Here is a 56,284-nt window from a genome sequence, read left to right as displayed (position 1 = left end):
GAACTCCGTGTGACGGGTCGGCGAAACCACGAGAAAACTCCTGACGTCAGGAGAGCCCTTGTTCAGTTATCGCAAGCCTTGACCGGCCCGGGAATCCTGAGAAGCGCCGAGATGGGTAGAACATCGGCAGGTTTGCAAAAAAGAGATGCAGGTTGCGGGGGAAAAGCGCACGCCAGAACGGCATGGCAGATTAAGCGAATAACGGCGGTTCATTATCTGGTATCACCTCCACGCCAGCCCTTGTAGACCGGCGATAAGCCAAAGCTAAAAATCACTCTCAGCCCGGCTGGAAGTGGCGACACGGGGATGGTTTCCGTGCGCTTTTTTGCAGGAGCCGCGCGCGCCGTTTTATACCGGGAACAGGGGTAAAAAGCAAAACAAAAAAGCGCCGTTTGCCGTCCTTGTCAGGAATTCTTGCCAGCGCTGCGTTAAACGCATTATTCGACGCCTCAAAAACTGCTGGAAATCGGCTTAAGATTTAACCTAGAATAGCCATCCAGATGTTAATCCATCTATACCGATTAACACTTAGCCTTCCTGTGTGTTTACCTGCATGGCCGCAGAATTTTCTTCTAAGATGGCACCAACACACGGTATGCTGAGCTAATTGATTTATCCAGGGTGATACAAAACATGGCAAAACACCTTTTTACTTCTGAATCTGTTTCAGAAGGACATCCCGATAAAATTGCGGACCAGATCTCCGATGCAGTGCTGGACGCCATCCTTGAGCAGGATCCGAAAGCACGCGTGGCCTGCGAAACTTACGTGAAGACCGGCATGGTGCTGGTCGGTGGTGAAATCACTACCAGCGCGTGGGTGGATATCGAAGAGATTACCCGCAACACCGTACGCGAAATTGGCTACGTTCATTCCGATATGGGCTTTGACGCCAACTCTTGCGCCGTACTGAGCGCTATCGGCAAACAGTCCCCGGATATCAACCAGGGCGTTGACCGCACCGATCCGCTTGAACAGGGCGCGGGCGACCAGGGCCTGATGTTCGGCTACGCCACCAACGAAACCGACGTGCTGATGCCTGCGCCGGTCACCTACGCGCACCGTCTGGTACAGCGTCAGGCCGAAGTGCGTAAAAACGGCACGCTGCCGTGGCTGCGCCCGGATGCGAAAAGTCAGGTCACGTTCCAGTATGACGCCGGTAAAATCGTGGGTATCGATGCCGTCGTGCTCTCCACGCAGCACGCGGAAGACATCGAGCAGAGCGTTTTGCACGACGCCGTAATGGAAGAGATCATCAAGCCGGTTCTGCCTGCGGAATGGCTGAATGAATCCACCAAATATTTCATCAACCCGACTGGCCGTTTCGTTATCGGCGGACCGATGGGCGACTGCGGTCTGACGGGCCGTAAGATTATCGTCGACACCTACGGCGGCATGGCGCGTCACGGCGGCGGCGCGTTCTCGGGTAAGGACCCGTCTAAAGTTGACCGTTCCGCCGCCTACGCGGCGCGTTACGTGGCGAAAAACATCGTGGCCGCAGGCCTTGCCGACCGCTGTGAAATCCAGGTGTCTTACGCCATCGGCGTGGCGGAGCCGACCTCCATCATGGTTGAAACGTTCGGCACCGAGAAAATTGCGACCGAGCAACTCACCCTGCTGGTGCGTGAGTTCTTCGATCTGCGTCCGTACGGCCTGATCCAGATGCTGGATCTGCTGCACCCGATCTACAAAGAAACCGCCGCTTACGGTCACTTTGGTCGTGAACACTTCCCGTGGGAAAAAACCGACAAAGCGCAACTGCTGCGCGATGCTGCCGGTCTGAAATAATCCCTGCGTAGTTATCCCTAAAGGCCAGCCTCGTGCTGGCCTTTTGCTTTTCAGGCGCGCAATGCGCCCTGCGCCTTTCTCTTTACTACCAGCAGCTATACTTTCCGCCAGCGCGACGGGCAAGATTCTACTGAAAGCGATTACATGAACACGAAAGGCGGCATTTTTTCAGAATTGTCTTTACCCAAATCCCCTTTCTGCACTCTGTTACATTCCGTTTCGGTTTAGTCTGAATTCCTGTTCGCCGCTTCGTTTCTGACTACACTAATTAGCTGATATAAAAAAGGATAAGTGCTTTACGCAAGTTGGCACTAGTGTAACCGATTACACGGACGTGACTGATATCACATATTTTTACGTTACGCTAACTTACCCTTTACCACGATAAAACTAATAACCCAACTGGAGGGCAGTATGCCTGACAATAAAAAACAAGGGCGTTCGCACAAGGCCATGACGTTCTTCGTCTGTTTCCTTGCGGCCCTGGCAGGACTTCTTTTCGGCCTCGACATCGGCGTGATCGCGGGCGCGCTGCCCTTCATCGCCAAAGATTTTAATATCACACCGCACCAGCAGGAGTGGGTGGTCAGCTCCATGATGTTCGGCGCCGCCGTCGGCGCTATCGGCAGCGGCTGGCTCTCTTCACGTCTCGGGCGTAAATACAGCCTGATGATTGGCTCTGTGCTGTTCGTCATCGGCTCGCTCTGCTCGGCGTTCGCGCCGAACACAGAAGTGCTGATTATCTCCCGCGTGCTGTTGGGCCTTGCGGTCGGTATCGCCTCTTACACCGCGCCGCTCTATCTGTCTGAAATCGCGCCGGAGAAAATCCGCGGCAGTATGATTTCCATGTATCAGCTGATGATCACCATCGGTATTCTGGGCGCCTATCTCTCCGATACCGCGTTCAGCTACAGCGGCGCCTGGCGCTGGATGCTGGGCGTTATCACCATCCCGGCGCTCCTGCTGCTGATTGGCGTCTTCTTCCTGCCGGACAGCCCGCGCTGGTTCGCCGCGAAACGTCGCTTCCACGACGCCGAGCGTGTTCTGCTGCGCCTGCGTGACTCCAGCGCCGAAGCAAAACGCGAGCTGGAAGAAATCCGCGAAAGCCTGAAGGTGAAACAGGGCGGCTGGTCGCTGTTTAAAGACAACAGCAACTTCCGCCGCGCGGTATTCCTCGGCATCCTGTTGCAGGTGATGCAGCAGTTCACCGGGATGAACGTCATCATGTATTACGCGCCGAAAATCTTTGAACTGGCGGGTTACTCCAACACCACCGAGCAGATGTGGGGCACCGTCATTGTCGGGCTGACTAACGTGCTGGCGACCTTTATCGCCATCGGTCTGGTCGACCGCTGGGGCCGTAAACCAACGCTGATCCTGGGCTTTATCGTGATGGCGGCTGGTATGGGCATTCTCGGTACCATGCTGCATATGGGCATCGACAGCCCGGCAGGTCAGTACTTTGCCGTCGCGATGCTGCTGATGTTCATCATTGGTTTCGCCATGAGCGCCGGTCCGCTGATTTGGGTGCTGTGCTCTGAGATCCAGCCGCTGAAAGGCCGCGATTTCGGCATCACGCTCTCCACGACCACCAACTGGATTGCGAACATGATCGTCGGTGCGACCTTCCTCACCATGCTCAACACGCTGGGCAACGCGCCGACCTTCTGGGTCTACGCTGGTCTCAACCTGTTCTTCATCGTGCTGACCATCTGGCTGGTGCCGGAAACCAAGCATGTGTCGCTGGAGCATATTGAACGTAACCTGATGCAGGGCCGTAAACTGCGCGATATCGGTTCGAACGACTAAACCTTACCTTGCCGCCCGTTCACGCGGGCGGCGGGCGCAGGGGGCTGCCGCCTCTTGCGCCCATCCCGTCTTCGGTTCTATCCTCTCGCTATGAAAACCCCACGTCTTCCCATCGCCATTCAACAGGCCGTTATGCGCAGCCTGCGTGATGCGCTCGCGCGCGCCAACCTCAAACTGGCTCGTCACTACCCGGAGCCGAAACTGGTTTATCAGCAGCGCGGCACCGCAGCGGGCACCGCCTGGCTAGAAAGCTATGAAATCCGCTTAAACCCGGTACTGCTGATGGAAAATCAGCAGGCATTCATTAATGAAGTGGTGCCGCATGAGCTGGCGCACCTGCTGGTGTGGAAACACTTCGGCCGCGTGCCGCCGCACGGCAAAGAGTGGAAATGGATGATGGAAAGCGTGCTCGGCGTCCCGGCGCGCCGCACGCATCAGTTTGAGCTCGATTCAGTGCGCGCCAATACCTTCCCCTACCGCTGTCGCTGCCAGCAGCATCAGCTCACCGTCCGCCGTCATAACCGCGTCGTGCGCGGCGAAACCCAGTACCGCTGCGTGCGCTGCGGCGACACGCTGGTCGCGGAAAGCTGACGCCTTCAGGAAATTTCTGGCAATAACCGATTGCTTCCGGCGCCCGCCTTCGTTACGTTGCGAACACCTTCGGACAAGGAGCTGGAAGATGTCTCGCAAAATTACACTGGCGGCGGCGCTGTGCGTCGCCTTTGCCGCGCCCGCCGCGCTGGCGTCCGGCATTCATAGTTTCAGCCAGGCCAAAGCGGCTGGCGTGAAAATCAACGCCGACGCGCCCGGCGATTTCTACTGCGGCTGCCCGATTACCTGGCAGGGCAAAAAAGGCCTCCCCGATCTCAAAGCCTGCGGCTATCAGGTACGTAAAAACGAAAACCGCGCCTCGCGCATCGAATGGGAACATGTCGTGCCCGCGTGGCAGTTCGGCCACCAGCGCCAGTGCTGGCAGGATGGCGGGCGGAAAAACTGCGATAAAGACCCGGTCTATCGAGAAATGGAAACCGACCTTCATAACCTGCAACCTGCCGTCGGCGAGGTGAACGGCGATCGCGGCAATTTCCTCTACAGCCAGTGGCGCGGCGGTGAGGGCCAGTACGGCCAGTGCGAAATGAAAGTCGACTTTAAAAATAAACAGGCCGAGCCGCCTGCCCGCGCCCGCGGCGCTATCGCGCGCACCTATTTCTATATGCGCGATAAATATCAGCTCAACCTGTCGCGCGCCCAGACGCAGCTTTTCGAGGCCTGGGACAAGCTCTACCCGGTGAGCGCGTGGGAATGTACCCGCGATGAACGCATCGCCAGGGTTCAGGGCAACCATAACCCTTACGTACAGCAGGCTTGCCAGGGGCAAAACCGCTAACCTACACTACCGGGCAATTGTTAACGCAGGGCTTGCCGCGCGATGCCGCAAGCCCGTTTACCGGAAAATGCCCATGCGAATTCCCCGCATCTATCACCCCGAGCCGTTAGTCGTCGGGTCTGAAATCGCTCTTGATGAAGACGCCGCGAATCACGTAGGCCGGGTGCTGCGCATGAGCGCAGGCCAGGCGCTGCAGCTGTTCGACGGCAGCAACCAGGTGTTTGCCGCTGAAATCACCCAGGCGAATAAAAAAAGCGTTCTGGTCAATGTGGTGAGCGCCGAAGAGGCGAACCGTGAATCACCGCTCTTTTTACATCTCGGCCAGGTGATGTCGCGCGGCGAGAAGATGGAGTTCACCATCCAGAAGTCAATTGAACTTGGCGTCAGTGTGATCACCCCGCTCTTCTCCGAGCGCTGCGGCGTTAAGCTTGATGAAGAGCGCCTTAATAAAAAGCTGCAGCAGTGGCAGAAAATCGCGATCGCCGCCTGCGAGCAGTGCGGACGCAACGTGGTGCCGGAAATCCGCCCGGCGATGGATCTGGAAGCCTGGTGCGCCGAGCCGGATACCGGCCTGAAGCTCAATCTCCACCCGCGCGCCGCGCACAGCATTAACACGCTGCCGCAGCCCGTTGAGCGCGTGCGTCTGCTGATTGGCCCGGAAGGCGGCCTGTCGGCCGACGAAATTGCCATGACCGCACGTTATCAATTTACTGATATCCTGTTAGGACCACGCGTTTTGCGCACAGAGACCACTGCGCTCACCGCCATCACCGCACTGCAGGTGCGCTTTGGCGATCTGGGCTAAAGGAGAAAAATAATGATCAAGCTCGGCATCGTGATGGACCCCATCGCAAACATCAATATCAAAAAAGATTCCAGCTTCGCCATGCTGCTGGAAGCCCAGCGCCGCGGCTATGAACTCCACTATATGGAGATGGCGGATCTGTACCTCAATAACGGCGAAGGCCGCGCCCGCACGCGTCTGGTGAGCGTCGAGCAGAATTACGACAAATGGTATGAGTTCGGCACCGAGCAGGATATTGCGCTGGCCGATCTCGACGTCGTGCTGATGCGTAAAGATCCGCCGTTCGACACCGAATTCATCTACGCCACGTACATCCTTGAGCGCGCCGAAGAGAAAGGCACGCTTATCGTCAACAAGCCCCAGAGCCTGCGCGACTGCAATGAGAAACTCTTCACCGCGTGGTTTGCCGATCTCACCCCGCATACGCTGGTGACGCGCAACAAAGCGCAGCTGAAAGCCTTCTGGGAAAAACATGGCGATATCATCTTAAAACCGCTGGACGGCATGGGCGGCGCGTCGATTTTCCGCGTGAAAGAAGGCGACCCGAACCTTTCCGTTATTGCGGAAACCCTGACGGTGCTTGGTAGCCGCTACTGCATGGCGCAAAACTACCTGCCGGCGATTAAAGACGGCGACAAGCGCGTACTGGTCGTGGACGGCGAGCCGGTGCCTTACTGCCTTGCGCGCATTCCGCAGGGCGGCGAAACCCGCGGCAACCTGGCGGCCGGCGGTCGTGGCGAACCGCGTCCGCTGACGGACAGCGACTGGGAAATCGCCCGTCGCGTCGGGCCGACGCTGAAAGCAAAAGGCCTGATTTTTGTGGGTCTCGATATCATCGGCGACAAGCTGACGGAAATTAACGTCACCAGCCCCACCTGCGTGCGCGAAATCGAAGCGCAGTACCCGGTTTCCATTACCGGCATGCTGATGGACGCCATCGAAAAACGCCTCGCTAAGTAAGCCTTTCGGGCGGGGTCGCTCCCGCCCCCCGCCGGGGGTGACAGTTCGCCACTTTCCCCGCATACTGAATCTGCCGATTTTCCAACCAGGACTACAGAACTTTTGACGATGAATTTACAGCATCATTTTCTCATTGCCATGCCGGCCCTTCAGGACCCGCTGTTCCGCCGTTCCGTGGTGTATATCTGCGAATACAACGATGAAGGCGCGATGGGCCTTATCATTAACAAACCTCTGGAAAATCTGCAGGTTGAAGGTGTTCTTCAGAAACTGAAAATCACGCCGGAGCCGCGCGACCCGGCGATCCGTCTCGACAAGCCCGTGTTTCTCGGCGGCCCGCTGGCCGAAGACCGCGGTTTTATTCTCCATACGCCGCCGGATGCGTTCTCCTCCAGCATCCGTATCTCCGATAACACGGTCATCACCACTTCGCGCGACGTGCTGGAAACGCTCGGCACCGCCGAACAGCCCGATGACGTGCTGGTGGCGCTCGGCTATTCTTCGTGGGAGAAAGGCCAGCTTGAAGAAGAGATCCTGGAAAACGCCTGGCTCACGGCGCCGGCGGATCTGAATATCCTGTTCCGCACGCCCATCGCCGACCGCTGGCGCGAGGCTGCGAAGCTTATCGGCATCGACATTCACACCATGCCAGGCGAAGCGGGGCACGCGTAATGAGCGGCACCCTGCTGGCCTTCGATTTTGGCACGAAAAGTATCGGCGTGGCGATTGGACAGCGTGTGACCGCCACCGCCCGCCCGCTGAATGCGATCAAAGCGCAAAACGGCAACCCGGACTGGACAATCATTGAGCGGCTGCTGAAAGAGTGGCAACCGGACGACGTCATCGTCGGCCTGCCGCTGAACATGGACGGCACCGAACAACCGCTGACGTCGCGCGCGCGTACATTCGCCAACAGGCTGCATGGTCGCTTCGGTATAAAAGTCACGCTGCACGATGAACGCCTCAGCACTGTTGAAGCCCGCGCCGGGCTTTTTGAGCGCGGTGGTTTTCGCGCGCTGAACAAAGGTAGCGTGGACTCCGCCTCCGCGGTCGTCATTCTGGAAAGCTACTTCGAGCAACACGGCTAATACATGACTCGCAGCGTCGCCTGGCGCTGCGTTTATTTTTCTCTTACCCGCCTAAATTCCTTTATTTCCGCTTATGAATCTGCCCCGGATCACACTTCTCAGGCGCCGCCTTTGCCCGCCCCGCTAAACGTTTCTATAAAAGAAACATAACCAGTGGGCATCAGACCGGTTTCATCAGCCGCGCGGCCAGATCGTTGAGCTGCTCAAGGCGAGAGTGGATTTCAGGATTGCTGATGTTCCACATACCGGCCAGCGCCACCGCGGCGTTGTGCATGCCAAGCGGTTTCGCCATCGACACTTCGCCGTCGTCGTGGCGCCAGATAACCAGACCACGCTCGCGCTGTTGCGCCACGTGAGGCGCCAGCTGGGCCCACTGTTCAGGTGTAAAGCGCGCTTCCAGCGCCTCGTCGGTTTCCGCCGCCAGCAGCGACATGCCGATGACCGACTGCCAGGCGGGCAGCATACGGAAACCCGCCAGCGCCTGGCTCATCTGGCTGCCGGGCGTGGAGTGGTAAATGTAGATGATTTGATCTTCCCAGAGCACGCCCAGCGCCACTACCACGTCTTTTGGGGCGTGTCGCTCAAGCAGCGGCAGAGCATGGGAGAAGAGGGCGGAGCCGCGAATGGCCTGTGCCGCCAGAGCGTGAATACCAGGACCGGGCAGATAACGCCGCTGCTCATCCTGCATGGTGAGGCCGATAGAGGCCATTGTCATCAGCAGGCGGTTGACGCGTGTGGTGTTGATGCCCATCAGTCGGGCCAGTTCACGACAACCGATGGCCCGATCGCTGGAGACCAGGTACTGCAGGCAGCGGATCCCATCAATCAGGCTCTGGTTGGGTTGTGAAGACATAGCGAAGTCCCGTTGCATGACAATGTCATGAGTGTAATGCCAGTTAAGAAGGATACAAGTTTATGAACGTCTTTCCCCGCAGCGCTGACCGGACCTTCCCTGAAGAACATCTCCACGCCGATCTGCTGGTGGCAGGCGGCGGTCTCGCTGGCTTGTGCGCCGCGCTGGCGGCCGCCCGCGACGGATTGCAGGTTATCCTGGTACAGGATAGGCCGGTGCTGGGCGGCAACGCCTCCAGCGAAGTGCGGCTGTGGGCCAACGGCGCGACATCGCATATGGGTAACAACAACCGCTGGGCGCGCGAAGGCGGCATTATGGGCGAAATACTGGAAGAAAACCTCTGGCGTAACAAAGAGGGCAACCCGGTGATGTTCGATCTGGTGCTGCTGGATCTCGCCCGCTCGCAGCCAGGACTGACGCTGTTGCTCAACACCGCGATCTTTGAGGTCGCCTGTAACGGCCAGCGGATTGCGCGCGTCCGCGGCTTTAACGCGATTAATGAAACCATCTACACCCTTAGCGCCACACAGTTTTGCGACGCCACCGGCGACGGCGTACTGGGTTATCTTGCCGGCGCCGAGTTTCGCGTCGGCGCGGAAGAGGCGGACGAACTCGGCGAAAAAATGGCGCCCGGCGACAGCTTCGGGCACAAGCTCGGGCACTCGATTTACTTCTACACCAAACAGACCCGCGAGCCGGTGCGCTTCGTCCCGCCGTCGTTTGCGCTGAAAGAGATAACCGATATTCCGCGCTACCAGCGCCTTACTTCGACGCTTAACGGCTGCGATCTCTGGTGGCTCGAATGGGGCGGTCGCCTTGATACTGTCCACCAGAGCGAGGAGATCAAATGGGAGCTGTGGAAAATTGTCTGGGGCGTCTGGGACCATATTAAAAACTCCGGGCAGTTTCCGGATGCGGAAAACCTGACGATCGAGTGGGTCGGCACCATTCCTGGCAAACGCGAGAGCCGCCGGTTTATGGGCGATCACCTGCTCTGTCAGCAGGATATTATCGAGCAGCGCGACCATTACGACGCCGTAGCTTACGGGGGCTGGTCTATCGACCTGCACCCGGCAGATGGCGTCTACAGCACCCACGACGGCTGCCGTCAGTTTCACAGCAAAGGCACCTATACCATCCCCTGGCGCAGCCTCTACAGCCGCTCGCTGGATAACCTGTTCCTGACCGGGCGGCTTATCTCGGCGTCGCACGTCGCCTTCGGCAGCGCCCGCGTGATGTGCACCTGCGGGCTGCTGGGTGAAGTGGTCGGCCGGGCGGCGGCGCTCTGCCATCAGCAGACGCTTACTCCACGCCAGCTGGCGGCGCGCGAACGCATCGCCGAGCTGCAACAGCATTTGCAGGCGACAGGCTGTTACATTCCCCGCCAGCGGCTGGACGATCCGGCGCGCGGCGCGCGGCTTCGCGTCAGCAGTGAATACCAGCTTACCGAGCTCGCGCCGAACGGCGAATGGGAGCCGCTGTCGGCCCGCACTGCGCTGCTGTTGCCGCTGCGGGCCGGGCAGTCGCTGCTGACACTGCACTTCACGTTGCGGGCGCGCGCCCCACAGCGCCTGCGCGTTCAGCTTCTCACCAGCCACAAACCCGGCAACTATACGCCGGAGCGCTGGCTCGACGAGTGCGAGCTGGAGGTTCACGACGCCGCGCCGTACCGGGTGGCGCTGCGTCATACTGCCGAGCAGGACAGCTATGTATTTATTGTTTTCGATCGGTGCGAGGCCATCGAGATGGCGCTCAGCGCGCAGCCCCTGCCGGGCGTTATGATGGTCTTTAACAGCCTTAACGCGCGCGTCGCCAAACGCTCGCGCCAGGTCGCAGAAGGCGATTTCGGCGTGGACGAGTTCGACTTCTGGCTACCGCGACGTCGTCCGCATCAAATCATGCCTGCGCTGCGCCTCGACGCGCCGCTGCGCTGTTATCCGCCGGAAAACCTGCTTAACGGTCGTCTGCGGCCCGAACAACAAACCAACGCCTGGGTGCCCGCCGCGGACGACAGTCAGCCCACCGTTGAGTGGCACTGGACGCAGCCGCACGCGTTCGGGGCGTTGACGCTGATTTTCGATAACGATTTTGATAATGCGATGGAAACCGTCCAGATGGGGCACGACTGCGCCGTCACGCCCCACTGCGTCACGCATTACCGGCTCTGGGCCGATGAGACGCTGCTGGCGGAGGTGACGGAGAACCATCATGCCGTCTGCGAACACCGCCTCGACGCGCCACGTAAGGCGAGCGTAATACGTCTTGAGATCGTCAGCACCGCAGGCGCCCTGCCCGCGCTTTACGCGCTCCATGTACGTTAACACCAGTGCCCGGCGCTGGCGTCTTTTTGCAGCGCCAGTTTGCCTTCGTTCAGACGCATCGCCACGCTTTGCGCGAAGGTTTGCATCCCCTGCTGCTGGCCGGTTTCCATCAGGCCCGGCAGCTGGTGCGTTTTCCCCTCGCGGATAAGATTCGCCACGGCGGGCGTATTGATGAGAAGTTCATGCAGCGCCGTTCTGCCGCCCTGAACGTCCGGCACCAGCTTTTGCGCCAGCACCGCTTTCAGGCTGCCCGCCAACTGGCTGCGGACTTTATTCTGTTCATCAGCAGGAAAGACATCCACCAGCCGCTCGACGGCCTGCGCCGCGCCGCGCGTATGCAGCGTCGCCATCACCAGATGGCCGGTCTCCGCCGCCGTAAGCGCCAGCCGGATGGTTTCGCTGTCGCGCAGCTCCCCCAGCAAAATGACATCCGGATCTTCACGCAGCGCGCCGCGCAGGCCGTCGCTGAAGCTTTGGCAGTGCGTGCCGATTTCACGCTGCTGGATAAGACAGCGCGCCGGTTGATGACAAAACTCGACCGGATCTTCAAGCGTCAGAATATGGCCGTCGAGCGTCTCATTCAGGTAGCCGACCATCGCGGCGAGCGTCGTCGATTTGCCGCTGCCGGTCGCCCCTGTGACCAGCATCAGGCCATCCGGCATCGTCAATAGCTCTGGCACCGCTGCGGGCACGCCGAGCGCTTCAAGCCTGGGGCAGCCTCGCGGCAGCAGGCGCAATACCAGCGACACCCCCTGCATCTGGCGAAACGCATTGCCGCGCAGCCGCACGCCGCCTGCAAGACTAACTGCGAAATCGGTCTGCCCCCGTTCGGCAAGCTCGCGCTGATGGGCGTCGTCGAGCCAGCGCGCCAGCAGGTTCTCCGGCTTCGGGACGGCATCAGGCAGCGGCTCCAGCCGCCCCTGCCTGCGCCAGCGCGCCGGTAGCTCGCTACACAGGTGTAGATCCGAAACGTTATGCTTTACACTAAGCGCCACTAATTCATCCATTTCCATATAGCTTCCCTACCATGAGTGAGACAGAACGCAACTTAACGCAGGTTCGGCAAAAGATCTCAGCGGCTGCACAACGCTGCGGCCGGGCTCCAGAAGAAGTTACGCTGCTTGCAGTGAGTAAAACAAAACCTGCGAGCGCGATAGCAGAAGCGATCGCCGCCGGGCAGCGTGAATTCGGTGAAAACTATGTGCAGGAGGGTGTGGAAAAGATCCTCCATTTCCGCGACGCGGGCGTGGAAGGGCTGACGTGGCACTTTATCGGTCCGTTGCAGTCCAACAAAAGCCGTCTGGTGGCGGAGCATTTCGACTGGTGCCATACGGTCGACAGGCTGCGCATCGCCACTCGCCTGAATGAACAGCGCCCCGACGAAATGACGCCGCTTAACGTGCTGATTCAGGTTAATATCAGCGACGAACAGAGCAAATCCGGCATCGCCTTAAGCGAGCTGGATACGCTTGCAGAGCAGATAGCGGCGCTGCCGCGTCTGCGGCTGCGCGGGCTGATGGCCATTCCGGCGCCGGAAAAGGAGTATGCGCGCCAGTTTGCCGTCGCGCGTGAGATGGCGGCGGCCTTCACGGCGCTTAAAGCGCGCTACCCGACGGTAGACACGCTTTCGCTCGGCATGAGCGATGATATGGAAGCCGCCATCGCCGCTGGCAGCACGATGGTGCGCATTGGTACCGCGATTTTCGGCGCGCGCGATTACGCCCGCGCCGCTCAACATTAACTTCTGAGGAATGCCATGCTGACGTTGACTTTCCTGGTCAAAACCCTGATCGAACTGTATGTGATGGTGCTGCTGCTGCGCATCTGGATGCAGTGGTCGCGCTGCGATTTTTATAACCCGCTCGCCCAGACGGTAGTGAAATTTACCCAGCCGGTGATAGGCCCGCTGCGTCGTATCATTCCGTCAATAGGGCCGATCGACACTTCGTCGCTGCTGGTGGCGTTTATTCTCTCGACGCTGAAATTCCCGCTGCTGCTGTTGATTCAGTCGGGCGGGCTGTCGCTTGATCCGTTTAACCTGGTGGTAGGCCTGCTGTCGCTGCTGAAATCCGCAGGTCTGCTGGTCTTCTGGGTGATTATTATCCGCTCGCTGATGAGCTGGGTAAGCCAGGGCCGCAGCCCGATTGAGTTTGTGCTGATTCAGCTCACCGAGCCGCTGATGGCGCCGATCCGCCGTATTCTTCCGGCCATGGGCGGCATCGATTTTTCCGCCATGGGCGTCATCATTCTGCTCTATCTGCTGAACTACCTCGGCATGGATCTCTTCCCGAGGCTGTGGTATTTGCTGTGAGTGCCGTAAGTAAAACCGTCGACGGGCTGGTGTTACGGCTGTATATCCAGCCGAAGGCCAGCCGCGACAGCATTATTGGTTTACATGGCGACGAGCTAAAAGTCGCCATCACCGCCCCGCCGGTTGACGGCCAGGCGAACGCCCACCTGGTGAAGTATCTCGCGAAACAGTTCCGCGTGGCCAAAAGCCAGGTGGTAATTGAAAAAGGCGAACTGGGCCGTCATAAGCAAGTCAAAATCATCGAACCCCAACAGATCCCAACGGAAGTTGCGGCTGTCACCGACTAATACAGGATTACGCTATGCAGAAAGTTGTCCTCGCGACCGGCAACGCCGGTAAAGTGCGCGAACTCGCCTCATTGCTGCAGGAGTTTGGGCTGGATGTCGTGGCGCAGACCGAGCTTGGCGTCGAGTCCGCCGAAGAAACCGGCCTGACGTTTATCGAAAACGCGATCCTGAAAGCGCGTCACGCAGCCCAGGTCACCGGCTTTGCGGCAATCGCCGACGATTCCGGCCTCTCTGTGGATGCGCTTGGCGGCGCGCCGGGGATCTACTCCGCGCGTTACGCGGGCAGTGATGCCAGCGATCAGGAGAACCTGGAAAAGCTGCTGGTGGCGTTACACGACGTGCCGGACGAGCAGCGCCAGGCGCAGTTCCACTGTGTGCTGGTCTATATGCGCCATGCCGACGATCCGACGCCGCTGGTTTTCCACGGCGTCTGGTCTGGCGTTATCACCCGCGCGCCGGCAGGCCAGGGCGGTTTTGGCTACGACCCGATTTTCTTTATCCCCACGCTTGGCAAAACCGCCGCCGAGCTGACGCGTGAAGAGAAAAGCGCGATTTCCCACCGCGGGCAGGCGCTGAAATTATTACTGGAAGCAATGCGTAATGGCTGATTTGCCACCCTTAAGTCTTTATATCCATATCCCCTGGTGCGTGCAGAAGTGCCCTTATTGCGACTTCAATTCCCACGCGCTCAAGGGCGAAGTGCCGCATGACGATTATGTCCAGCATCTGTTAAGCGATCTGGATAACGACGCCCCCTGGGCGCAGGGCCGCGAGGTGAAGACGATTTTCATCGGCGGCGGCACGCCGAGCCTGCTTTCCGGCCCCGCGATGCAAACCTTGTTGGACGGCGTGCGGGCGCGGCTTGCGCTCGCGTCGGATGCTGAAATCACGATGGAAGCCAACCCTGGCACCGTGGAGGCTGACCGCTTTGTGGAGTATCAGCGCGCAGGCGTGAACCGCATTTCTATCGGCGTGCAGAGCTTCAGCGAGCCGAAACTCGCGCGTCTTGGCCGTGTTCACGGGCCGGAAGAGGCGAAGCGCGCGGCGCGTCTCGCCAGCGGTCTCGGGCTTCGCAGCTTTAACCTCGATTTGATGCACGGCCTGCCGGATCAGTCGCTGGAAGAGGCGCTTGATGATTTGCGCCAGGCGATCGCGCTGAACCCGCCGCATCTGTCCTGGTATCAGTTGACCATCGAACCAAATACGCTGTTTGGCTCACGCCCGCCAGTGCTGCCTGACGACGACGCGCTGTGGGATATTTTCGAGCAGGGCCATCAGTTGCTGACCGCCGCCGGGTATGAGCAGTATGAAACGTCGGCCTACGCGAAACCGGGTTATCAGTGCCAGCACAACCTGAATTACTGGCGCTTCGGGGATTATCTGGGGATCGGCTGCGGCGCGCACGGTAAAATAACGCTGGCGGACGGGTGTATTTTGCGTACCGCGAAAACCCGTCACCCGCGCGGCTATATGACCGGTAATTACCTGGATAAACAGCATGAGGTTGAGACGCAGGATAAGCCGTTCGAGTTTTTCATGAACCGTTTTCGCCTGCTGGAGCCTGCGCCGCGCGCCGAGTTTGCACGTTATACGGGGCTTAGTGAAGCCGCGATTCGCCCGCAGATTGACGAGGCGATTGCGCTGAATTATCTGGCGGAAACGCCGGAGAGCTGGCAGATAACCGAGCACGGTAAGCTGTTTCTTAACTCGCTGCTGGAGTTATTCCTGGCAGAGTAGCGGGCTCTGGCGTGGCTGCATATGGCGGGTGCGCGGAGCTTACCCGCCCTACGAGCCTGGAAAGGGTGTTGTAGGGCGGATAAGCGCAGCGCATCCACCGTTTACCACCCACTGGCGTCATGCCCCCGGACACAAAAAAGCCGCTTCGCAGCGGCTTTTTTACATCCATCGGACGACTTACGGCGCCGGGTTCACAACCATCTGCCCCACCGAACCGCGGTCGGCCATCTCCAGCGTCTGGCTCGAATAGAGGAACGGGAAATGCTCCCACGAGGGCTGGCTGAAATACACCAGCAGCTCCACCTGACCATCCACCCACACCGTATCCTTCCACCCGCGATCTTCCGGGAACGGCGCGGCGCCATTCACGCTGCGGATAAGAAAACTCACGCCTTCCATATGGAACGACTGCGGCATATCGGAACGCACCGTCCAGCGCTCCCACGCGCCCTGCTGGGTTTGCACGTCGGTACGCTTCATATCCCACAGCTGACCGTTAATGCCCGGATCGTCGCTTAAGGTAATCTCGCGGCTACGCACCGGCGCGCCGTTGATAATCTCATCCGGCAGCAGACGCATCGGCAGCGTATCCGTTACCAGCGGCAACAGGCCGGTGGGCCGCAGCGTCAGCACCAGTGTGGAGATGAGAATGCTGGAGGGCTCGAAAATTCCGCGAATACGATCCATGATCGACGCCGCTTCGCCGCAGGTCATCGAGACCTCATCGCCGTTGGTCATATCAATGAGCACTTCGCGGCGCTCGCCGGGCGCCAGCGCCAGCTGTTTGACTGAAACCGGCGCGGGCAGAAACCCCTGATCGCCTGCGATCACGTGCAGCGGGCGGCCATCGCTCATCTGCAGCAGATAGCGGCGCGCGTTAGAGGCGTTCAGCAACCGCAGACGCACCCAGCCGCGCGAGACTTCCACATACGGGCTCTGCGCGCCGTTCACCAGCAGCGTATCGCCGACAAAACCGCCGCTGCCCGGCTCGCTGTATTCCGGCGTGCCGAAATTGTCGAGGCGCTTGTCCTGAATAATGACCGGGAAATCGTCAACGCCATAGTGGTTCGGCACTGGCAGCGCTTTGCTCACGGCGTCTTCCACCAGCCACATGCCCGCAAGGCCGTTATAGACCTGCTGGCCGGTGCGGTTGGGCGTATTGGCGTGATACCAGAGCGTCGCGGAGGCCTGGCGTACCGGCAGCACCGGCGCCCAGTCGGCGCCTGGCGACATCATGCGCGCCGCGCCGCCCATCAGCGGCCCCGGCACTTGCAGCCCGCTCACCGTCATGGCGACATTTTCTTGCAGACGATTGCTGTAGATAAGCTTGACGTCATCGCCGCTCCAGACGCGGATAGTCGGGCCCATATAGCGGCCATTGAAACCCCAGACCTGCGCGCGGGTGCCCGGCACGAAAGACCAGTGGGCGCGAGAGAGCGTCAGAAACAGCGGCTGGCCGCGGCGCGACTCCAGCAGCGGCGGCACCGGCAGCGCCTGTTGCTGGCCTGCGGCATGCGCCCTCAGCGGCACCGCGCCCGCGCAAAGCGCAGCGCCCGATGCCTGAATAAACTGACGCCGACTGAGTGACATAGTTGCTCCATGAAAACGGGTAATGAATGACGGTCTGCCCGTCAGTCTCAGATCTTGCCAGCGGCTTCGCGCTCGGCCACTTCTTTATCCAGCTGGACGATTTTCTCTTCCATCAGCTGGCGGCAGTGGGCGGCAAGTTCCCGTACCTGTTCTTTTCCCCAACCCTGGGTGTCAACAGGCGGTAACATTTCGACGATGACCAGACCGTTGTTCCAACGGTTGAGCTTGATTTTACCATGGGTATTGGAAACACAGACCGGAATAATCGGCACGCCAGCGGCGATAGCGGCATGAAACGCGCCGGTTTTAAACGGCATCAGGCCGCGCCCGCGGCTACGGGTGCCTTCCGGAAACATCCAGATGGAGATATCGCGCTTGCGGAACTGCTCCACCACTTCGGCGATGGTGCTGTGCGCCTTGCTGCGGTTATTACGGTCGATAAGCAGGTTGCCGGTCAGCCAGTAGAGCTGGCCGAAGAACGGGATCCAAATCAGGCTTTTTTTGCCGACGGTCACGGTCGGCGGCTGAACGATTTTCGACGCCGTCACCATGTCGTAGTTGTTCTGGTGGTTGCCGATGTAAATCGCGTTGCCGTAGTTTTCGGCGCCCTGCGGCTTACGCAGCTCCACCTTCAGGCCGAACACGGTGGAAAGACGGCCGAACAGATGGCCAAACGTCGCCACATGGCGCGGATTACGCGGGCTGAAGAGACACCAGATACAGCCCAGAACAGAGACCACAATACTGTAGAGAACCACAATAATCATTCGAACGATCGATAACATAACTACCTCTGAAGCCGCAGCCGCGGACCAGTATAACGGCTTTAACGGAAAACACACCGCTCACGGTCAGGCATCCCTGGCGGCTCATGATGTTGAGCAGACTCAAACACTTATTTTTATGCGTCACGCGCAAACAAACAATGGCGTGGGCGGGAAAATTACGCAAGCGAGGCGCCGCGCTGCCTGCAGATAATCACAGAAAGCGCGGCGGCGATGCGTACGCCGGTATTCGGGGGATTACGCCTCGCCGTCGTCAGCTTTCGGGCGCGACGGGGCGTCCACTTCGACGCTGTCGATGCGTTGTAAGCCGCGCATCAGCGTACCGCGACGCCCGCGTTCGCCATGCACTTTTTGCAACTCTTCCGGGCGCAGTTTGATCTTGCGCTTGCCGACATGCAGCGTCACGGTGCTCTGCGGCGGCAGGATGGTGAGATAGGCAAGCTTATCGTCGCCCTTCGCCGCATCGGCGGAAGGAATCGAGATAATTTTGTTGCCCTTGCCTTTGGAGAGCTGCGGGAGATCGGCCACCGGGAACATCAGCATACGCCCCGCCGCCGTAATGGCGAGCAGCATATCGTCGTCATGTTCAATTTCCAGCGGTTTGAGCACATGCGCGTTTTCCGGCAGCGTAATCAGCGCTTTACCGGCGCGGTTGCGCGCCACCAGATCGTTGAAGGTGCAGACAAAACCGTAACCCGCGTCAGAGGCCATCAGGAGCTTCTGATCTTCGCCGGTCATCAGCATATGTTCCACTACCGCGCCTGGCGGCAGCGTCAGTTTGCCGGTAAGCGGCTCGCCCTGACCGCGCGCCGACGGCAGCGATACCGGATCCAGCGCGTAGCTGCGGCCCGTGGAGTCGATAAACACCACCGGCTGGTTGGTTTTGCCTTTCGCTGACGAGAGCCAGTTGTCGCCTGCTTTATAACTCAGCGCTTTGGCGTCGATGTCGTGGCCTTTGGCGCTGCGCACCCAGCCCATCTGGGAGAGTACGATAGTGACCGGCTCGGACGGCAACATGTCATGCTCGCTCATCGCTTTCGCTTCTTCACGCTCATGCAGCGGCGAGCGGCGATCGTCGCCGTACGCGTCGGCATCCGCCTGGATCTCTTTTTTCAGGAGAGTATTCATTTTGCGCTCGGAGGCGAGAATGCCCTGGAGCTGATCGCGTTCTTTTTCCAGATCGCTCTGCTCGCCGCGGATCTTCATCTCTTCAAGCTTCGCGAGATGGCGCAGTTTAAGTTCGAGGATAGCTTCCGCCTGCGTTTCGCTGATGCCGAAACGGCTCATCAGCACCGGCTTCGGCTCATCTTCGCCGCGGATAATCTCAATCACTTCGTCGATATTGAGGAACGCGACCAGCAAACCTTCCAGGATATGCAGGCGACGCATGACTTTATCGAGGCGATAGTTCAGACGGCGGCGCACCGTATCGCGACGGAACACCAGCCATTCGGTGAGGATCTCCAGCAGGTTTTTCACCGCCGGGCGGCCATCAAGCCCAATCATGTTGAGGTTAATGCGGTAGCTTTTTTCCAGATCGGTGGTGGCGAACAGGTGGTTCATCACCTGATCCATATCCACGCGGTTAGAGCGCGGCACGATAACCAGACGCGTCGGGTTCTCGTGATCGGACTCATCGCGCAGGTCATCGACCATCGGCAGCTTTTTGGCGCGCATCTGGCTTGCAATCTGCTCCAGCACGCGGGCGCCGGACACCTGATGCGGCAGCGCGGAAATAACCACCGCGCCGTCTTCTTTCTTCCACACGGCGCGCATACGCACCGAGCCGCGGCCGCTCTGGTAGATTTTGCGGATTTCAGCGCGGGAGGTAATGATTTCCGCTTCGGTCGGGTAATCCGGGCCCTGCACGATATCCAGCAGTTCATCAAGCGTGGTTTTCGGGCTGTCGATAAGGCTGACGGCCGCTTTAGCCACTTCACGCAGGTTGTGCGGCGGAATATCCGTCGCCATACCCACCGCGATGCCCGTGGTGCCGTTCAGCAGAATGTTCGGCAGGCGCGCCGGCAGCATTTTCGGCTCGTTCAGCGTCCCGTCGAAGTTCGGGACATAATCCACAGTGCCCTGGCCCAGCTCGCCCAGCAGCACTTCGGCATATTTAGAGAGACGCGATTCGGTGTAACGCATCGCCGCGAAGGATTTCGGATCGTCCGGCGCGCCCCAGTTCCCCTGCCCGTCCACCAGCGGGTAACGGTACGAGAACGGCTGCGCCATCAGCACCATCGCTTCATAGCAGGCGCTGTCGCCGTGCGGGTGATATTTACCCAGCACGTCACCCACGGTACGGGCGGATTTTTTGAATTTGGCGCTGGCATTCAACCCCAGTTCCGACATGGCATAGACGATGCGGCGTTGAACAGGCTTAAGCCCGTCGCCGATAAACGGCAGCGCGCGATCCATGATGACGTACATGGAGTAGTTCAGATAGGCGTTTTCCGTGAATTCATGCAGCGCGAGGCGCTCTGCACCATCGTGAGTTAAGTCACTCATTACTCGTTATTCCTCAGAAATGCTGGCCGTACGCGGGGAAACGGCAATATTGCCGCCGATAGTACCCTATCTGCGTCGCCGAGTCACAGCAGGGTTGATTGTTGCTTATAGTGCAAAAGTCTTTGCGCTTTTTGCCAATATTACCGCATCGCCCGATACGGTAATATTCATGACAAACGCGATAATTAGAGGACAAATAATGAGCAACGTACTTATCATTAACGGCGCGAAAGAATTCGCCCACTCCAAAGGCCAGCTTAACGACACCCTGACTGAGGTCGCGGAGAGTTACCTGCGCGACGTTGGGCATGATGTAAAGGTCACCCGCGCAGACGGCGAGTATGACGCTAAAGAGGAAGTGCAGAAATACCTCTGGGCCGACGTCATTATTTATCAGATGCCAGGCTGGTGGATGGGCGCGCCCTGGACCGTGAAAAAGTATATCGACGATGTCTTTACCGAAGGCCACGGCGCGCTGTACGCCAGCGATGGCCGCACCCGCTCCGACGCCTCGAAAAAGTATGGCTCCGGCGGACTGATTCAGGGCAAAAAATATATGCTGTCGCTCACCTGGAACGCGCCGCTGGAAGCGTTCACCGAGAAAGATCAGTTCTTCCACGGCGTGGGCGTGGATGGCGTTTACCTGCCGTTCCACAAGGCGAACGAGTTTCTGGGCCTGACCGCGCTGCCGACGTATATCGCCAACGACGTGATTAAAATGCCGGACGTGGCGCGCCACATTGCGGAATATCGCGAGCATCTGGCGAAAATTTTTGCTTAACTGTCAGACGGTTTTACAAAAGGAGTTAACCATGCTGACAGTTATAGCAGAAATTCGTACCCGTCCTGGCGCGCACCACCGTCAGGCGGTACTGGAAGAGTTCAAGAAGATCATTCCAGCGGTGCTGGCGGAAGCGGGTTGCCACGGCTACGCGCCGATGGTGGACAGCGCCACGGGTCTTGATTTTCAGACCAGCGCGCCGGATTCCATCGTGATGGTGGAACAGTGGGCCAGCGCCGCGCACTTAAAAGCGCATCTGGAAACGCCACATATGCTGGGCTTTCGTGACGCGGTAAAAGGCGATGTGCTGGATACCACCATTCGCATTCTGGAAAGCGGCGTCTGACGCTGAAGATGCGCATAAAAAAAGGCGATGAAGATTCATCGCCTTTTTTGTTAGCCGCTTACGCTGACTGAAGATCGAAGCGGTCCAGGTTCATGACTTTGGTCCAGGCCGCCACGAAATCCTTCACGAATTTCTCGCGGGCATCATCACTGGCATAGACTTCCGCGACAGCGCGCAGAATCGCGTTAGAGCCAAACACCAGATCCGCGCGGGTCGCCGTGAATTTCACTTCGCCGCTCTCGCGATCGCGTCCTTCAAACACCTCAGCCATTGCGTCGGTCGCTTTCCACTCGTAACGCATATCCAGCAGATTGACGAAGAAATCGGTGCTGAGCACGCCCACGCGGTCCGTGAACACGCCGTGCGCGCTGGCGTCATAGTTCGCGCCCATCGCACGCATCCCGCCCACCAGTACGGTAAGTTCCGGCGCGGTCAGCGTCAGCTGCTGCGCTTTGTCGATAAGCAGCGACTCGGTCGGGGTACTGCTGCGCACGCCGCGATAGTTACGGAAACCATCGGCTTTCGGTTTCAGGAATTCGAACAGCGCCACGTCGGTCTGATCCTGACGCGCATCGACACGGCCCGGCGCGAACGGCACGGTAATCTCAACGCCTGCGGCTTTCGCGGCCTGCTCAACGCCCACCGCGCCTGCCAGCACAATGATATCAGCGAGCGACGCTTTGTTCGCGGCGCGCTGGATAGCTTCAAGCGTCGCCAGCGCACGCGCGGCTGAGGCGTTTACTTCCCAGTCGCGCTGCGGAGCGAGCGCCAGACGCGCGCCGTTAGCGCCGCCGCGTTTATCGCCGCCGCGGAAGGTGGAGGCAGACGCCCAGGCGACGGATACCAGCTCGCTTACCGTTAAACCGGCGCTGGCGATCTCCGCTTTCAGGCTGTCGATATCCGCCTGCGTCGGCTGATAAATCGCCGCCGGTAACGGGTCCTGCCAAATCAGATCTTCTTTCGGCACTTCCGGGCCGATATAGCGCGCTTTCGGCCCCATATCGCGGTGCGTCAGCTTATACCAGGCGCGGGCGAAGGCTTCATTGAACGCCTGCGGGTCGTTAAGGAAACGACGCGAAATTTTCTCGAATTCCGGGTCGAAACGCAGCGTCAGGTCGGTCACCAGCATGGTCGGCTTACGTTTTTTCGACGGATCGAACGGGTCTGGAATGATCTCCGGCGCGTCGACCGCTTCAAACTGAATGGCGCCTGCCGGGCTGCGGGTCTGCACCCATTCATATTTGAACAGGTTCTCGAAGAAGTAGTTGCTCCACTGGGTCGGCGTCTGCGTCCAGGTCACTTCCAGGCCGGAAGTAATGGCATCCGCCCCTGCGCCGCTGCCAAAGTTGCTGTGCCAGCCGAGGCCCTGCGCTTCAATAGGCGCGGCCTCCGGATCGACGCCGACGTGGTCCGCCGCCGCGGCCCCGTGGGTTTTGCCGAGCGTATGGCCGCCTGCGATCAGCGCCACGGTCTCTTCATCGTTCATGCCCATGTTGCCGAACGTTGCGCGAATGGCGGGCGCGGCGGAGGCCGGGTCGCCGCTGTGGTTCGGCCCTTCCGGGTTGACGTAGATAAGGCCCATTTCAGTCGCGCCAAGCGGCGCCTGCGCCAGCGATTCCGGGTGGCGATGCTCAAGCCAGTTCTTCTCATCGCCCCAGTTGACGTCCATATCCGGCTCCCAGACGTCTTCACGCCCGGCCCCGAAACCAAAAGTGCGGAACCCGGAATTTTCCAGCGCCACGTTGCCGGCGAGGATAAACAGGTCAGCCCAGGAGATTTTCTGGCCATATTTCTGTTTCACCGGCCACAGCAGGCGACGCGCTTTATCGAGGCTTACGTTATCCGGCCAGGAGTTTAACGGCGCGAAACGCTGCTGCCCGCGACCGGCGCCGCCGCGCCCGTCAGCGGAGCGGTAGGTGCCCGCGCTGTGCCACGCCATGCGGATGAAAAGCCCGGTGTAGCTGCCCCAGTCGGCAGGCCACCACGGCTGGGAATCGGTTAACAGCGCTTTCAGATCGCCTTTCAGCGCCGCATAATCCAGCTCGCTGAACGCCTTACGGTAGTTAAAATCTTCGCCCAGCGGGTTGGTGCGGTTTGAGTGTTGGTTCAACAGCTCCACGCGCAGTTGATTCGGCCACCAGTCGCGGCTGGCGGTGCCGCCGCCCGCGCTTTGGTTGCTGTTGCCCTGATGGAACGGGCATTTCCCCGCAGATAACGTATTGTGTTGTTCAGATGGCGTACTCATGTTTCGCTCCGTGTTCCGTTTTACCGCTACGATAGCCTCGCCGATTGATAAGTCCTACCTGTATTAATCTACGGATTCGATAGCCTGTGCCTTGCTTAGAAATGAACCGCGTCCGATGGAGGTTTACCCCGCCGTCCCCAGCCGTTAAGCTTCCTGATCCCGTTCCTCAAGACCGTGCCCGCATGAAATTAGCCATCGACGACGACATCACGTTTCGCAAGCTCTCTATCTTTATGGCGTTTATGGAGAAGGGAAACATCGCCCGTACCGCCGAGGCGCTGGGCGTAAGCGCCGTCAGCGTGCACCGCGCGCTGCACAGTCTGGAAGAAGGACTGCGTTGCCCGTTGTTCGTCCACAAGGGCCGCAGCCTGGTGGCGCTGCCTGCCGCCGAAACGCTGCTGGAGTATTGCCAGGAGGCGATCGGTCTGATGGTGCGCGGCATTGAAGAGACGCGGCGCGCGGCGGGCGTCGGTCTTGGACGGCTGCGGGTCGGCACGCTCTATTCGCTCACGCTGGAAACGGTGCCGCGTCTGCTGATGGGTATGAAGCTGCGCCGCCCGGAACTGGAACTCGATCTGACGATGGGATCTAACCAGGTGCTGCTGAATATGCTGGAGGACAACGGACTGGATGCGATCCTGATTTCCGTTTCAGAAGCGCAGATTGACCGCAAAACGCTGGAAGTGACGCCGCTGTTTCACGACGATATCTATCTGGCGGCCCCGGCGTCAGAGACGCTCGATACCCGCCGCGAGGCCGATTTGCGCCACTATAAAGACCGCAAATTCGTCTCGCTGGCGGAAGGATTCGCCACCTACGCCGGTTTTCAGGAGGCGTTCCACGTGGCAGGGTTCGAGCCGGATATCGTCACGCGGGTGAATGATATTTTCTCCATGCTGAGCCTGGTGCAGGCGGGCGTGGGCTTCTCGCTGGTGCCAGGTCGCATGAAAAAACTGTATGAAAACGACCTGCAACTGCTGAAGCTGGCGGAGCCTTACCAGATGCGCCAGCAGATTGCGCTGGTCTTCGCCCGCAGCCGCGAGCGCGACCCTAACCTGCTGGCGCTGGCGGCGGAGTGCCGCATGTACGCCTTAAGCCTCAGCAAAAACTAATCGCGGGGCAGCCGCGCGGCCAGATGCTGCGCCACCGCCATGCCGCTGCGCTCCAGCGAAATACTCTCGCCTTCAAAGCCTGCCTGGCGCGTCAGGCAGGTCAGCACGCCGCCGGGCGGCATCTCAATGGCAAGCCTCGCCTCACGCTCGCGGGCGGCGATCATCGCCTCCTGCCAGCGCACCGTGCGCGCCATATTAAACGCGAGATCGTCGGCGATACGCTCAGGCTGCCACAGCACACGGGCGCTGCTGCCGCTGAGGTAAGCGCGCTGCGGGCGTTGCAGCGTGACGCGCGCAAACGCCTGCGCCAGCTGTTGCGCGGGCGCATCCAAAAGCGCGCAGTGCGACGGCACGCTGACCGCCAGCCGGTTCACTTTCGTGGCGCCGAGCGCGAGCGCCGCCTCGCCTGCCGCCGCCATCTGCTCATCGCGCCCGGCGATCACAATCTGCGTCTCGGCGTTTAAATTGGCGATGTAAACGCCGTGCGCCGCCGCCAGTTTCTCCACCTGCTCCAGGCGCAGGCCAAGTATCGCCGTCAGCCCGTAGCCCTCAGGGTACGCCTGCTCCATCACATCGCCGCGCAACGCCACCAGCCGCAGGGCGTCGCGAAAATCGAGCGCGCCGGCAATGACCGCCGCCGGATACGCGCCGATGGACAAGCCGCTGACTATATCCGGCATCACGCCCTGCGCCATCAGCGCGCGGGCGGAAGAGACGCCCGCAATCAGCAGCGCGAGCTGTACGGCACGGGTGTGACGCAGCGCGTCCGGCGTATCGAGCGTCGCCAGTTCGTCGCCCAGCACCTCGCGCGCTTCCCGCCGGGTGTCATCTTCCGGCAGATGCTGCAACATGCCGGGCCGCTGGGTGCCCTGTCCGGGAAAAGTGAAAATAATCTTCATGCATCCTCCCTGCGCCAGGGGTCGCGCACGAGCCGCGCGCCCTGGTTGGTTTTTAACAGCGCGCGCCCGTCGCGCAGCCATTCGGTCAGCGAAAACGCGCCGAGCGGCGTTTCAACCTGCGTATCGGCGCGGCACGGCAGTTGTGTGACGAGACGCTGCCAGGCGGCGAACGCGTCAGGCTCAACGGGCGCGGGCGCGCGAATCGTAAGATCCAGATCGCTTGCCGCGTGCAGCACCGGCATTTCTGTGGCGAGCGCATAGCCGGTAGAGCCGGTAATGCCCCACGCCCACGGCCATTGCCGCTGGGCCAGCTGGATGGCCGCCTGCACCGGCTGCTGTGAAACAAACGGCGAGCGCAACAGCGTATTAAGACAGGCGAGCGATTCGGGCGTCGCCGCCCGGGTGATATCCTGCGCGCTTACCCAGCCGGCGGCGCGCTGTTCACGCTTCACGCCGCGCACGCCGACGGGGATAAGCCCGTTATCGTTCACATCACGCCGCACCACCACAGGCAGATGGCTGCGCCACTGCTCGCTCACCCAGGGCGCATCGATGCCCTGAAGCGCGTCGCGACGGTTAAGCCAGAGGAGATCGTGAGGGCGCGGCGTGTCGGTCATGGGTCAGAGTCCTTGCGTCAGGGAAATAAACAGCGGCAGCGAGAGAATGCTGAGTACGGAGCTTAGCAGCAGCACCGCCTCGGCGTCCGGCGACTGTACGCCGAAACGGTTGCCGAAGACCACGCCGAAGAACCCCGCCGCCAGCGCAATCATCAGGATCGCCGTGACCGCCACCGGGCCGGTCAGACCAAGCGCCAGCACAATGCCCCAGGCGATAAACGGCTGGATCAGCAGTTTGGTGATCGTCGCAGTGATAACCATTGCGTTGATTTTGAGCTTGCGCGCCGAGAGGATAACGCCGGTCAGGAACAGCGCCGCGGCCGTCGCGGCAAGGCCCAGCGGTTTGATCGCAGCCAGCACCAGTTCCGGCATTTTGATGCCGATGGCGGAGAGCACGACCCCAAGCAGCGGCCCCCAGACAATCGGTTTTTTCACCGACCGCCACATCAGCACCGGCAGCATGGCGAGCGTCGAGCCGCTGTTTTCGCCGCTGGCGCGCGCTTTTTCACGCTCCAGAATAAGCAGGCAGAACGGCGTCATCAGCACCGAACCGCAGGCAATGGAGACGGCGACGGAAAGCGAAGTGGATGGCCCCTCGCCCAGCACGCTGCCGAGGATCGGCAGGCCAAGCGCGGCATAGTTCGGCAGCGCCACGGTGAGCGTCAGCACGGCGGCATCCTGCGGCGATTTCTTAAACGGCCCGACGGCCAGGAAGTAGATGGCGGCGTAGGTGACCCACATCGCCAGCACTAACACCACAATCAGCGGCATTTGCGCGACGATGCCCGCCCACGGCGTCTGTACGGTAGCGCTAAACAGCGCGGCCGGGAGCGCGAAATCCATCACAAAGATATTGAGTAGAGCCACATTCTGGTTATCGACCATCCTGGTTTTGCCCGCCATAAAGCCGAGCAGCATAATCACGAAGATGGGTGCAAGCGCATGAATAATCACGTAAGTCATAAGTCACCTGTAATGAAAGAAAAATCAACACTGGTGCGATGGTGGCCCTTACACCCAGGTGGGTGGTGAGCTTTATTTTTTACGGATGCGGGGCGCTATGGGCGTATCGCTACGCCCACAGGAGCCGCTATCCGGCAGGTTTTTTTTAGGTATTACTTACCAGCTGGCGCGCAGGCGTTCGCGAACAAGCTGAGAGCTACGGCGGTTGTCTGCGCCGAGGCGGGTTTTCAGGCTCGGATCCTGGCGCGCATCCGCGATGGCGCGTTGCAGCGTGGCGTTGACCTGCGCCAGATCCTGCGCCGTCGGCGCATCCGGGTTGCTGATATCGAGCAGATCGGAGAGCAGACCCAGCGTCGCATAGTTGGCGACGTCATAGGCCATTGGCGGGATGGTCGCCGCCAGTTTCTCCAGCGCGTCTACGGTGCGAAGCGTAATGCGCGCGGCGGATTCTTTGCCCATCGCGTGCACCATGACGCCCTGGTCGTTGAAAGCGATAAGGCGGTTGGCCTGGTAACCGTGGGCGAGAAACGCCCCGGACATCGCCTTGCCGACAATCAGCCCGATAACCGGGTGTCCGGCGAGGCGCGCGTTCGCATAAGCGCCCGCCGCGCCCGCCAGCGCCTGATGAATGCCAAATGCCTCTTCACGACGGCCATAGGCCTGGCTTGGTACGTCAATCACCGCGACGATCGGGCGCTTCACGGGTTTATCCGCATCTTCTTTAACCGTTTCGCTGACCACTTTCGCGAGCGTCCAGCCCTCCAGCAGCCCGACTTCGCCACGCGCGGCGCGCGGGTAGTGGTTGTGGGCATCCGGCACGACCGCGATAAACCGCGCAGGCTCGCCGTTAAATGCGGCATCGGCCACCTGTACGGACGGGCAAAGCCCTGGCAGACGTTGCGCGTCGGGCGCGAGTTTTTCAAGCCATAAGGCGCCCCGGCTTACTGTGTTCGTCATCATTTTTCCTCCCGGGCAAAGAGCTGTTTGATCTGTTCGCGGTCCGCCTGTTTCGCGGTATCGAAACGGCTCAGGCGGTCGAGATACCAGGCGTAGTTATCGCTGCGGTGCTGCTGCGGTACGCCGCGGGCAATCGCCTCGTTCATGGCGGTTTTCACGGCGTTAACGCCATCGCCCACCAGCGCGTCGACAAAGCCGCTTTCATAACGGACTTCGCCGCCGGTCATGCTCCAGATAAACGGACGGTCGCGGGAGTCGTACTCTTCCACGCCCGCTTCCTGCTCAATAACCTGCGGGCCGTTAAGCCCTAAACGCGCTTCGCGGGTGACGATGAGATAACTGCATAACGCGGCGGCGATGGACATCCCGCCGAAGCAGCCGACGGTGCCGGCGATAATCCCGACCACCGGGGTATAGCGGCGCAGATCAACAATCGCCGCGTGGATATCGGCAATCGCCGCGAGGCCCAGATTCGCCTCCTGCAGACGCACGCCGCCGGTTTCAAGGCACAGCACCGCCTGTGTGGGAATGCCGTTGCGGTTATCTTCAGCGGCAAGCTCCAGCGCGGCGGCCATTTTCGCGCCGGAAACCTCGCCCATACTGCCGCCCTGGAACGTGCCTTCGATGGCGATCACGACGGCTGGCTGGCCGTTAATCGTGCCTTTCGCCACGACCATACCGTCGTCGGCCTGCGGCACGATGCCCTGCTTGCCAAGCCACGGCGACATAACCTGCTCAAACGGATCGAGCAGTTCGCGATAGCTGCCGTCATCCAGCAGCGCCTTTGCGCGGTCCCGCGCCCGGAGTTCGATAAAGCTGCGATCGTTACGCATGGCTGACCTCCTCAAAAACCTGTTCGATGCGGATGCGCGCCACGCCGGGCGTCGCGCCGAAATCGTGGATAATCAGCGTGCCGGACGGCAGGCCGTTTTGCATGTTGAGGCGGTCAAACAGCGCGTTCCAGCGCGCGGTGCTGTTGTCCACGGATGTGGTGATGGTGACGTTGAGCGCCTGCTGCTGGTCGGCGGTGAACAGGACTTCCATATCACCGGACCCGACCACTCCCGCCAGCGCTCTGCCGCTCAGCGTGCGGCTCGCGGGGAATGACAATGTAATCTGTTCCATAACACCCTCTTAATCAGTTATTCGGGATGACGCGCCCACGCGGTCGAGATAGAGCGTGGCGGCCAGCAAGTCGGCGGCCCCGCCCGGCGAGGCGTTGAGCGCCAGCATCTCGCTATCAAGCGTTGCCAGTTCGCGACGCCCGTGGGCGGTTGCCGTACCGCCCGCCGCCAGTACGGCGCGTGCGCCGCGCTGCATGGCGAACTGACCGGTCAGGCCTGCGCGATTGAGTACGCAGGTATCGCTGAGCGAGGTCATGATCGCCATTAGCGCGTCCAGCCGGGCTTCGGTCTCGTTCGCGCCGCGACGGCGGCTCTCATGAAGCTGCGGCAGCGCGAGACGCGTGACGTGCGGGAAGCCCTGCTGCGCCTCTTCACGCGCGCCTGGCACCTGATAACGGCGCGTGGCGCGCAGCCCCTTGCTGAAGCCCTTTGGCGCAGCCGCGTCCGGCAGGCTCGCAAGCCGCGCGGCGGTGGCGGCGATGACGTCGGCTGAGGCGTCAGCCCCGCACATAGCGGTAGCGCTTACCAGCAGCCCCAGCGCCCAGATAGCGCCCCGGTGCGTATTGACGCCGCCGGTCGCCGCCATCATCTGCGCCTCGCCTTCGCGGCCCAGGCGGCCGACGGTTTCACGCAGCGCGATATCCGCCGGACGCTGCCAGCTCTGCTGGGCCAGCCCATGAAACGTCGGCGTCAGGCTGTGGGCCGAGCGCTCCATCAACGCGAGCGTTAAATCGTGATGCGCGCCGCTGCCCCGACAATCCACCAGACCCGGCTTCGGGGTGAGTCTCGCTTCATCAATCAGGCAGGCGGTGGCGATGCGCGCCAGCGCGTCTGCGGTGCCGTCGGCGTGAGTCAGTGGCTGTCGGTTCATTACCAGCTCCGGAATTTGGCAGGTGGGTTGTAGAGACCGCCTGACCATTCCACCAGGTCGGCGACGCTGCTCGCGGCAAGCAGCGAGCGGGTGGCGTCGGCGCGGCGAATGCCGATATCTTCCGGGTAAACGACCTTGCCGCACTTACGCAGCGCGGCGACGCGCGCGGCGTCCACGCCAAGTCCGATGTCGGTGATACCGGCGACTGCGGCGACCATCGCGCGACGCTCTTCCAGACTTTCGGCGCGGTAGAGGTACGCGATGCCTTCTTCCGTCAGCACGTGGGTCACGTCATCGCCGTAAATCATGACCGGCGCGAGCGGCATGCCTGAGGCTTTCGCTACGTCGACCGCATCGAGTTTTTCCACGAAGGTTGGCTTCACGCCTGCCTGGAAGGTTTCGACCATTTGCACCACCAGCTTTTTACCGCGCTGCATCGGATCCGGCTCGGTTATCATGTTGAGCCAGGCTGGCGTGGCGTGACGGCGGCCGTGCGGGTCATGGCCCATGTTCGGCGCGCCGCCGAAGCCGGAAAGACGGCCGCGGGTGACGGTGGAGGAGTTGGCGAGGCCGTCCACCTGTAAGGTCGAGCCGATAAACATATCCACCGCGTACTGGCCTGCCAGCTGGCAGAAAGCGCGGTTGGAGCGCATCGAGCCATCAGCGCCGGTAAAGAAGACGTCCGGACGGGCGCGGATGTACTCTTCCATCCCCAGTTCACCGCCGAAGCAGTGCACGCTCTCCACCCAGCCGCTTTCAATCGCCGGGATCAGCGTCGGGTGCGGGTTGAGCGTCCAGTGTTTACAGATTTTGCCTTTCAGGCCGAGCTGTTCGCCATACGTCGGCAGCAGCAGTTCGATGGCGGCGGTGTTAAAGCCGATACCGTGGTTAAGCGACTGCACCTGGTGTTCGGCGTAGATGCCTTTAATCGCCATCATCGCCATCAGGATGTGTTCCTGTTTGATGAGGCGCGGGTCGCGGGTGAACAGCGGTTCGATAAAGAAGGGTTTATCCGCCACCACGACATAATCGATCCACGAGCCGGGAATATCGACACGCGGCAAATCACATTCGTCGTCCACCAGCTCATTCACCTGGGCGATGACGATGCCGTCGTGGAACGCGGCGGCTTCCACGAGCGCGGGCGTATCTTCGGTGCTCGGCCCGGTGTAGAGGTTACCTTTGCGGTCGGCTTTGTAACCGGCGATCAGCGCCACGTTCGGGGCGAGATCGACATAGAGCCGGGAGTAAAGTTCGATGTAGGTATGGATGGCGCCGATCTCCAGCTGGCCATCTTCCAGCAGTTGCGAAATGCGCAGGCTCTGGGTGCCGGAGAACGAGAAGTCGAGCTTGCGGGCGATGCCTTTCTCAAAGATATCGAGATGTTCGCTGCGCCCGACGCTTGGCATGATCATGTGCAGGTCATGCACGACGTGCGGGTTTACCTCAGCAAGGCTGCGGGAGAGAAAATCCGCCTGCTTCTGGTTATTGCCTTCCAGTACCACCCGGTCGCCGGGCGCGATGAGTTTTTCGAGCATGGATGAGAGATCTGCGGTGGGCAGCACTTTGCCCTGCACGGGAACCGAGGCGAGACGCCGCTGTTTCTCCGTGCGGCGCGTGTTCCAGACACGCCCCGGCGTTTGGTAAGCCGTCATAATTAACCTCCTGATTCAGCGAATCTTTTTGATTTGCTTAACGCTAAAACCAGTGTGCGCTCAGGAGAAAAGTGCATCAATTAAGGGCGGGGGCGAATCATTACTCCAGGAGTAATGATTAACGCCGCAGAATTTGATCTCAGTCGCAAACATAATGCCGTACTCTGCTACGCGCTGAAACGAAGGGATCGACAAGCGGAAACAGCAGCGGCGCCCGAAGGCGCCGCTGAAAGAGGCATGGTCTGGCACTATCAGACTTCGATATCCGCCATATCGCCTTTCTCCTGCAGCCAGTTACGGCGGTCTTCGGAGCGTTTTTTGGCGAGCAGCATATCCATCACCGCCAGCGTGCGCGCGTCGTCGTCGTCGCTGATGGTGAGCTGCACCAGGCGGCGGGTGTTCGGATCCAGCGTCGTTTCGCGCAGCTGCATCGGGTTCATTTCGCCGAGGCCTTTAAAGCGCTGTACGTTCGGCTTGCCCTTTTTACGCTTGAGCTGTTCCAGCACGCCCGCTTTTTCTTCTTCGTCCAGCGCGTAGTAGACCTCTTTGCCGAGATCGATACGGTAGAGCGGCGGCATGGCAACGTAAACGTGACCGCCTTTCACCAGCGAGCGGAAGTGTTTCACAAACAGCGCGCACAGCAGCGTGGCGATATGCAGACCGTCGGAGTCCGCATCCGCGAGGATACAGACTTTGCCGTAACGCAGCTGGCTGAGATCGTCGCTGTCCGGATCGATGCCGATCGCAACAGAGATATCGTGCACCTCCTGCGAGGCCAGCACTTCATCCGACGACACTTCCCAGGTATTCAGGATCTTACCCTTAAGCGGCATGATCGCCTGATATTCGCGATCGCGCGCCTGTTTGGCGGAGCCGCCTGCGGAATCCCCTTCCACCAGGAAAAGCTCTGTGCGGTTGAGATCCTGCGCGGTGCAGTCCGCCAGTTTGCCGGGCAGCGCCGGGCCGCTGGTGAGCTTTTTACGCACCACTTTTTTGGCCGCGCGCAGACGACGCTGAGCGCTGGCGATGGCGAGCTCCGCGAGCTGTTCCGCCGCCTGGACGTTCTGGTTAAGCCACAGGCTGAAAGCGTCTTTCACCACGCCTGAGACAAACGCCGCGCACTGGCGTGACGACAGGCGCTCTTTAGTCTGGCCCGCGAATTGCGGATCCTGCATTTTCACCGACAGGACATAGGCGCAGCGCTCCCAGATATCTTCCGCCGAGAGCTTCACGCCGCGCGGCAGGATGTTGCGGTATTCGCAGAACTCACGCATGGCGTCCAGCAGGCCCTGGCGCAGGCCGTTGACGTGGGTGCCGCCCTGCATGGTCGGGATCAGGTTAACGTAGCTTTCGGTTAGCAGCTCGCCGCCTTCCGGCAGCCACAGCAGCGCCCAGTCCACCGCTTCCGTCTCGCCGGAGAAGTTACCGATAAACGGTTTTTCCGGCAGGGTAATCAGCCCGTTTACCGCTTCACACAGGTAGTCGTTGAGACCATCCAGGTAGCACCAGCGCTGCTCGGTGTTGTTCACCTGATCTTTAAAGTTGATCTCAACGCCCGGGCAAAGTACCGCTTTCGCTTTCAGCAGGTGCGTCAGGCGGGAGACGGAAAAGCGCGGGCTGTCGAAGAATTTTTCATCCGGCCAGAAGTGGACGCTGGTGCCGGTCTGGCGCTTCGGGCAGGTGCCGACCACGCTCAGCTCTTTCACCTTTTCGCCATTTTCAAAAGCGATGTTGTAGATCTGCCCGTCGCGTTTCACGTTGACTTCCACGCGTTTTGACAGGGCGTTAACCACAGAGATCCCCACGCCATGCAGGCCGCCGGAGAACTGGTAGTTTTTGTTCGAGAATTTACCGCCCGCGTGCAGACGGCAGAGGATCAGTTCCACGGCGGGAACGCCCTCTTCCGGATGGATATCCACCGGCATGCCGCGCCCGTCGTCGATAACTTCCAGCGACTGGTCGGCGTGAAGGATCACGTCGACGCGTCTGGCGTGCCCGGCCAGCGCTTCATCGACGCTGTTATCAATAACTTCCTGGCCCAGATGGTTGGGACGGGAGGTGTCGGTATACATCCCCGGACGGCGGCGCACCGGCTCAAGCCCGGTGAGCACCTCAATGGCATCGGCATTATAGGATTGGGTCATGATTTTATCGTCAGGTCACAAAACGGGATCGTTGCCTTAGCGTTAACGCAGGCTAAGGAAATCGACAATCTGCGTGAAATAATCTTCAAAGCCTGCAAAAGCGTGGTTGCCGCCGGTTTCCACCGTCTGACGGCATGGCGCGTAGTACGCGACTGCCTGGCGGTAATCCAGCACCTCGTCGCCGGTCTGCTGCAATAGCCAGATGAGATCCGGGGCGTCGAGCGGCTCAATTTGCATCACTTTCAGATCGTAAATATGGCGAGACTCTAGCACATATTGCTGCCCGGTGTAGGGGTTCTCGTTAGCGCCGAGAAAATCGGTCAGCAGCTCAAAGGGGCGCACCGCCGGGTTCACCACCACAGCCGGCAGCAGAAAACATTGCGAAAGCCAGGTCGCGTAATAGCCGCCAAGCGACGAGCCCACGACGCCGAGCGGTTCGCCGCCGTGCTCAAGCACTAAAGATTCCAGCAGCTCCGCCGCATCAGACGGATACGGCGGCAGTTGAGGAACAACCATGTTGATATCAGGGTGATGCTGCGCCAGCCAGCGTTGCAGGCTGGTGGCCTTCGCCGAGCGAGGAGAACTGTTAAAACCGTGGAGGTAGAGGAGCGTAGACATCAGTATCCTTCTGATGCGGTATCAGGGCGGAACTGCGCGCCTTCAAGGCGGCACACTTCCGTGGTGAGTGAACCGTCAGGGTGCAGATTCAGCCAGCGCCAGCCGGGCGCAACCGTATCGAGCGTAAAGCCGGCGCAGTGGGGTTTAAACTGAACGCAGGTGGACGGCGTCGCCATCAGGCGGCGCCCGTTCCAGTCGAGATCCAGTTCCTGATGGATATGGCCGCAAAGCAGATGTTTCACTTGCGGGTAGCGGTTCAGCACATCATCCAGCGCCTGGGCATTGCGCAGGCTGTGTTGATCGAGCCAGCCGCAGCCGGACGGTAACGGATGATGGTGTAAGAGCAGTAACGTATGGCGCTCCGGCGCCTGCTGAAGCATGCGCTCAAGCCACTCAAGCTGGTAGTCGCTCAGCTCGCCGTGCGGCACGCCAAAGACCTGGCTGTCGAGCAGCAGCACCTGCCAGCGATCGCCCGCGAACACGCGTTTGGCGGGCGAAATACCGGAGTCGTGCAATGTACTGAACATGGCGGGCTGGAAATCGTGGTTGCCCGGCAGCCAGACGCAGGGCGCAGGCAATGTGGCAATCCCCGCCGCGAAGTGCTCATAAGCCTCAGGCGTATGATCCTGCGCCAGATCGCCTGTCGCGACAATCAGATCGCACTCGCGCTGCTCGGCATGAAGCACTGACAGCACCGCCTGGTAGCTCTCCCAGGTGTTGATGCCAAGCAACGTCTCGTTCTTTCCGGCAAACAGGTGAGTATCTGTAATTTGTAAGATCCTGACGCTGGCCCCACCAGCAACAGGAAGGTTTAACAGGCTTTCCAAATGGTGTCCTTAGGTTTCACGACGCTAACAAACCGGAACCGCCATTGCTCCATGCGCTAAACAGTAGCGTAGCCAGTCAGCAAGAAACTGGTTAATTTGATGTTTTTCGTCGCGCTGATGCAACTTTTTATTTGGGTAATCATAACGCGCTTTGAAGCGAAAGATCTGCTGGCTTGAACACACTTCCGCGACCATGGCGTCATGGTAAAGCCTTACGCTCATTGACGGCAAACTCCAGTAACTCACTTTCGGCGCAGTTTGCTCTATCTGCACAAGCGTGGTGTATCGGGTTGATTCGAGGATGGTTAAACGGTATTGCGCGCCCGCCACCTGATAACTAATGGTTTCGCCCGGCGCGTCGTTGCGCGGCAGCAGGCGGCGCAACTGCGCGAAGTTGGTTTCGCACAGGCGCATCATTTCTGGAAAATCAGGTGTATAACGCTTCATATTCAGGTGTTCCACTCGTTTCTCAATGCTTGATAATGTAACTGCAGCCATTGCAGTGCGATGACGGAGGCTGCGTTGTCGATTCTCCCCTCTTCTACCCACTGGTATGCCTGTTCCCGGCTTACCACATGAACCCGAATATCTTCGTTTTCATCAGCCAGACCGTGTATGCCTTGCGCGGTCGTGGCGTCCACTTCGCCAACCAGTAATGACAGGCGCTCGCTGGTGCCGCCAGGGCTTGCCAGATAGCTCATGAATTTTTTTACCCGCCCGACGGAAAGCCCCGCTTCTTCTTCCGCTTCGCGGCGAGCGACCTCTTCCACCGTTTCGCCAGGCTCAATCATGCCGGCGACCAGTTCCAGCAACCACGGGGTGTCGCTGGTGTCAAAAGCGGCGATGCGAATCTGCTCGATAAGGACCACCTCATCGCGCACAGGGTCAAAGGGTAGCAGGACTGCAGCATGGCCGCGCTCAAAAATTTCACGCCGAACTTCACCGCTCATTTCACCGTTAAAAAGACGGTGCCGAAAGCGGTAAAGATCGAGCGAAAAAAAGCCGCGATATAGCTTTTCCCGTGCAATAATTTCTACATCGTTTTTGGTGAAAGTAATGGGGCTTCGGGTTGATTTGCTCATGATGGTTTCCGGTTCGAGATGGTGCCGAATCTGGGCATTTCAAGCCAGTTTACCTGCCGTTTCATTGCCCATGTGATAGATTGTGGAAATTTAGTGGCAGAAGGCACGTTACGCCAAGCCTCACGGCGGGTTGACTCTGGTAGAATCGGCGATCAATTTTCGGCTTCTGACAGCGCTAATAAATTCTTTATGCTTCACAACAAGGAATGCAAATGAAGAAACTGCTCCCCATCCTTATCGGCCTGAGCCTGACGGGCTTCAGCGCCATGAGCCAGGCAGAAAACCTGTTGCAGGTTTACCAGCAGGCACGTTTAAGCAACCCGGACCTGCGCAGCTCCGCTGCTGACCGCGACGCCGCATTCGAAAAAATTAACGAAGCCCGCAGTCCTTTACTTCCGCAGCTCGGCCTGGGTGCAGATTACACCTATAATAGCGGTTTTCGCGATAACGACGGCATCGACAGCACCGCCAAGAGCGCGTCGCTGCAGTTAACGCAGACCATCTTCGATATGTCCAAATGGCGCGCCCTGACGCTGCAGGAAAAAACCGCAGGCATTCAGGATGTGACCTATCAGACCGATCAGCAAACGCTGATGCTGAACACCGCGACGGCCTATTTCCAGGTGCTGAGCGCCATTGACGCGCTCTCCTACACCGAAGCGCAGAAACAGGCGATTTACCGCCAGCTCGATCAAACCACCCAGCGCTTTAACGTAGGCCTGGTGGCGATTACCGACGTCCAGAACGCCCGCGCGCAGTACGATAACGTGCTGGCCAATGAAGTGACCGCGCGTAATAACCTCGACAATGCGCTGGAACAGCTGCGTCAGGTAACCGGCAACTACTATCCGCAGCTTGCGTCGCTGAATGTCGATAGCTTTAAAACCACCAAACCGGCTGCCGTTAACGCGCTGCTGAAAGAAGCAGAGCAGCGCAACCTGACGCTGTTGCAGGCCCGTCTGAGCCAGGATCTGGCGCGTGAGCAGATTCGCTACGCCGAAACCGGCCATATGCCGACGCTCGGCTTAACGGCGTCCAGCAGCGTCTCGGATACCGATTACAGCGGCAGCAATACCGGCGGGGCGGCAGCGAGCAATTATGCCGACCGTAAAATCGGCCAGAACTCCGTCGGCCTGAGCTTCAATCTGCCGCTCTACAGCGGTGGTTCGGTGACGTCGCAGGTTAAACAGGCGCAATACAGCTTCGTGGGCGCCAGCGAGAAACTGGAAAGCGCGCACCGCAACGTGGTACAGACCGTACGTTCTTCCTATAACAACGTGAACGCCTCCATCAGCAGCATCAAAGCGTATGAGCAAGCGGTCGTTTCCGCGCAAAGCTCACTCGATGCGATGGAAGCGGGTTACTCGGTCGGTACGCGTACCATCGTCGATGTGCTGGACGCCACCACCACCCTGTACAACGCCAAGCAGCAGCTCTCCAGCGCGCGTTATAACTACCTGATCAACCAGCTCAATATTAAATCTGCGCTGGGTACGCTCAACGAGCAGGATCTGGTCGCGCTGAACAACTCGCTGGGCAAACCGGTTTCCACCGCGCCGGAAAATGTCGCGCCGGAAAACCCGCAGCAGGATGCCGCCGTGAATAACATGACCAACAGCGGCGGTTCAGCATCCGCTATGCAGCCAGCCGCGGCAACGCGCAGCGGCAATAGCAACAGCAGCAATCCGTTCCGTCAGTAACGTCTGCGCGGGAGGCCCATACGCCTCCCGCCTGAACGTAAGTCAACGTAAAGATCCCCGCGCCATCCGGCTCCCCGCTTTAATTTCAACCACTCATCCACTATCCTGAGCACCATAACTGTGCAATACCACTGGGTCAGGATGCAGGCATGAAACGGACAAAACAGATTAACCGCGCAATGTTTCGCAAAAGCTGGAACGCGCGCCATTTAACGCCGGTGGCCTTCGCGGTCACGGCGGCGTTTATGCTCGCCGGTTGTGAAAAGAACGACGAAACCGTGCAGCTTTACCAGAATGCGGACGATTGCTCGACCGCCAACCCCGGCAAAAGCGCTGAGTGCACCACCGCGTACAACAACGCCCTGAAAGAGGCGGAGCGCACCGCGCCGAAATACGCCACGCGTGAAGACTGTGTCGCGGAATTTGGCGAAGATCAGTGCAAGCAGGTCAATAATACCAATACCAGCCAGGCCACGCAGCAGACCGGCAGCATGTGGATGCCGCTGATGGCGGGTTACATGATGGGCCGTCTGATGGGCGGCGGCGGCATGGGGTTCGCCCAGCAGCCGTTGTTCAGCTCGCGCAACCCGGCAAGCCCGGCTTACGGTAAATACACCGACGCCAGCGGCCGCAACTACGGCGCCGCGCAGCCGGGCCGCACCATGAACGTACCGAAAACCGCGCTGGCGCCGAAACCGGCCACCACTTCGACCATCACCCGCGGCGGTTTCGGCGATTCCGTCGCGAAACAGGCCACGATGCAGCGCAGCGCCGCAGGCTCCTCCTCTTCTCGTTCAATGGGCGGCTGACACATGGAAAGAATCGCTATCAGCGAGCGCCCGGACTGGCGCGAAAAGGCAACGGAATACGGCTTTAACTTCCACACGATGTACGGCGAGCCGTACTGGTGCGAAGACGCCTACTACCGGCTGACGCTGGCGCAGGTCGAAAAGCTCGAAGACGTGACCGCCGAGCTGCACCAGATGTGCTTACAGGTCGTCGAGAAAGTGGTTGCAAGCGACGCGCTGATGACCAAATTCCGTATTCCTAAGCACACATGGGAGTTTGTGCGTCAGTCCTGGCGCAGCGGCCAGCCGTCGCTCTATTCGCGTCTCGATCTCGCCTGGGATGGACGCGGCGAGCCGAAGCTTCTTGAAAATAACGCCGACACGCCGACCTCTTTGTATGAAGCGGCGTTCTTTCAGTGGATCTGGCTTGAAGATCAGCTGCGCGCCGGGAACCTCCCGCAGGGCAGCGATCAGTTCAACAGCCTCCAGGAGAAGATCATTGAGCGTTTCGGCGAGCTTAAAGCGCAATATGGCTTTAACCGCCTGCATCTCGCCTGCTGTCGCGATACGGTAGAGGATCGCGGCACGGTGCAGTATTTACAGGATTGCGCCAGCGAAGCCGGGATCGAGAACGATTTTCTGTTTATCGAAGATATCGGCCTTGGCGAAAAGGGGCAGTTTACCGATCTGCAGGATCAGGTGATTAGCAATCTGTTTAAGCTCTATCCGTGGGAGTACATGCTGCGCGAGACGTTCTCCACCAAGCTGGAAGACGCGGGCGTGCGCTGGCTGGAGCCTGCGTGGAAGAGCATCATCTCCAACAAAGCGTTGCTGCCGCTGCTCTGGGAGCTCTACCCGAACCACCCTAACCTGCTGCCAGCTTACTTTAGCGAAGATAATCCGCCGTCGATGGAAAAATATGTGGTGAAACCCCTCTTTTCCCGCGAAGGCGCTAACGTGTCGATTATCGAGAACGGTCAGACCATCGAGCAGGTGGAAGGCCCGTATGGCGAAGAAGGCACTATCTTGCAGCAGTTCTGCCCGCTGCCGAAATTTGGTGACAGCTATACGCTTATCGGCAGCTGGCTTATCAACGACCAGCCCGCCGGGATCGGTATTCGTGAAGATAAGGCGCTGATAACCCAGGATCTGTCGCGCTTCTACCCGCATCTGTTTGTGGAATAACAGCGATGGCGCCCCAGGGGCGCCATGGTTAACCCACCTGCACCGACAACATGCTTAACGACGCCATTTCCAGACCATCCACCGGAACGCTCACTGTTTCGGTGCCGTCCCACGTGCCGAGCGCGTACAGCAGCGGCAGGAAATGATCCGCCGTCGGGTTCGACAGGCTGCCGCCGGGATGATCCAGATAGTTGACCAGCGGGTGATCTGCCGCCTCGCCGCGCCACGTCAGGTTTTCTTTGACAAAGTTATTGAACGACTCCGCCCACGGGTACGGCTCACCTTCCCCATGCCAGCGTGCAGTACGCAGGTTATGGACGACGTTGCCGCTCGCCACCAGCATGACGCCTTCGTCACGCAGTGCGGCAAGGCGGCGGCCCATCTGATAGTGCCAGACCGGAGGTTTGGTACTATCTATACTCAACTGCACTAGCGGAATATCCGCCTGCGGATACATTTTTATCAGTACGCCCCAGGCGCCGTGGTCAAAGCCCCAGGCGTCTTTATCGAGCGTAACCGGCAGCGGCGCGAGAAGATCCACGACGCGCTGCGCCAGCGCTGGCGAGCCGGGGGCCGGATAATGGGTATCGTACAGCGCCTGCGGGAAACCGCCGAAATCGTGAATGGTTTGCGGCTGTTCCATCGCGGTCACGCCGGTACCGCGCGTAAACCAATGTGCCGAAACCATCACAATGGCTTTCGGACGCGGCAACGTTTCGCCAAGCGCGCGCCAGGCGCGGGTATAACGGTTATCTTCCAGCACGTTCATCGGGCTGCCGTGGCCCAGAAACAGTGCAGGCATACGGGATGACGGAGTCATTTTTTTATCCTGAAACGGTAATATCAATGGACTTACCTTACGCCGATTACGCGCTGAAAGAACGGAGATAACCATGATGAAGACCGTCAGAAAATTTGAATGTAAGTAATCTGTAAAAGCCACGGACGGGCCTCGACTTTTCCGTTCCGCTCGATACATTAATGATAATCATTATCAAAAAGGAGTGTTCGATGTCTGTGCCTCTGATCCTGACCTTACTGGCGGGCGGCGCCACGTTTATCGGCGCGCTACTCGGCGTGCTCGGTCAGAAGCCCTCTAACCGGCTGCTGGCTTTCTCGCTGGGTTTTGCCGCAGGCATTATGCTGCTGATTTCCCTTATGGAAATGCTGCCCGCCGCGCTCGGCGAAGAAGGCATGTCGCCGGTGCTGGGTTATGGCATGTTTATCGTCGGCCTGCTGGGCTATTTCGCGCTCGATCGCCTGCTGCCGCACGCGCATCCGCAGGATCTTATCGATCCGTCGCCAGCTCACGCGTCGCGTAACCTGCGCCGCACCGCGCTCCTGTTGACGCTTGGCATCAGCCTGCATAACTTTCCGGAAGGTGTCGCCACCTACGTGACGGCCAGCACTAATCTGGAGCTGGGTTTCGGGATTGCGCTCGCGGTCGCGCTGCACAACATCCCGGAAGGGCTGGCGGTGGCGGGCCCGGTTTATGCGGCAACGGGCTCGCGCCGTAAAGCCGTTATCTGGGCGGGGCTCTCCGGGATGGCTGAAATTCTGGGCGGGGTACTGGCGTGGCTGATCCTCGGCACGATGGTGTCGCCGGTGGTCATGGCGGCGATTATGGCGGCGGTCGCAGGGATCATGGTGGCGTTGTCGGTAGATGAGCTGATGCCGCTTGCCAAAGAGATCGATCCGCATAACAACCCGAGCTACGGCGTGCTGTGCGGCATGTCGGTGATGGGATTAAGCCTGACGCTGCTGCAAACCAGCGGCCTTAGCGGCTAATAAAAAAGCCCGGTCAGACCGGGCTTTTCAGAAGCATTCAGGCCCGGCGTTCGCCGGGCTTTTTGTCAACTCGCTTTGCGCTCCTGCGCCTGGCGATAGCTCACTAAATCTTCGATGGTCACGACCGGCATATTGTGTTCGCGGGCAAACGCGATGCACTCCGGCGCACGCGCCATGGTGCCGTCGTCATTGGTCAGTTCGCACAACACGCCCGCTGGTTTAAAGCCTGCCAGCGAGACTAAATCGATGGTCGCTTCGGTGTGACCGCCGCGAGTCAATACCCCGCCCGGCTGCGCGCGCAGCGGGAAAACGTGCCCAGGACGGTGCAGATCGGATGGTTTCGCGTCATCGGCAATCGCCGCGCGAATGGTCGTGATGCGGTCGGCGGCGGAAACGCCGGTCGTCACGCCGTGCGCCGCTTCGATAGTCACGGTAAAGCCGGTGCCGAACGCGCTGGTGTTGTTTTCCACCATCATCGGCAGGTCGAGCTGTTTACGGCGTTCTTCGGTCAGGCACAGGCAAACGATGCCGCTGCCGTGACGGATGGTTAACGCCATCTGTTCAACGGTCATGGTTTCGGCGGGGAAAATCATATCGCCTTCGTTTTCACGGTTCTCGTCATCGAGCACCATCACGCCGCGCCCTTCGCGCAGTGCGGCGATCGCGTTTTCCACGCGTTCAAAAGCGGTGCCAAAAGCAGAAAGAAGCGTCTGATTCATGGTAAAGAAACCTCATTAATTATATGGATTACCAGAATCAGGGCGGTCTTAGGAGTGCCGACAAGCGGCAAGCAAAATAACGTGAGTGGGCATAAGCCCAGGCAGATCGTTACTCTCTCCCATCCGGACTTTAACCGTCGGCCCCGGAATTACACCGGATCTGCTGACCTTCAGAAACAACCTGAAGCGCTCGCGGGCTTTCAGTTTACCTTGCGTCTGACGCTTTCGCGCAGAAGCAGGATCAGCCTGATTTACCGCCGGTGGGGAATTACACCCCGCCCTGAGAATAAGCGGAATAACTATAACGCCATTGATAATCGTCGGCAATGCATGAGATTCAAACATTTCCGGTTTATACCCTTCCGATCAGCGATTACAATTACTCTTCAGACCATACCAGATCAGGGAAACCGCTATGATTGACCCGAAAAAAATTGAACAGATCGCCCGTCAGGTCCATGAATCGATGCCAAAAGGGATCCGTGAGATCGGGGAAGATGTTGAGAAGAAAATCCGCCAGGTATTGCAGGCCCAGCTGTCTCGCCTGGATCTGGTGAGTCGTGAGGAGTTTGACGTGCAGACGCAGGTACTGCTGCGCACGCGTGAGAAACTGACGGCGCTGGAACAGCGTCTGACTGCACTGGAATCCAGCGGCGCAACCACCGCCTCCGCGCCGGCAGAGACTTCAGCGACCGCAGGCAGCGCCAGCGCGCCCGTCACCGCCGTGACGCCGCCGCCTGCCATCCCGCCGGTTGACAGCCTCGACAAGCAGGACTGACAGAAACAACAACGCCCCCTGCCAGGCAAGGGGCGTTCGCACCAGACGGCTTTAACTGTTCTTCTGGATCTTCTTAATGATATTGGTGGTCGAGCAGCCATCTTCAAAGTTCAGCACCATGACCTCCCCGCCGTTGGCCCACACCTCTTTGCTGCCTGCGATATCTTCAGGCTTATAGTCGCCGCCTTTGACCAGCAGATCCGGCAGGATTTCGCTGATAAGCCGCTGCGGCGTGTCTTCTTCAAACGGCACCACCCAGTCGACCGCTTCCAGCGCGGCCAGCACAATCATGCGCTGCTCCTGCGGGTTTACCGGACGGGTTTCGCCTTTCAGGCGTCGGGTGGAGGCATCACTGTTGACCGCCACAATCAGACGGTCGCCGAGTTTGCGGGCATTCGCCAGATACGAGACGTGGCCTGCGTGAAGAATGTCGAACACGCCGTTGGTCATCACCACTTTCTCGCCGCGCTTGCGCGCCGCCAGCACGGCTTCTTTCAGCGCCGCTTCGCTCATCACGCCAAAGCCGGTTTCCGAGCGCCCGCGCACGGCGTTTTCCAGTTCCACCGGCGATACGGTTGACGTACCGAGCTTGCCGACCACCACGCCCGCCGCAGCGTTCGCGAAGAAGCAGGCTTCTTCCAGCGAATTGCCGGACGCCAGCGTCGCCGCCAGCACGCCAATCACGGTATCGCCCGCGCCGGTCACGTCATAGACTTCCTGCGCCTGCGTCGGCAGGTGGAACGGCGCTTTGCCCGGTTGCAGCAGCGTCATGCCCTGTTCCGAGCGGGTCACCAGCAGCGCGCTGAGATCGAAATCGGCGATGATTTTCATGCCGCGCTCGACAATCTCCTGCTCGTTTTTGCATTTGCCCGCCACCGCTTCGAATTCAGACAGGTTCGGCGTCAGCAGCGTGGCGCCACGATAGCGCTCGAAATCGGTGCCTTTGGGATCGATAAGTACCGGAACGCCCGCGTTACGCGCCAGCTGGATCATCTGCTGGACGCTTGCGAGCGCGCCTTTGGCGTAGTCAGAAAGCACCAGCGCGCCGATCTGCCCCAGCGCCTGGTTGATGCGCTCGTGCAGCGGCTCGGGATCGACCCCGTCGAAGCCCTCCTCGAAATCAAGGCGAATCAGCTGCTGGTTGCGCGACAGCACGCGCAGCTTGGTGATGGTCGGGTGCGTCGGCACTGACACGAAATCACACTTCACGTTCACCTGTGAGAGTGACTGGCTGAGCGCGCGCGCCGCGTCGTCAATGCCGGTCAGGCCGACCAGGCGCGAACTGGCCCCGAGAGACGCGATGTTCATCGCCACGTTCGCCGCGCCGCCCGGGCGCTCTTCGATGGTTTCCACTTTCACGACCGGCACCGGCGCTTCCGGCGAAATGCGGCTCGTCGGGCCATACCAGTAGCGGTCCAGCATCACATCACCTACTACCATGACGCCTGCGCGTTCAAAATCGGGCAGCGTTACTTTCATTCCTGACTCTCCTGAGAGACACCAAAATTTGCGCGCGATGATAGCACAGTTACGCGCAATCGCACGGTTACGCCGGGGCCAGCCAGCGCCGCCAGCTGTCGCGCACCTGTTCGCGCTCGGGCCCGAACGCCGTCTGCGCCACATGCCCTGGCTGTTCCTGCAAGGCCAGATGGTGCAGTTCATCGCGAAGGGTGACATAGGCGTGCGTGAGCGCTTTCGCTTCGTCCTCGCGCATAATGTCGTGCTGCGCCAGTAGTTCAAGAATACGCACATTATCGGACCAGCGCGTCAGCTTCGGCTGCTCCGGCGCGTAGCGCAGCACCAGATACTGCGTAATAAATTCGATATCCGTAATGCCGCCTTCATCGGCTTTGATATCAAACCGATCGCGGTATTTATTGCCCAGGTGCGCGCGCATTTTTTCGCGCATCTCGCGCACGTCGGTTTGCAGCTTGTCGTTGTCGCGCGGGGTGGCGAGCACCTCACGGCGAATGGCGTCAAACTGCGCCTGCAGCGGCCTGTCGCCGTAGACGACGCGGGCGCGCACCAGCGCCTGATGCTCCCACGTCCAGGCCTCGTTTTTCTGGTAATCGGCGAACGCTTGCGCGGTAGTCACCAGCATCCCGGCCGCGCCGGACGGGCGCAGACGGGCGTCCACTTCATAGAGAATGCCGGACGACGTGCGGGTGCTGAAGAGATGCATAATGCGTTGCGCCAGGCGCAGATAGAACTGGCGCCCGTCGATCTCGCGCTCGCCGTCGGTCATCACATCCGCCGGACAGTCGTGCAGGAAGACTAAATCAAGATCGGAGCTGTAGCCGAGCTCCCAGCCGCCAAGTTTGCCATAGCCCACCACCGCGAAACCGCGGCCGTCGCGTTCGCGCAGATGCGTCGGCTGGCCGTAGCGCGCCACCATATGGCCCCACGCCTGCTGTACCACCGCGTCGATGATTGCCTCGGCAAGCCAGGTTAAGTGATCGCTCACTTTCATCACCGGCAGCGTACCGGCGATATCCGCCGCGGCCACACGCAGCAGTTGCGCCTGTTTAAACTGCCGCAACGCCTCAAGCTGTTGTTCTTCGTCGTCATCCGGCACGCGCAGCAGATACTGGCGCAGTTCATCGCGGTAGGCATCCATCGCCGTCGGCTGATAGAGCGTATTCGGATCGAGCAGTTCATCAAGCAGCAGCGGATAGCGCGCCAGCTGGCTTGCGACCATCGGCGAGGCGGCGCACAGGCGGATTAAGTGCTTCAGCGCGCCGGGATATTCGCTTAACAGCTCAAGATAAGTGGTGCGCGTAACGATGCCGGTCAGCAGCGGCGTCACGCGGGAGAGCGCCAGCGCCGCGTCGTCAGGACTTGCGCAGACGGCACTCAGCAGGGGCGGCATCAGGTTATCGAGCACCTGACGCCCGCGCGGGCCAATGGTGCGCTTTTCGGTCTCTTTGCGAAAATCCGCGAGCGTCGCGAGGAACCGCATCCGGCCTTCCGCCCCTAACGCGCTCAGCACCGGCGCGTCGTCGTCGGCATCCAGCGCGTCATGCCACAGCTCGCGCCAGCCTTCGTTCAGCGCCTCTTCGCCTGTGCCCGGCTCTTCATCGCCGATAAGCTCGTTAAACACGCGGCGCACGCCCGCCATATGGCGCTCCAGCCGCGCGCTGAGCGCCTCCCAGCGCTCTTCGTCCATCGCCCACGCCAGACGCGCGCGGTTCAGCGCGTCGCCCGGCAGCGTCTGGGTTTGTTCATCGTTAATGCTTTGCAGCAGGTTTTCGAGACGCCGCAGGAAGAGATAGGCGTCCCGCAGGCAGGCGGCGTCGCCAGCGGAAAGCAGATGCAGATGTTCAATCGCCTCAAGCGTCGGCAGCAGCGAGCGCTGCTGTAAGGACGGCTCGCGCCCGCCGCGGATCAGCTGGAACACCTGGACGATAAATTCGGTTTCGCGAATACCGCCCGCGCCGAGTTTGATGTTATCGGTCAGCCCCCGGCGGCGCACCTCGCGGGCAATCATGCCCTTCATATTTCGCAGCGACTGAATCACGCTGAAATCGATATAGCGGCGGAAGATGAATGGCCGCAGCATGGCGCGCAACTCCTGGCTCCAGGCGTCGTCGGTGTCGCCCATGATGCGCGCTTTCACCATCGCGTAGCGCTCCCAGTCGCGCCCCTGCTCCTGGTAGTAATCCTCAAGCGCGGCGAAGCTCAGCACCAGCGGGCCGCTGTCGCCGAACGGGCGCAGGCGCATGTCCACGCGGTAGACAAAACCGTCCTGCGTGGGCTGGTCGAGCGCTTTAATGAGCCGCTGGCCAAGACGCGTGAAAAACTGGGCATTATCCAGCTCGCGCCGGCCGCCCTGCGTCGAGCCGCCTTCCGGCCAGGCGAAGATAAGATCGATATCCGAAGAAAAGTTGAGCTCGCCGCCGCCAAGTTTCCCCATACCGAGGATCATCAGCGGCTGTGGGACGCCCTGCGCGTTGCATGGCGTGCCCCATTCGCGACAGCAGGCGGCGTAAAGCCAGTCGCGCGCAGCGACGATAAGGGTTTCCGCAAGCTGGCTGAGCTGCGTGAGCGTTTGCTGCGTGGTGGCCTGTTTCAGCGTCTGCGACCAGGCGATCCGCGTCATCATCCGGCGGCGGAACTGGCGCAGCGCGCGCATCAGCGCCGCCTCGTCGTTAACGTCCGCAAGCGCTGTCTGCAGCCAGGCGGGGTAATGCTGCCACTCGTCAGGCACAGGCGGCGCGGCTTCCAGCTCGTTCAGCCATTCCGGGCGCGCGCTGAGCGCCTCGCGCACGAAATCGCTGAAGGTCAGCACCGCGCGCGCCTCATCGCTGAGTGCGGCGGTATCAAAAGGCAGCCGCTCCACCACGGCTTGCCAGTGCTGTTGCAAAGGGAGGGAGAGCGGCGTCATGCGGGTTTCCTGTGGTTATTTACACTTTCCCGCTGTGCCGCCAGAACGGCGCCTGCGAGATAGCCTCATTGCGGAAGTGTTCAATTTCAATGCGCTGGCCGGTTTCGATGGCGTGACGCAGCCCCTGCCAGTTATCGAGCCAGAACAGCGCGACGGTTTCGTTATAGACGCCCGCCAGCAGACGCAGCGCGTCCAGTTCGCGCGAAAGACGCGGCAGTTGATCAACGTAGCGGTCGCCGAGCGGCTGGCCAAACGCGGCTTTCAGCTCGGCGGCGTGACGCGAGAGGTTAATATCGGCAAAGCGTTTCCAGGAATCCGCCATCTTCTGACGGCCCTTTTCATCAAGGAAAGGCTGCCAGCCGCGGAAGATCAGCCATTCGGTGAGCGCCAGGCGCGCAGAGGCCTGAATAGCGCTGAAAGCAACCGTCTGGGCCGACGCGTCGGTCGCAAGCGTCGCCTCGCACTGGGTCAGCAGGTCACGTAAGCGAGTACTCGCTTTTCGGGGAACGATGCCGCCGAACAACGCCAGCGTATGGCGTACCAGCGCAATCGCCTCTCGCACCTGCTGCTTCGCTTTGTCGTTACCACGCAGCCACAGCTCGTCGTGGTACAGCCAGTGATCGAGCGCCCACTCCAGCGACGCTTCAAGCCCCTGTTCGACAGTCATTTTCGCAGGCGCTTTAAGGAGCGTGAGCGGACGCAGCGGGCGTTCAGGATTCCCCTGCGCCAGGTGATAACCGCGCGCCGCTTTGCTGAGGCTCCCCTGACGCAGGCCCGGTTTCGCGACCAGCTGACGGGCGAACTTCAGTACGTCGGCCGCCTCGCCCTGAAGCAGTTCCAGCTCCAGCTCGCAAATAGGCTCCGCCAGCTCGCCGGCTTTCACTTCGCCGCGATCAAGCGCCAGCTCAATGCGGCTTTCACCGTAAGTAACCACCCACTTTTCACGCGCGAAATCGGTGCTGAACAGCGGCTGCACCGCCGCCTGCAACGTCTCGGGCGACAGCCCTTCGGGCCAGACTTCCGCCGGAAAGCGCGTGAGCGCAAGCTCCGGGGATTCCAGCGCGACATTATATTCCGGACGCTGATGCAGCCCGCCGGTCGTGCGGCCAGCCACTTTCATGGTCATCTCATAACGGCCATTATCGCCGCGAACGCGCAGCCCCATATCGTGACGGCGCAACTGGTTGTCCGCGGTTTCGTAATAGATGTTGAGCAGCTGGCGCGGGTCGCTGTGTTCGGCCTCAAGGGCATTCAGCGCGGCGCGCAGCGCGTCAATCTGTTCGGGGTCGACGATAAATTTGAGTTCGATTTCCTGAGCCATGTCTCTGCTTTACTCGTTGAGTCACACTGAAGAAAACTCCAGCGAACTTAATAGCCTGGTATCTGTCAGTAGATAGTATTTTGCGAAAAATTGCCATGTTTGAGGCTTTTTGACGCCATCAAAATACGAAATTTGCCGCGGTGGCAGGCGACAGGCTGACCAGGAAGATTCCCATTCAGGTTTACGCTTTGCATCGTCAGACTGATGCCACTACTATCGTTCCACTTTCAACGACAATAACGACCAACTGATGCACAAATTACGTCTGATTTGCCTTTCCCTGCTTGCGCTTAGCGTCACTTTCCAGGCCGTTGCCGAAGAAAAACGCTATGTCTCGGATGAACTCAACACCTGGGTGCGTAGCGGCCCCGGTGACAATTACCGCCTGGTCGGCACGGTCAATGCCGGCGAAGAAGTCGCACTGCTCGAAAGTAACGGCAAATATGGACAGATTCGTGATACCAGTGGCCGCACATCGTGGATCCCGCTGGAGCAGCTGAAAAGCGAGCCCAGCCTGCGCACCCGCGTGCCGGAGCTGGAAAATCAGGTCAAAACCCTGACCGATAAACTGACGAATATCGACACCACCTGGAATCAGCGCACGGCGGAGATGCAAAAGAAAGTCGCCGCCAGCGACGGCATCATTAACGGCCTGAAAGATGAGAATCAGAAGCTCAGAAACGAGCTTATCGTGGCGCAGAAGAAAGTAAACGCCGCCAATATTCAGATCGATGATAAACAGCGCACCATCATCATGCAGTGGTTTATGTATGGCGGCGGCGTGCTGGGCGTCGGCCTGCTGCTCGGTTTACTGCTGCCGCACATGATCCCAAGCCGCAAGCGCAAAGACCGCTGGATGAACTAAACCGCTCAGGGCAGCGCCCGCTGCCCTTTTCACTCACCATCTCCTCTACACTTAACGTATTATCTGTCGGCTAAATCGATGTCGGAGTGGAATGCGTGAAGAGTTATCTGGTTGGTGGTGCGGTGCGTGATGCCCTGTTAGGGCTGCCGGTAAAGGACAAAGACTGGGTGGTCGTGGGCGCCACGCCCGCCCAGATGCTGGAGCTTGGGTATCAGCAGGTCGGCAAAGATTTTCCTGTGTTTCTGCACCCGCAAACCCATGAAGAGTACGCGCTGGCGCGCACCGAGCGGAAATCCGGCCAGGGTTATACCGGCTTTACCTGCTATGCCGCGCCGGACGTGACGCTGGAGCAGGATTTACAGCGCCGCGATCTCACCATTAACGCCATCGCTCAGGACGACTGCGGCGAATTTATCGACCCTTACCACGGCCGCGACGATCTAAAAGCGCGCCTGCTGCGCCATGTCTCCCCCGCGTTTAACGAAGATCCGCTGCGCGTGCTGCGCGTGGCCCGCTTCGCCGCGCGTTACGCTCACCTCGGGTTTCGCATCGCGCCGGAAACGCTGGCGCTGATGCGCGAGATGGCGGAGAACGGCGAACTGGAACACCTGACGCCGGAGCGCGTCTGGAAAGAAACGGAAAGCGCGCTGACCACCCGTAACCCGCAAATCTACTTCCTGATGCTGCGCGAGTGCGGCGCGCTGAAAGTGCTGTTCCCGGAAGTCGATAAGCTGTTCGGCGTCCCGGCTCCGGCCAAATGGCACCCTGAAATCGACACCGGCATTCATACGCTGATGACGCTCTCCATGGCCGCGATGTTAAGCCCGGCGGTGGACGTGCGTTTTGCCGCGCTGTGCCACGATCTCGGTAAAGGCCTGACGCCGCCGCACCTCTGGCCGCGCCATCACGGTCACGGCCCGGCGGGCGTGCGCCTTGTGGGGCAAGTCTGCCAGCGGCTGCGCGTGCCGAACGACATTCGCGATCTCGCGAAGCTGGTGGCCGAATTCCACGACCTGATTCATACCTTCCCGGTACTGAAACCGCGCACGATTGTGGGCCTGTTTGATTCAATAGACGCCTGGCGCAAGCCGCAACGCGTTGAGCAGATTGCCATCACCAGCGAAGCGGACGTGCGCGGACGCACCGGGTTTGAAGCGAAAGATTATCCGCAGGCGCGGCTGCTGCGCGAAGCGTGGGAAGTGGCGCGCGCGGTATCGCCAAAAGAGGTCGTAGAAGCTGGCTTTACCGGCCCGGCGATTCGGGAAGAGCTGACAAAACGGCGTATTCGCGCGGTGGCGGCCTGGAAGGAAGCGCGGTGCCCCCAGCCTGCGGCTGAGGGCTAAGACGTTTACATGAAGACCGCGTAAACCGCAGCGGCAACGATGAAACGGTAGATCGCGAAAGGAATAAAAGAGATACGCTTGATGATGTGCAGGAAGGTTTTGATCGCTACCAGCGCCACGACGAAGGCAGTGACAAAACCGACCGCGAACATCGGCAGATCCGCCATCGTCAGGAAGCCCATGCTTTTATAGAGATCCAGCGCCGTGGCGCCCATCATCATCGGCACGGCGAGCAGGAATGAGAACTCAGAGGCCGCGTAGCGGCTGACGCCCACCAGCATACCGCCGGAGATAGTCGCGCCGGAGCGCGAGAAGCCCGGCCACAACGCGAGGCACTGGAAGCAGCCGATGAAAAACGCCTGGCGATAAGTCATATCATCAAGCCCCGGCGCTTTGGGTTCTTTCGGTTTGAACACTTCAGCGATAATCAGCAGCACGCCGCCGACCACCAGCGCATAGGTCACATTGATCGGGTTAAACAGCGATTTGATGAAATCGTGGAACACCAGGCCAAGCACCACCGCCGGCACCATACCGAGCAGAATGTGAATGAGCGAAAGGCGACCTTTGCCAAGCCCTTCATGCGGCGGACGCCCGAAGTGAATGCCGATGAGCCCGAACAGGCGACGCCAGAACATCACGACGACCGCCAGAATGGAACCCAACTGGATAACCACCTCAAAGGTTTTCGCGGTGTCGCCTTCAAACCCCAGCAGGTGGCCCACGATAATCATATGGCCGGTGCTGGAGACCGGCAGGAATTCGGTGAGCCCTTCAACAATGCCCAGGATCGCCGCCACCAGCAGCGAGTGCATATCAGTCATTCAGTAAACCCTCGTACCCCAAAAATAAGCGCTAAAAAACGCGGCAGTCAGCGCGACGGCCGCGTAAGTTCCTGCATTATGACCGGTATACCCGCGTTTGGTTTACTCATTATGAATTTAAATGTTTTAATTCGGATTATTGCTACGCTCAATCATTACACCGACGTTCGCGGCCTGCGCCACTGCGCCTGGCTTGCTTAATTTGATGCGTACCCAGGGGGCGTTAAAGCGCGTCAGAATGATCTCCGCCACTTCTTCCGCCACCCGCTCCACCAGCGCAAAACGACCATTACCGACGTGCTCCAGCACCGCCTGCGTGACGTCGGCGTAGCTCAGACAGTCGCGCACGTCGTCACTCGCGGCCGCCGCGCGGTTGTCCCAGCCGATTTCGATATCGAACACCAGTTTCTGCTCGATGGTCTGTTCCCAGTCGTAAACGCCAATAGTGGTGATTACCGAAAGTTGCTCTATAAATACTATGTCCATCACGGCCCTGCCTGTTTTTAGCCCAGCCGGATACCACTTCCGGCAAAATATGCGTATTATCCACAGATGCAGAGAATACAACGACATTTTCACAACGGAACAGCGTTATGAGTGCAATCGCGCCTGGAATGATCCTCCTCGCGTACCTTTGCGGCTCGATCTCCAGCGCCATTCTGGTCTGCCGCATCGCAGGTCTCCCCGACCCTCGTGACAGCGGTTCCGGCAACCCCGGAGCGACCAACGTCCTGCGGATTGGCGGCAAGGGAGCAGCCGTAGCGGTACTGATATTCGACGTGCTGAAAGGCATGCTGCCCGTCTGGGGCGCGTATGCGCTGGGCGTGACGCCGTTCTGGCTGGGGCTTATCGCCATTGCCGCCTGTCTGGGCCATATCTGGCCGGTCTTTTTCCATTTTCGCGGCGGTAAAGGTGTGGCGACGGCGTTTGGCGCGATTGCGCCTATCGGCTGGGATCTTACCGGCGTGATGGCCGGCACCTGGTTTCTGACAGTGTTGTTGAGCGGTTACTCGTCACTGGGAGCGATTATCAGCGCGCTGGTGGCGCCGTTTTATGTCTGGTGGTTTAAACCGCAGTTTACGTTCCCGGTGGCGATGCTCTCCTGTCTTATCCTGCTGCGTCATCACGATAATATTCAGCGCCTGTGGCGCGGCCAGGAAAGTAAAATCTGGAGCCGGTTTCGCAAAAAGCGGCCACAAAAAAAGGAGTGATGATTCACTCCTTTTTCTTTATACCTGTGTGCTGACGCGTTACGCGGCAGGCAGCTCCGCCAGCGGCCAGCGCGGACGGACGGTCACGCCAAGCCCCGCTTCGCCTTTCGCTTTCAGACGCACCATGCCCGCATAAGCGATCATCGCGCCGTTATCGGTGCAGAATTCCGGGCGCGCATAGAACACTTCGCCGCCGCGTTTTTGCATCATTTCCGCAAGGCGCGCGCGCAGCGTGCGGTTAGCGCTCACCCCACCCGCCATCACCAGGCGTTTAAAGCCGGTCTGATCCAGCGCACGGCGGCATTTGATCATCAGGGTATCGACGACCGCATCTTCAAACGCGCGCGCAATGTCGGCGCGGGTCTGATCGTCGGTGCCGTTATCGCGGATCGTATTCGCCGCGAAGGTTTTCAGCCCCGAGAAGCTGAAATCAAGGCCCGGACGGTCGGTCATCGGGCGCGGGAAGGTAAAGCGCCCCGCGGTGCCCTGCGCCGCCATTTTCGACAGCATCGGGCCGCCCGGGTAATCGAGCCCCAGCAGCTTGGCCGTTTTGTCGAAAGCTTCGCCCGCGGCGTCGTCGATAGACTCGCCCAGCAATTCATACTGGCCAATACCGGTGACGCTGATAAGCTGCGTATGGCCGCCGGAAACCAGCAGCGCCACGAAAGGAAACGCGGGCGGATTGTCTTCTAACATGGGCGCCAGCAGATGGCCTTCCATATGGTGCACCGGCACCGCAGGCACATTCCAGGCAAACGCCAGCGCGCGGCCGACCGTCGCGCCGACTAACAGCGCGCCCACAAGGCCTGGCCCTGCGGTATACGCCACCGCGTCGATACCCTTCGCCGTCAGACCCGCTTCTTTTATCGCGGCCTGGATCAGGGGTACGGTTTTACGCACGTGATCGCGCGAGGCCAGTTCAGGCACGACGCCGCCGTAATCGGCATGCAGTTTTACCTGACTATACAATTGGTTGGCTAATAACCCGTTTTCATCGTCATAAATCGCGATGCCGGTTTCATCACAGGATGTCTCAATTCCCAGTACACGCATGGTTTTTCTTACCTCTCTCGCCTGCCGCGCAGTGTAGGGCCAACGGCTGCCGATGTAAAACTTTGCTCAACCCAGGCGACCAGATAGTGTATAATGCGTGCCCCTGGAATAGACCGCACAAAAACCGCGTTTCTGGTCCTGGCGGTGCTTTACAAAGCAGCAGCAGTTGCAGTAAAATTCCGCACCATTTTGAAATAAGCTGGCTATCTGATGCCAGCAGAACCGAATTAATCAAAGGTGAGAGGCACATGCCGGTAATTAAAGTACGTGAAAACGAGCCGTTCGACGTAGCACTGCGTCGCTTCAAACGTTCCTGCGAGAAAGCGGGTGTTCTGGCGGAAGTTCGTCGTCGTGAATTCTATGAAAAACCGACTACCGAACGTAAACGCGCCAAAGCTTCCGCAGTGAAACGTCACGCGAAGAAACTGGCTCGCGAAAACGCACGCCGTACTCGTCTGTACTAATTCCTCAGGGGATATCCTCCCCTGAAACAGACAGAGTAGTAGTTGTAGAGGCCGTGCTTCCGAAAGGAATGCGCGGCTTATTCTCGTTTATGGACTGATAAAAACGGGGCTTATGGCTGGACGAATCCCACGTGTCTTTATCAATGATCTGCTGGCTCGCACCGATATCGTCGACCTGATAGACGCACGGGTAAAGCTCAAGAAGCAGGGCAAGAACTACCACGCGTGCTGTCCCTTCCATAATGAAAAAACCCCCTCTTTCACCGTAAACGGCGAAAAACAGTTTTATCACTGCTTCGGTTGCGGTGCGCACGGCAACGCTATCGACTTCCTGATGAATTACGACAAGCTCGAATTCGTCGAGACCGTCGAAGAGCTGGCGGCGATGCATAATCTGGAAGTGCCGTTCGAAGCGGGTAGCGGGCCGACGCAGATTGAGCGTCATCAGCGGCAAACGCTCTATGAGTTGCTGGACGGGCTGAACGGTTTTTATCGTCAGGCGTTACAGGCGCAGAGCGGCGAACCGGCGCGGCACTATCTCGCAAAACGCGGGCTGAGCGACTCGGTAATTGAACGTTTCGCGATTGGCTATGCGCCGCCGGGTTGGGACAACGCGCTCAAGCGTTTTGGCAACAACAGCGAAAACCGCAAGTCGCTTATCGACGCCGGCATGCTGGTGACCAACGATAACGGCCGCAGTTACGACCGCTTTCGCGAGCGGGTGATGTTCCCCATCCGCGACAAGCGCGGGCGAGTGATAGGCTTTGGCGGCCGCGTGTTAGGCGATGCGCTGCCGAAATACTTAAACTCCCCGGAAACCGATATTTTCCATAAGGGCCGCCAGCTGTATGGCCTTTATGAAGTGCAGCAAAGCGATCCGAATCCGCCGCGCCTTCTGGTGGTGGAAGGCTATATGGACGTCGTGGCGCTGTCGCAGTACGACATAAACTATGCGGTCGCCTCGCTCGGCACCGCGACCACGGCAGAGCATATCCAGATGCTCTTTCGTGCCACGAACACCGTGATTTGCTGTTACGACGGCGACAGAGCAGGCAGAAGCGCCGCGTGGCGCGCGCTGGAAACCGCATTGCCTTACATGACGGACGGACGTCAGCTACGCTTTATGTTTCTGCCCGATGGCGAAGACCCGGATACGCTGGTTCGCCAGGAAGGCAAAGCGGCGTTCGAGGCGCGTATGGAGCAGGCTCAGCCGCTCTCCACGTTTCTGTTCAATAGCCTGCTGCCGCAGGTGGATTTGAGCACGCCGGACGGGCGCGCGCAGCTCAGCACGCTGGCGCTGCCGTTAATCAGTCAGGTGCCTGGCGAAACGCTGCGCATTTATTTGCGTCAGGAGTTAGGTAATAAGCTCGGCATTCTGGATGACAGCCAGC

At 59.8% G+C, this 56,284-nt stretch carries 54 protein-coding genes and 1 riboswitch (1 of these 55 running past the window's edge); of the genes, 27 read left to right on the top strand and 27 right to left on the bottom strand.

What is annotated here, in order from left to right; genetic code table 11:
• The first annotated feature begins 633 nt into the window (after positions 1-633).
• The 8 genes from metK (at position 634) to ruvX (ending at position 7,837) form a co-directional block, all read left to right on the top strand.
• Positions 634-1,788, top strand: a complete 1,155-nt coding sequence (gene metK, locus AB8W27_RS03565) for a methionine adenosyltransferase (RefSeq protein WP_007701516.1) — start codon at positions 634-636, stop codon at positions 1,786-1,788.
• Positions 1,789-2,202: 414 nt separating this feature from the next.
• Positions 2,203-3,597, top strand: a complete 1,395-nt coding sequence (locus tag AB8W27_RS03560) for a sugar porter family MFS transporter (protein ID WP_041923906.1) — start codon at positions 2,203-2,205, stop codon at positions 3,595-3,597.
• Between the two features lie 90 nt (positions 3,598-3,687).
• Complete coding sequence (locus AB8W27_RS03555) at positions 3,688-4,188, top strand: SprT family zinc-dependent metalloprotease (RefSeq protein WP_041923907.1); 501 nt, start codon at positions 3,688-3,690, stop codon at positions 4,186-4,188.
• An 88-nt stretch (positions 4,189-4,276) separates the two neighbouring features.
• Positions 4,277-4,984, top strand: coding sequence for a deoxyribonuclease I (gene endA / locus AB8W27_RS03550; protein ID WP_041923908.1), 708 nt, complete (start codon positions 4,277-4,279; stop codon positions 4,982-4,984).
• A 73-nt stretch (positions 4,985-5,057) separates the two neighbouring features.
• Positions 5,058-5,789, top strand: coding sequence for a 16S rRNA (uracil(1498)-N(3))-methyltransferase (rsmE, locus tag AB8W27_RS03545; protein WP_015742425.1), 732 nt, complete (start codon positions 5,058-5,060; stop codon positions 5,787-5,789).
• Between the two features lie 12 nt (positions 5,790-5,801).
• Complete coding sequence (gene gshB / locus AB8W27_RS03540; RefSeq protein ID WP_015742426.1) at positions 5,802-6,749, top strand: glutathione synthase; 948 nt, start codon at positions 5,802-5,804, stop codon at positions 6,747-6,749.
• 108 nt (positions 6,750-6,857) lie between these two features.
• A complete protein-coding gene (locus AB8W27_RS03535; protein WP_041923909.1) occupies positions 6,858-7,421 on the top strand; it encodes a YqgE/AlgH family protein in 564 nt (187 codons plus the stop codon).
• The gene (ruvX, locus tag AB8W27_RS03530; RefSeq protein WP_015742428.1) at positions 7,421-7,837 is read left to right on the top strand and encodes a Holliday junction resolvase RuvX; all 417 of its coding nucleotides are present in this window, start codon (positions 7,421-7,423) and stop codon (positions 7,835-7,837) included. Before AB8W27_RS03535 ends, ruvX begins: the two co-directional genes overlap by 1 nt.
• 160 nt (positions 7,838-7,997) lie before the next feature.
• Here the strand turns inward: ruvX and AB8W27_RS03525 are convergent, their stop codons facing one another.
• A complete protein-coding gene (locus tag AB8W27_RS03525; RefSeq protein WP_015742429.1) occupies positions 7,998-8,690 on the bottom strand; it encodes an IclR family transcriptional regulator in 693 nt (230 codons plus the stop codon).
• Between the two features lie 62 nt (positions 8,691-8,752).
• On the opposite strand from AB8W27_RS03525, the gene AB8W27_RS03520 reads away from it, so the two are divergent.
• Complete coding sequence (locus AB8W27_RS03520) at positions 8,753-11,011, top strand: FAD-dependent oxidoreductase (RefSeq protein WP_041923910.1); 2,259 nt, start codon at positions 8,753-8,755, stop codon at positions 11,009-11,011.
• On the opposite strand, the gene AB8W27_RS03515 is transcribed toward AB8W27_RS03520, so the two are convergent.
• The gene (locus tag AB8W27_RS03515; protein ID WP_015742431.1) at positions 11,008-12,024 is read right to left on the bottom strand and encodes a type IV pilus twitching motility protein PilT; all 1,017 of its coding nucleotides are present in this window, start codon (positions 12,022-12,024) and stop codon (positions 11,008-11,010) included. The two genes, AB8W27_RS03520 and AB8W27_RS03515, sit on opposite strands and share 4 nt — an antisense overlap.
• Positions 12,025-12,038: 14 nt before the next feature.
• Here AB8W27_RS03515 and AB8W27_RS03510 point away from each other — a divergent pair, with 14 nt between their 5' ends.
• The 5 genes from AB8W27_RS03510 to hemW are packed head-to-tail and all read left to right on the top strand — an operon-like array spanning position 12,039 to position 15,346.
• Entirely contained in the window at positions 12,039-12,752 is a 714-nt protein-coding gene (locus tag AB8W27_RS03510; protein WP_041923911.1) for a YggS family pyridoxal phosphate-dependent enzyme, read from the top strand.
• A 15-nt stretch (positions 12,753-12,767) separates the two neighbouring features.
• The gene (locus AB8W27_RS03505) at positions 12,768-13,322 is read left to right on the top strand and encodes a YggT family protein (protein ID WP_007763984.1); all 555 of its coding nucleotides are present in this window, start codon (positions 12,768-12,770) and stop codon (positions 13,320-13,322) included.
• On the top strand, positions 13,319-13,609 hold the full coding sequence (gene yggU, locus AB8W27_RS03500) for a DUF167 family protein YggU (protein WP_004385624.1): 291 nt from the start codon (positions 13,319-13,321) through the stop codon (positions 13,607-13,609). The genes AB8W27_RS03505 and yggU overlap by 4 nt, the downstream gene beginning before the upstream one ends.
• Before the next feature lie 14 nt (positions 13,610-13,623).
• Positions 13,624-14,217 carry an XTP/dITP diphosphatase gene (locus AB8W27_RS03495; RefSeq protein WP_041923912.1) on the top strand — a complete coding sequence of 198 codons (594 nt, stop codon included), beginning with the start codon at positions 13,624-13,626 and terminating at the stop codon, positions 14,215-14,217.
• Complete coding sequence (hemW, locus tag AB8W27_RS03490) at positions 14,210-15,346, top strand: radical SAM family heme chaperone HemW (protein WP_015742434.1); 1,137 nt, start codon at positions 14,210-14,212, stop codon at positions 15,344-15,346. The genes AB8W27_RS03495 and hemW overlap by 8 nt, the downstream gene beginning before the upstream one ends.
• Before the next feature lie 177 nt (positions 15,347-15,523).
• On the opposite strand, the gene ftsP is transcribed toward hemW, so the two are convergent.
• The 3 genes from ftsP to parC form a co-directional block, all read right to left on the bottom strand.
• Complete coding sequence (gene ftsP, locus AB8W27_RS03485) at positions 15,524-16,936, bottom strand: cell division protein FtsP (RefSeq protein ID WP_007763988.1); 1,413 nt, start codon at positions 16,934-16,936, stop codon at positions 15,524-15,526.
• Between the two features lie 47 nt (positions 16,937-16,983).
• Entirely contained in the window at positions 16,984-17,721 is a 738-nt protein-coding gene (locus AB8W27_RS03480) for a 1-acylglycerol-3-phosphate O-acyltransferase (RefSeq protein WP_015742435.1), read from the bottom strand.
• 237 nt (positions 17,722-17,958) lie between these two features.
• On the bottom strand, positions 17,959-20,229 hold the full coding sequence (gene parC / locus AB8W27_RS03475) for a DNA topoisomerase IV subunit A (protein ID WP_015742436.1): 2,271 nt from the start codon (positions 20,227-20,229) through the stop codon (positions 17,959-17,961).
• Positions 20,230-20,428: 199 nt separating this feature from the next.
• Between parC and AB8W27_RS03470 the strand changes: the two genes are divergently transcribed.
• The gene (locus AB8W27_RS03470; protein ID WP_015742437.1) at positions 20,429-21,010 is read left to right on the top strand and encodes an NAD(P)H-dependent oxidoreductase; all 582 of its coding nucleotides are present in this window, start codon (positions 20,429-20,431) and stop codon (positions 21,008-21,010) included.
• 31 nt (positions 21,011-21,041) lie between these two features.
• Complete coding sequence (locus AB8W27_RS03465) at positions 21,042-21,356, top strand: putative quinol monooxygenase (protein ID WP_015742438.1); 315 nt, start codon at positions 21,042-21,044, stop codon at positions 21,354-21,356.
• A 58-nt stretch (positions 21,357-21,414) separates the two neighbouring features.
• Here AB8W27_RS03465 and katG read toward each other — a convergent pair whose 3' ends face one another.
• A complete protein-coding gene (gene katG / locus AB8W27_RS03460; protein WP_041923913.1) occupies positions 21,415-23,601 on the bottom strand; it encodes a catalase/peroxidase HPI in 2,187 nt (728 codons plus the stop codon).
• 182 nt (positions 23,602-23,783) lie between these two features.
• On the opposite strand from katG, the gene AB8W27_RS03455 reads away from it, so the two are divergent.
• Positions 23,784-24,713, top strand: a complete 930-nt coding sequence (locus AB8W27_RS03455; RefSeq protein ID WP_007763994.1) for a LysR family transcriptional regulator — start codon at positions 23,784-23,786, stop codon at positions 24,711-24,713.
• Here AB8W27_RS03455 and mdcH read toward each other — a convergent pair.
• The 13 genes from mdcH to nudF form a co-directional block, all read right to left on the bottom strand.
• Positions 24,710-25,612, bottom strand: a complete 903-nt coding sequence (gene mdcH, locus AB8W27_RS03450; RefSeq protein ID WP_015742441.1) for a malonate decarboxylase subunit epsilon — start codon at positions 25,610-25,612, stop codon at positions 24,710-24,712. The genes AB8W27_RS03455 and mdcH overlap by 4 nt on opposite strands.
• On the bottom strand, positions 25,609-26,229 hold the full coding sequence (locus AB8W27_RS03445; RefSeq protein ID WP_015742442.1) for a malonate decarboxylase holo-ACP synthase: 621 nt from the start codon (positions 26,227-26,229) through the stop codon (positions 25,609-25,611). Before AB8W27_RS03445 ends, mdcH begins: the two co-directional genes overlap by 4 nt.
• Before the next feature lie 3 nt (positions 26,230-26,232).
• Complete coding sequence (locus tag AB8W27_RS03440) at positions 26,233-27,192, bottom strand: AEC family transporter (protein ID WP_015742443.1); 960 nt, start codon at positions 27,190-27,192, stop codon at positions 26,233-26,235.
• A 156-nt stretch (positions 27,193-27,348) separates the two neighbouring features.
• Complete coding sequence (gene mdcE / locus AB8W27_RS03435; RefSeq protein ID WP_041923914.1) at positions 27,349-28,149, bottom strand: biotin-independent malonate decarboxylase subunit gamma; 801 nt, start codon at positions 28,147-28,149, stop codon at positions 27,349-27,351.
• Positions 28,149-28,982, bottom strand: a complete 834-nt coding sequence (locus tag AB8W27_RS03430; RefSeq protein WP_041923915.1) for a biotin-independent malonate decarboxylase subunit beta — start codon at positions 28,980-28,982, stop codon at positions 28,149-28,151. Before AB8W27_RS03430 ends, mdcE begins: the two co-directional genes overlap by 1 nt.
• Positions 28,975-29,274, bottom strand: a complete 300-nt coding sequence (gene mdcC / locus AB8W27_RS03425; protein ID WP_007701585.1) for a malonate decarboxylase acyl carrier protein — start codon at positions 29,272-29,274, stop codon at positions 28,975-28,977. The genes AB8W27_RS03430 and mdcC overlap by 8 nt, the downstream gene beginning before the upstream one ends.
• 9 nt (positions 29,275-29,283) lie before the next feature.
• Complete coding sequence (locus tag AB8W27_RS03420; RefSeq protein WP_041923916.1) at positions 29,284-30,144, bottom strand: triphosphoribosyl-dephospho-CoA synthase; 861 nt, start codon at positions 30,142-30,144, stop codon at positions 29,284-29,286.
• Positions 30,144-31,799 (bottom strand): malonate decarboxylase subunit alpha, encoded by a 1,656-nt coding sequence (gene mdcA / locus AB8W27_RS03415; RefSeq protein ID WP_015742447.1) that lies wholly within the window; start codon positions 31,797-31,799, stop codon positions 30,144-30,146. Before mdcA ends, AB8W27_RS03420 begins: the two co-directional genes overlap by 1 nt.
• 251 nt (positions 31,800-32,050) lie before the next feature.
• Positions 32,051-33,943, bottom strand: a complete 1,893-nt coding sequence (gene parE, locus AB8W27_RS03410) for a DNA topoisomerase IV subunit B (RefSeq protein WP_015742448.1) — start codon at positions 33,941-33,943, stop codon at positions 32,051-32,053.
• Between the two features lie 42 nt (positions 33,944-33,985).
• Entirely contained in the window at positions 33,986-34,561 is a 576-nt protein-coding gene (yqiA, locus tag AB8W27_RS03405; RefSeq protein ID WP_015742449.1) for an esterase YqiA, read from the bottom strand.
• Positions 34,561-35,388 carry a 3',5'-cyclic-AMP phosphodiesterase gene (gene cpdA, locus AB8W27_RS03400; RefSeq protein ID WP_007764014.1) on the bottom strand — a complete coding sequence of 276 codons (828 nt, stop codon included), beginning with the start codon at positions 35,386-35,388 and terminating at the stop codon, positions 34,561-34,563. Before cpdA ends, yqiA begins: the two co-directional genes overlap by 1 nt.
• A 24-nt stretch (positions 35,389-35,412) precedes the next feature.
• Entirely contained in the window at positions 35,413-35,835 is a 423-nt protein-coding gene (locus AB8W27_RS03395; protein WP_007764016.1) for a DUF1249 family protein, read from the bottom strand.
• A 2-nt stretch (positions 35,836-35,837) separates the two neighbouring features.
• Entirely contained in the window at positions 35,838-36,470 is a 633-nt protein-coding gene (gene nudF / locus AB8W27_RS03390; RefSeq protein WP_041923917.1) for an ADP-ribose diphosphatase, read from the bottom strand.
• 212 nt (positions 36,471-36,682) lie between these two features.
• Here nudF and tolC point away from each other — a divergent pair, with 212 nt between their 5' ends.
• From tolC to AB8W27_RS03375, 3 genes are all read left to right on the top strand, one after another.
• Positions 36,683-38,170: an outer membrane channel protein TolC gene (gene tolC / locus AB8W27_RS03385; RefSeq protein WP_041923918.1), complete on the top strand. Its 1,488-nt coding sequence runs from the start codon at positions 36,683-36,685 to the stop codon at positions 38,168-38,170.
• Positions 38,171-38,319: 149 nt separating this feature from the next.
• On the top strand, positions 38,320-38,979 hold the full coding sequence (locus AB8W27_RS03380; RefSeq protein WP_015742454.1) for a DUF1190 family protein: 660 nt from the start codon (positions 38,320-38,322) through the stop codon (positions 38,977-38,979).
• A gap of 3 nt (positions 38,980-38,982) precedes the next feature.
• On the top strand, positions 38,983-40,143 hold the full coding sequence (locus AB8W27_RS03375) for a glutathionylspermidine synthase family protein (protein WP_015742455.1): 1,161 nt from the start codon (positions 38,983-38,985) through the stop codon (positions 40,141-40,143).
• A 28-nt stretch (positions 40,144-40,171) separates the two neighbouring features.
• Here the strand turns inward: AB8W27_RS03375 and ygiD are convergent, their stop codons facing one another.
• A complete protein-coding gene (gene ygiD, locus AB8W27_RS03370) occupies positions 40,172-40,963 on the bottom strand; it encodes a 4,5-DOPA dioxygenase extradiol (protein ID WP_041923919.1) in 792 nt (263 codons plus the stop codon).
• A gap of 191 nt (positions 40,964-41,154) precedes the next feature.
• Between ygiD and zupT the strand changes: the two genes are divergently transcribed.
• Positions 41,155-41,931 (top strand): zinc transporter ZupT, encoded by a 777-nt coding sequence (gene zupT, locus AB8W27_RS03365; RefSeq protein WP_041923920.1) that lies wholly within the window; start codon positions 41,155-41,157, stop codon positions 41,929-41,931.
• Between the two features lie 65 nt (positions 41,932-41,996).
• Here the strand turns inward: zupT and ribB are convergent, their stop codons facing one another.
• Positions 41,997-42,650, bottom strand: coding sequence for a 3,4-dihydroxy-2-butanone-4-phosphate synthase (gene ribB / locus AB8W27_RS03360; protein ID WP_015742458.1), 654 nt, complete (start codon positions 42,648-42,650; stop codon positions 41,997-41,999).
• Positions 42,651-42,757: 107 nt separating this feature from the next.
• Positions 42,758-42,942: riboswitch (FMN riboswitch) on the bottom strand.
• Between the two features lie 123 nt (positions 42,943-43,065).
• On the opposite strand from ribB, the gene AB8W27_RS03355 reads away from it, so the two are divergent.
• Positions 43,066-43,428 (top strand): accessory factor UbiK family protein, encoded by a 363-nt coding sequence (locus tag AB8W27_RS03355; RefSeq protein ID WP_015742459.1) that lies wholly within the window; start codon positions 43,066-43,068, stop codon positions 43,426-43,428.
• A 51-nt stretch (positions 43,429-43,479) separates the two neighbouring features.
• Here AB8W27_RS03355 and hldE read toward each other — a convergent pair whose 3' ends face one another.
• The 3 genes from hldE to AB8W27_RS03340 all read right to left on the bottom strand — a co-directional run bounded on the left by hldE (position 43,480) and on the right by AB8W27_RS03340 (position 49,133).
• Positions 43,480-44,907, bottom strand: coding sequence for a bifunctional D-glycero-beta-D-manno-heptose-7-phosphate kinase/D-glycero-beta-D-manno-heptose 1-phosphate adenylyltransferase HldE (gene hldE, locus AB8W27_RS03350; protein WP_041923921.1), 1,428 nt, complete (start codon positions 44,905-44,907; stop codon positions 43,480-43,482).
• 67 nt (positions 44,908-44,974) lie between these two features.
• On the bottom strand, positions 44,975-47,812 hold the full coding sequence (glnE, locus tag AB8W27_RS03345) for a bifunctional [glutamate--ammonia ligase]-adenylyl-L-tyrosine phosphorylase/[glutamate--ammonia-ligase] adenylyltransferase (RefSeq protein WP_015742461.1): 2,838 nt from the start codon (positions 47,810-47,812) through the stop codon (positions 44,975-44,977).
• Positions 47,813-47,831: 19 nt separating this feature from the next.
• Positions 47,832-49,133: an inorganic triphosphatase gene (locus tag AB8W27_RS03340; protein ID WP_015742462.1), complete on the bottom strand. Its 1,302-nt coding sequence runs from the start codon at positions 49,131-49,133 to the stop codon at positions 47,832-47,834.
• Positions 49,134-49,383: 250 nt separating this feature from the next.
• Between AB8W27_RS03340 and AB8W27_RS03335 the strand changes: the two genes are divergently transcribed.
• Complete coding sequence (locus AB8W27_RS03335; protein WP_007764052.1) at positions 49,384-49,998, top strand: TIGR04211 family SH3 domain-containing protein; 615 nt, start codon at positions 49,384-49,386, stop codon at positions 49,996-49,998.
• Between the two features lie 95 nt (positions 49,999-50,093).
• On the top strand, positions 50,094-51,341 hold the full coding sequence (locus tag AB8W27_RS03330; RefSeq protein WP_015742464.1) for a multifunctional CCA addition/repair protein: 1,248 nt from the start codon (positions 50,094-50,096) through the stop codon (positions 51,339-51,341).
• 5 nt (positions 51,342-51,346) lie between these two features.
• On the opposite strand, the gene bacA is transcribed toward AB8W27_RS03330, so the two are convergent.
• Both bacA and folB read right to left on the bottom strand, forming a co-directional pair.
• On the bottom strand, positions 51,347-52,165 hold the full coding sequence (gene bacA / locus AB8W27_RS03325) for an undecaprenyl-diphosphate phosphatase (protein ID WP_015742465.1): 819 nt from the start codon (positions 52,163-52,165) through the stop codon (positions 51,347-51,349).
• A gap of 126 nt (positions 52,166-52,291) precedes the next feature.
• Positions 52,292-52,651 (bottom strand): bifunctional dihydroneopterin aldolase/7,8-dihydroneopterin epimerase, encoded by a 360-nt coding sequence (gene folB, locus AB8W27_RS03320; protein ID WP_007707315.1) that lies wholly within the window; start codon positions 52,649-52,651, stop codon positions 52,292-52,294.
• A gap of 107 nt (positions 52,652-52,758) precedes the next feature.
• Between folB and plsY the strand changes: the two genes are divergently transcribed.
• Positions 52,759-53,376, top strand: coding sequence for a glycerol-3-phosphate 1-O-acyltransferase PlsY (plsY, locus tag AB8W27_RS03315; RefSeq protein WP_015742467.1), 618 nt, complete (start codon positions 52,759-52,761; stop codon positions 53,374-53,376).
• Between the two features lie 39 nt (positions 53,377-53,415).
• Here plsY and tsaD read toward each other — a convergent pair whose 3' ends face one another.
• Positions 53,416-54,429 (bottom strand): tRNA (adenosine(37)-N6)-threonylcarbamoyltransferase complex transferase subunit TsaD, encoded by a 1,014-nt coding sequence (tsaD, locus tag AB8W27_RS03310; protein ID WP_015742468.1) that lies wholly within the window; start codon positions 54,427-54,429, stop codon positions 53,416-53,418.
• Between the two features lie 248 nt (positions 54,430-54,677).
• Here tsaD and rpsU point away from each other — a divergent pair, with 248 nt between their 5' ends.
• Positions 54,678-54,893: a 30S ribosomal protein S21 gene (rpsU, locus tag AB8W27_RS03305; RefSeq protein WP_001144069.1), complete on the top strand. Its 216-nt coding sequence runs from the start codon at positions 54,678-54,680 to the stop codon at positions 54,891-54,893.
• A gap of 112 nt (positions 54,894-55,005) precedes the next feature.
• Positions 55,006-56,284: the 5' portion of a DNA primase gene (dnaG, locus tag AB8W27_RS03300; protein WP_041923922.1), read on the top strand. It continues 467 nt past the right edge of the window; the window shows 1,279 of its 1,746 coding nt (coding positions 1-1,279); its start codon is at positions 55,006-55,008; its stop codon lies off the right edge, out of view.

It is taken from the genome of Cronobacter turicensis (assembly GCF_041222865.1).
GTDB classification, from domain to species: domain Bacteria; phylum Pseudomonadota; class Gammaproteobacteria; order Enterobacterales; family Enterobacteriaceae; genus Cronobacter; species Cronobacter turicensis.
The sequence above is the reverse complement of the archived record's forward strand: the minus strand, read 5'-3'. Positions and strand labels throughout refer to the sequence as shown.

Bases quoted from the DNA above. Each gene is read 5' to 3' on its own strand.
- AB8W27_RS03560 (WP_041923906.1), top strand. From the start codon at position 2,203: ATGCCTGACAATAAAAAACAAGGGCGTTCGCACAAGGCCATGACGTTC.
- ruvX (WP_015742428.1), top strand. From the start codon at position 7,421: ATGAGCGGCACCCTGCTGGCCTTCGATTTTGGCACGAAAAGTATCGGC.
- AB8W27_RS03440 (WP_015742443.1), bottom strand. From the start codon at position 27,192: ATGACTTACGTGATTATTCATGCGCTTGCACCCATCTTCGTGATTATG.
- AB8W27_RS03520 (WP_041923910.1), top strand. From the start codon at position 8,753: ATGAACGTCTTTCCCCGCAGCGCTGACCGGACCTTCCCTGAAGAACAT.
- AB8W27_RS03510 (WP_041923911.1), top strand. From the start codon at position 12,039: ATGAGTGAGACAGAACGCAACTTAACGCAGGTTCGGCAAAAGATCTCA.
- AB8W27_RS03495 (WP_041923912.1), top strand. From the start codon at position 13,624: ATGCAGAAAGTTGTCCTCGCGACCGGCAACGCCGGTAAAGTGCGCGAA.
- glnE (WP_015742461.1), bottom strand. From the start codon at position 47,812: ATGACGCCGCTCTCCCTCCCTTTGCAACAGCACTGGCAAGCCGTGGTG.
- plsY (WP_015742467.1), top strand. From the start codon at position 52,759: ATGAGTGCAATCGCGCCTGGAATGATCCTCCTCGCGTACCTTTGCGGC.
- AB8W27_RS03535 (WP_041923909.1), top strand. From the start codon at position 6,858: ATGAATTTACAGCATCATTTTCTCATTGCCATGCCGGCCCTTCAGGAC.
- mdcE (WP_041923914.1), bottom strand. From the start codon at position 28,149: ATGACGAACACAGTAAGCCGGGGCGCCTTATGGCTTGAAAAACTCGCG.
- parE (WP_015742448.1), bottom strand. From the start codon at position 33,943: ATGACCCAATCCTATAATGCCGATGCCATTGAGGTGCTCACCGGGCTT.
- tsaD (WP_015742468.1), bottom strand. From the start codon at position 54,429: ATGCGTGTACTGGGAATTGAGACATCCTGTGATGAAACCGGCATCGCG.
- hldE (WP_041923921.1), bottom strand. From the start codon at position 44,907: ATGAAAGTAACGCTGCCCGATTTTGAACGCGCAGGCGTCATGGTAGTA.
- mdcH (WP_015742441.1), bottom strand. From the start codon at position 25,612: ATGAAGATTATTTTCACTTTTCCCGGACAGGGCACCCAGCGGCCCGGC.
- AB8W27_RS03465 (WP_015742438.1), top strand. From the start codon at position 21,042: ATGCTGACAGTTATAGCAGAAATTCGTACCCGTCCTGGCGCGCACCAC.
- mdcC (WP_007701585.1), bottom strand. From the start codon at position 29,274: ATGGAACAGATTACATTGTCATTCCCCGCGAGCCGCACGCTGAGCGGC.
- rsmE (WP_015742425.1), top strand. From the start codon at position 5,058: ATGCGAATTCCCCGCATCTATCACCCCGAGCCGTTAGTCGTCGGGTCT.
- ygiD (WP_041923919.1), bottom strand. From the start codon at position 40,963: ATGACTCCGTCATCCCGTATGCCTGCACTGTTTCTGGGCCACGGCAGC.
- AB8W27_RS03480 (WP_015742435.1), bottom strand. From the start codon at position 17,721: ATGTTATCGATCGTTCGAATGATTATTGTGGTTCTCTACAGTATTGTG.
- AB8W27_RS03420 (WP_041923916.1), bottom strand. From the start codon at position 30,144: ATGAACCGACAGCCACTGACTCACGCCGACGGCACCGCAGACGCGCTG.
- zupT (WP_041923920.1), top strand. From the start codon at position 41,155: ATGTCTGTGCCTCTGATCCTGACCTTACTGGCGGGCGGCGCCACGTTT.
- rpsU (WP_001144069.1), top strand. From the start codon at position 54,678: ATGCCGGTAATTAAAGTACGTGAAAACGAGCCGTTCGACGTAGCACTG.
- endA (WP_041923908.1), top strand. From the start codon at position 4,277: ATGTCTCGCAAAATTACACTGGCGGCGGCGCTGTGCGTCGCCTTTGCC.
- metK (WP_007701516.1), top strand. From the start codon at position 634: ATGGCAAAACACCTTTTTACTTCTGAATCTGTTTCAGAAGGACATCCC.
- nudF (WP_041923917.1), bottom strand. From the start codon at position 36,470: ATGAGCAAATCAACCCGAAGCCCCATTACTTTCACCAAAAACGATGTA.
- folB (WP_007707315.1), bottom strand. From the start codon at position 52,651: ATGGACATAGTATTTATAGAGCAACTTTCGGTAATCACCACTATTGGC.
- AB8W27_RS03375 (WP_015742455.1), top strand. From the start codon at position 38,983: ATGGAAAGAATCGCTATCAGCGAGCGCCCGGACTGGCGCGAAAAGGCA.
- AB8W27_RS03335 (WP_007764052.1), top strand. From the start codon at position 49,384: ATGCACAAATTACGTCTGATTTGCCTTTCCCTGCTTGCGCTTAGCGTC.
- AB8W27_RS03515 (WP_015742431.1), bottom strand. From the start codon at position 12,024: ATGGAAATGGATGAATTAGTGGCGCTTAGTGTAAAGCATAACGTTTCG.
- ftsP (WP_007763988.1), bottom strand. From the start codon at position 16,936: ATGTCACTCAGTCGGCGTCAGTTTATTCAGGCATCGGGCGCTGCGCTT.
- AB8W27_RS03555 (WP_041923907.1), top strand. From the start codon at position 3,688: ATGAAAACCCCACGTCTTCCCATCGCCATTCAACAGGCCGTTATGCGC.
- bacA (WP_015742465.1), bottom strand. From the start codon at position 52,165: ATGACTGATATGCACTCGCTGCTGGTGGCGGCGATCCTGGGCATTGTT.
- AB8W27_RS03445 (WP_015742442.1), bottom strand. From the start codon at position 26,229: ATGACCGACACGCCGCGCCCTCACGATCTCCTCTGGCTTAACCGTCGC.
- hemW (WP_015742434.1), top strand. From the start codon at position 14,210: ATGGCTGATTTGCCACCCTTAAGTCTTTATATCCATATCCCCTGGTGC.
- tolC (WP_041923918.1), top strand. From the start codon at position 36,683: ATGAAGAAACTGCTCCCCATCCTTATCGGCCTGAGCCTGACGGGCTTC.
- ribB (WP_015742458.1), bottom strand. From the start codon at position 42,650: ATGAATCAGACGCTTCTTTCTGCTTTTGGCACCGCTTTTGAACGCGTG.
- AB8W27_RS03430 (WP_041923915.1), bottom strand. From the start codon at position 28,982: ATGCGTAACGATCGCAGCTTTATCGAACTCCGGGCGCGGGACCGCGCA.
- katG (WP_041923913.1), bottom strand. From the start codon at position 23,601: ATGAGTACGCCATCTGAACAACACAATACGTTATCTGCGGGGAAATGC.
- AB8W27_RS03470 (WP_015742437.1), top strand. From the start codon at position 20,429: ATGAGCAACGTACTTATCATTAACGGCGCGAAAGAATTCGCCCACTCC.
- AB8W27_RS03525 (WP_015742429.1), bottom strand. From the start codon at position 8,690: ATGTCTTCACAACCCAACCAGAGCCTGATTGATGGGATCCGCTGCCTG.
- AB8W27_RS03355 (WP_015742459.1), top strand. From the start codon at position 43,066: ATGATTGACCCGAAAAAAATTGAACAGATCGCCCGTCAGGTCCATGAA.
- gshB (WP_015742426.1), top strand. From the start codon at position 5,802: ATGATCAAGCTCGGCATCGTGATGGACCCCATCGCAAACATCAATATC.
- AB8W27_RS03340 (WP_015742462.1), bottom strand. From the start codon at position 49,133: ATGGCTCAGGAAATCGAACTCAAATTTATCGTCGACCCCGAACAGATT.
- AB8W27_RS03395 (WP_007764016.1), bottom strand. From the start codon at position 35,835: ATGAAGCGTTATACACCTGATTTTCCAGAAATGATGCGCCTGTGCGAA.
- parC (WP_015742436.1), bottom strand. From the start codon at position 20,229: ATGAGTGACTTAACTCACGATGGTGCAGAGCGCCTCGCGCTGCATGAA.
- AB8W27_RS03455 (WP_007763994.1), top strand. From the start codon at position 23,784: ATGAAATTAGCCATCGACGACGACATCACGTTTCGCAAGCTCTCTATC.
- mdcA (WP_015742447.1), bottom strand. From the start codon at position 31,799: ATGACGGCTTACCAAACGCCGGGGCGTGTCTGGAACACGCGCCGCACG.
- AB8W27_RS03380 (WP_015742454.1), top strand. From the start codon at position 38,320: ATGAAACGGACAAAACAGATTAACCGCGCAATGTTTCGCAAAAGCTGG.
- yqiA (WP_015742449.1), bottom strand. From the start codon at position 34,561: ATGTCTACGCTCCTCTACCTCCACGGTTTTAACAGTTCTCCTCGCTCG.
- AB8W27_RS03505 (WP_007763984.1), top strand. From the start codon at position 12,768: ATGCTGACGTTGACTTTCCTGGTCAAAACCCTGATCGAACTGTATGTG.